General features: G+C 71.8%; 38 protein-coding genes and 4 pseudogenes. 21 read left to right on the top strand and 21 right to left on the bottom strand.

What is annotated here, in order from left to right; translation table 11 throughout:
* Positions 1 to 1,085, bottom strand: a 1,085-nt coding sequence (locus ABT300_RS17950; RefSeq protein ID WP_351676398.1) for an ATP-binding cassette domain-containing protein, incomplete at its 3' end; no start/stop codon positions are given.
* An 11-nt stretch (positions 1,086 to 1,096) separates the two neighbouring features.
* Positions 1,097 to 2,134 (bottom strand): sugar ABC transporter substrate-binding protein, encoded by a 1,038-nt coding sequence (locus tag ABT300_RS17955; RefSeq protein WP_351676400.1) that lies wholly within the window; start codon positions 2,132 to 2,134, stop codon positions 1,097 to 1,099.
* A 236-nt stretch (positions 2,135 to 2,370) separates the two neighbouring features.
* On the opposite strand from ABT300_RS17955, the gene ABT300_RS17960 reads away from it, so the two are divergent.
* From ABT300_RS17960 to ABT300_RS17970, 3 genes are all read left to right on the top strand, one after another.
* Entirely contained in the window at positions 2,371 to 3,408 is a 1,038-nt protein-coding gene (locus ABT300_RS17960; RefSeq protein ID WP_351676402.1) for a helix-turn-helix transcriptional regulator, read from the top strand.
* Positions 3,409 to 3,650: 242 nt separating this feature from the next.
* On the top strand, positions 3,651 to 5,075 hold the full coding sequence (locus ABT300_RS17965; protein ID WP_351676485.1) for a family 43 glycosylhydrolase: 1,425 nt from the start codon (positions 3,651 to 3,653) through the stop codon (positions 5,073 to 5,075).
* Positions 5,076 to 5,313: 238 nt separating this feature from the next.
* Positions 5,314 to 5,982 carry a YceI family protein gene (locus ABT300_RS17970; protein WP_351676405.1) on the top strand — a complete coding sequence of 223 codons (669 nt, stop codon included), beginning with the start codon at positions 5,314 to 5,316 and terminating at the stop codon, positions 5,980 to 5,982.
* Positions 5,983 to 6,052: 70 nt separating this feature from the next.
* On the opposite strand, the gene ABT300_RS17975 is transcribed toward ABT300_RS17970, so the two are convergent.
* Positions 6,053 to 6,433, bottom strand: coding sequence for a winged helix-turn-helix transcriptional regulator (locus tag ABT300_RS17975; RefSeq protein ID WP_351676407.1), 381 nt, complete (start codon positions 6,431 to 6,433; stop codon positions 6,053 to 6,055).
* A gap of 130 nt (positions 6,434 to 6,563) precedes the next feature.
* Between ABT300_RS17975 and ABT300_RS17980 the strand changes: the two genes are divergently transcribed.
* Positions 6,564 to 7,217: an FMN-dependent NADH-azoreductase gene (locus ABT300_RS17980; RefSeq protein ID WP_351676410.1), complete on the top strand. Its 654-nt coding sequence runs from the start codon at positions 6,564 to 6,566 to the stop codon at positions 7,215 to 7,217.
* 52 nt (positions 7,218 to 7,269) lie between these two features.
* On the opposite strand, the gene ABT300_RS17985 is transcribed toward ABT300_RS17980, so the two are convergent.
* The gene (locus tag ABT300_RS17985) at positions 7,270 to 8,079 is read right to left on the bottom strand and encodes an MBL fold metallo-hydrolase (protein WP_351676413.1); all 810 of its coding nucleotides are present in this window, start codon (positions 8,077 to 8,079) and stop codon (positions 7,270 to 7,272) included.
* A gap of 87 nt (positions 8,080 to 8,166) precedes the next feature.
* Here ABT300_RS17985 and ABT300_RS17990 point away from each other — a divergent pair, with 87 nt between their 5' ends.
* Complete coding sequence (locus tag ABT300_RS17990; protein ID WP_502977955.1) at positions 8,167 to 8,769, top strand: ABATE domain-containing protein; 603 nt, start codon at positions 8,167 to 8,169, stop codon at positions 8,767 to 8,769.
* Positions 8,770 to 8,787: 18 nt separating this feature from the next.
* Here the strand turns inward: ABT300_RS17990 and ABT300_RS17995 are convergent, their stop codons facing one another.
* The gene (locus tag ABT300_RS17995; protein ID WP_502977956.1) at positions 8,788 to 11,973 is read right to left on the bottom strand and encodes a glycoside hydrolase; all 3,186 of its coding nucleotides are present in this window, start codon (positions 11,971 to 11,973) and stop codon (positions 8,788 to 8,790) included.
* A gap of 223 nt (positions 11,974 to 12,196) precedes the next feature.
* On the opposite strand from ABT300_RS17995, the gene ABT300_RS18000 reads away from it, so the two are divergent.
* Both ABT300_RS18000 and ABT300_RS18005 read left to right on the top strand, forming a co-directional pair.
* Positions 12,197 to 12,937, top strand: a complete 741-nt coding sequence (locus ABT300_RS18000; protein ID WP_351676419.1) for a class I SAM-dependent DNA methyltransferase — start codon at positions 12,197 to 12,199, stop codon at positions 12,935 to 12,937.
* A gap of 218 nt (positions 12,938 to 13,155) precedes the next feature.
* Complete coding sequence (locus tag ABT300_RS18005) at positions 13,156 to 15,318, top strand: ATP-binding SpoIIE family protein phosphatase (protein WP_351676423.1); 2,163 nt, start codon at positions 13,156 to 13,158, stop codon at positions 15,316 to 15,318.
* 186 nt (positions 15,319 to 15,504) lie between these two features.
* Here ABT300_RS18005 and ABT300_RS18010 read toward each other — a convergent pair whose 3' ends face one another.
* The gene (locus ABT300_RS18010; RefSeq protein WP_351676425.1) at positions 15,505 to 16,689 is read right to left on the bottom strand and encodes a type III polyketide synthase; all 1,185 of its coding nucleotides are present in this window, start codon (positions 16,687 to 16,689) and stop codon (positions 15,505 to 15,507) included.
* A gap of 556 nt (positions 16,690 to 17,245) precedes the next feature.
* On the opposite strand from ABT300_RS18010, the gene ABT300_RS18015 reads away from it, so the two are divergent.
* Positions 17,246 to 17,884 carry a hypothetical protein gene (locus ABT300_RS18015; protein WP_351676490.1) on the top strand — a complete coding sequence of 213 codons (639 nt, stop codon included), beginning with the start codon at positions 17,246 to 17,248 and terminating at the stop codon, positions 17,882 to 17,884.
* 37 nt (positions 17,885 to 17,921) lie between these two features.
* Here ABT300_RS18015 and ABT300_RS18020 read toward each other — a convergent pair whose 3' ends face one another.
* A complete protein-coding gene (locus ABT300_RS18020) occupies positions 17,922 to 18,740 on the bottom strand; it encodes a hypothetical protein (protein ID WP_351676428.1) in 819 nt (272 codons plus the stop codon).
* Positions 18,741 to 18,962: 222 nt separating this feature from the next.
* Between ABT300_RS18020 and ABT300_RS18025 the strand changes: the two genes are divergently transcribed.
* Positions 18,963 to 19,331, top strand: a complete 369-nt coding sequence (locus ABT300_RS18025; RefSeq protein WP_351676431.1) for an SMI1/KNR4 family protein — start codon at positions 18,963 to 18,965, stop codon at positions 19,329 to 19,331.
* 30 nt (positions 19,332 to 19,361) lie between these two features.
* Here ABT300_RS18025 and ABT300_RS18030 read toward each other — a convergent pair whose 3' ends face one another.
* Positions 19,362 to 19,781 (bottom strand): hypothetical protein, encoded by a 420-nt coding sequence (locus ABT300_RS18030; protein WP_351676433.1) that lies wholly within the window; start codon positions 19,779 to 19,781, stop codon positions 19,362 to 19,364.
* Positions 19,782 to 19,936: 155 nt separating this feature from the next.
* Between ABT300_RS18030 and ybiA the strand changes: the two genes are divergently transcribed.
* The 5 genes from ybiA to ABT300_RS18055 all read left to right on the top strand — a co-directional run bounded on the left by ybiA (position 19,937) and on the right by ABT300_RS18055 (position 26,812).
* Positions 19,937 to 20,404, top strand: coding sequence for a riboflavin biosynthesis intermediates N-glycosidase (gene ybiA / locus ABT300_RS18035; RefSeq protein WP_351676435.1), 468 nt, complete (start codon positions 19,937 to 19,939; stop codon positions 20,402 to 20,404).
* Positions 20,405 to 20,430: 26 nt separating this feature from the next.
* Complete coding sequence (locus ABT300_RS18040) at positions 20,431 to 22,374, top strand: pentapeptide repeat-containing protein (RefSeq protein WP_351676438.1); 1,944 nt, start codon at positions 20,431 to 20,433, stop codon at positions 22,372 to 22,374.
* A gap of 160 nt (positions 22,375 to 22,534) precedes the next feature.
* A complete protein-coding gene (locus ABT300_RS18045) occupies positions 22,535 to 25,399 on the top strand; it encodes a LuxR C-terminal-related transcriptional regulator (protein WP_351676441.1) in 2,865 nt (954 codons plus the stop codon).
* A gap of 114 nt (positions 25,400 to 25,513) precedes the next feature.
* On the top strand, positions 25,514 to 26,116 hold the full coding sequence (locus tag ABT300_RS18050; RefSeq protein ID WP_351676444.1) for a 3'-5' exonuclease: 603 nt from the start codon (positions 25,514 to 25,516) through the stop codon (positions 26,114 to 26,116).
* A gap of 129 nt (positions 26,117 to 26,245) precedes the next feature.
* A complete protein-coding gene (locus ABT300_RS18055) occupies positions 26,246 to 26,812 on the top strand; it encodes a hypothetical protein (protein ID WP_351676446.1) in 567 nt (188 codons plus the stop codon).
* Positions 26,813 to 26,884: 72 nt separating this feature from the next.
* Here ABT300_RS18055 and ABT300_RS18060 read toward each other — a convergent pair.
* Positions 26,885 to 27,061, bottom strand: a pseudogene (locus ABT300_RS18060) (VOC family protein); the annotation flags it as partial.
* A complete protein-coding gene (locus tag ABT300_RS18065) occupies positions 27,043 to 27,978 on the bottom strand; it encodes a LysR family transcriptional regulator (protein ID WP_351676449.1) in 936 nt (311 codons plus the stop codon). The pseudogene ABT300_RS18060 and the gene ABT300_RS18065, both read right to left, overlap by 19 nt.
* A gap of 70 nt (positions 27,979 to 28,048) precedes the next feature.
* Here ABT300_RS18065 and ABT300_RS18070 point away from each other — a divergent pair, with 70 nt between their 5' ends.
* Entirely contained in the window at positions 28,049 to 28,801 is a 753-nt protein-coding gene (locus ABT300_RS18070) for an SDR family oxidoreductase (RefSeq protein ID WP_351676451.1), read from the top strand.
* 34 nt (positions 28,802 to 28,835) lie between these two features.
* On the opposite strand, the gene ABT300_RS18075 is transcribed toward ABT300_RS18070, so the two are convergent.
* The 8 genes and pseudogenes from ABT300_RS18075 to ABT300_RS18110 all read right to left on the bottom strand — a co-directional run.
* Complete coding sequence (locus tag ABT300_RS18075) at positions 28,836 to 29,756, bottom strand: SEL1-like repeat protein (protein ID WP_351676453.1); 921 nt, start codon at positions 29,754 to 29,756, stop codon at positions 28,836 to 28,838.
* Positions 29,757 to 29,880: 124 nt separating this feature from the next.
* Positions 29,881 to 30,125 (bottom strand): annotated as a pseudogene (locus ABT300_RS18080) (hypothetical protein); the annotation flags it as partial.
* Positions 30,122 to 30,253 (bottom strand): annotated as a pseudogene (locus ABT300_RS18085) (DNA-binding response regulator); the annotation flags it as partial. The pseudogenes ABT300_RS18080 and ABT300_RS18085, both read right to left, overlap by 4 nt.
* A 113-nt stretch (positions 30,254 to 30,366) precedes the next feature.
* Entirely contained in the window at positions 30,367 to 31,035 is a 669-nt protein-coding gene (locus ABT300_RS18090) for a potassium-transporting ATPase subunit C (RefSeq protein WP_351676455.1), read from the bottom strand.
* Between the two features lie 5 nt (positions 31,036 to 31,040).
* Positions 31,041 to 33,173 (bottom strand): potassium-transporting ATPase subunit KdpB, encoded by a 2,133-nt coding sequence (gene kdpB, locus ABT300_RS18095; protein WP_351676458.1) that lies wholly within the window; start codon positions 33,171 to 33,173, stop codon positions 31,041 to 31,043.
* A complete protein-coding gene (gene kdpA, locus ABT300_RS18100; RefSeq protein ID WP_351676461.1) occupies positions 33,170 to 34,834 on the bottom strand; it encodes a potassium-transporting ATPase subunit KdpA in 1,665 nt (554 codons plus the stop codon). Before kdpA ends, kdpB begins: the two co-directional genes overlap by 4 nt.
* An 8-nt stretch (positions 34,835 to 34,842) precedes the next feature.
* A complete protein-coding gene (gene kdpF / locus ABT300_RS18105; RefSeq protein WP_018566520.1) occupies positions 34,843 to 34,932 on the bottom strand; it encodes a K(+)-transporting ATPase subunit F in 90 nt (29 codons plus the stop codon).
* Positions 34,933 to 35,159: 227 nt separating this feature from the next.
* Positions 35,160 to 35,402 (bottom strand): annotated as a pseudogene (locus ABT300_RS18110) (amino acid permease); the annotation flags it as partial.
* 104 nt (positions 35,403 to 35,506) lie between these two features.
* Here ABT300_RS18110 and ABT300_RS18115 point away from each other — a divergent pair.
* Genes ABT300_RS18115 through ABT300_RS18125 form a run of 3 tightly spaced genes read left to right on the top strand, consistent with a single transcriptional unit; the run spans position 35,507 to position 37,043 of the window.
* Positions 35,507 to 36,208 carry a CBS domain-containing protein gene (locus tag ABT300_RS18115; RefSeq protein ID WP_351676464.1) on the top strand — a complete coding sequence of 234 codons (702 nt, stop codon included), beginning with the start codon at positions 35,507 to 35,509 and terminating at the stop codon, positions 36,206 to 36,208.
* Positions 36,189 to 36,332 (top strand): hypothetical protein, encoded by a 144-nt coding sequence (locus tag ABT300_RS18120; RefSeq protein ID WP_351676466.1) that lies wholly within the window; start codon positions 36,189 to 36,191, stop codon positions 36,330 to 36,332. The genes ABT300_RS18115 and ABT300_RS18120 overlap by 20 nt, the downstream gene beginning before the upstream one ends.
* A 30-nt stretch (positions 36,333 to 36,362) precedes the next feature.
* On the top strand, positions 36,363 to 37,043 hold the full coding sequence (locus ABT300_RS18125) for a CBS domain-containing protein (RefSeq protein WP_351676469.1): 681 nt from the start codon (positions 36,363 to 36,365) through the stop codon (positions 37,041 to 37,043).
* A gap of 326 nt (positions 37,044 to 37,369) precedes the next feature.
* Here ABT300_RS18125 and ABT300_RS18130 read toward each other — a convergent pair whose 3' ends face one another.
* Together ABT300_RS18130 and ABT300_RS18135 are read right to left on the bottom strand one after the other, a co-directional pair.
* Positions 37,370 to 38,896 carry a sensor histidine kinase gene (locus ABT300_RS18130; protein ID WP_351676472.1) on the bottom strand — a complete coding sequence of 509 codons (1,527 nt, stop codon included), beginning with the start codon at positions 38,894 to 38,896 and terminating at the stop codon, positions 37,370 to 37,372.
* Positions 38,893 to 39,642, bottom strand: coding sequence for a response regulator transcription factor (locus tag ABT300_RS18135; protein ID WP_351676474.1), 750 nt, complete (start codon positions 39,640 to 39,642; stop codon positions 38,893 to 38,895). Before ABT300_RS18135 ends, ABT300_RS18130 begins: the two co-directional genes overlap by 4 nt.
* Positions 39,643 to 39,871: 229 nt before the next feature.
* On the opposite strand from ABT300_RS18135, the gene ABT300_RS18140 reads away from it, so the two are divergent.
* The 3 genes from ABT300_RS18140 to ABT300_RS18150 all read left to right on the top strand — a co-directional run bounded on the left by ABT300_RS18140 (position 39,872) and on the right by ABT300_RS18150 (position 42,454).
* On the top strand, positions 39,872 to 41,224 hold the full coding sequence (locus ABT300_RS18140; RefSeq protein ID WP_351676477.1) for a ferredoxin reductase family protein: 1,353 nt from the start codon (positions 39,872 to 39,874) through the stop codon (positions 41,222 to 41,224).
* A 7-nt stretch (positions 41,225 to 41,231) separates the two neighbouring features.
* Entirely contained in the window at positions 41,232 to 41,708 is a 477-nt protein-coding gene (locus tag ABT300_RS18145) for an FMN-binding protein (protein WP_351676480.1), read from the top strand.
* 143 nt (positions 41,709 to 41,851) lie between these two features.
* Positions 41,852 to 42,454: a ferredoxin reductase domain-containing protein gene (locus ABT300_RS18150; RefSeq protein ID WP_502977957.1), complete on the top strand. Its 603-nt coding sequence runs from the start codon at positions 41,852 to 41,854 to the stop codon at positions 42,452 to 42,454.
* 146 nt (positions 42,455 to 42,600) lie between these two features.
* Here the strand turns inward: ABT300_RS18150 and ABT300_RS18155 are convergent, their stop codons facing one another.
* Positions 42,601 to 43,671 (bottom strand): zinc-dependent alcohol dehydrogenase family protein, encoded by a 1,071-nt coding sequence (locus tag ABT300_RS18155; protein ID WP_351676482.1) that lies wholly within the window; start codon positions 43,669 to 43,671, stop codon positions 42,601 to 42,603.
* Between the last annotated feature and the right edge of the window lie 493 nt (positions 43,672 to 44,164).

Raw genomic sequence — 44,164 nt, forward strand, 5'->3', positions numbered from 1 at the left:
GTCGCCGGCCGGCTGCTCCCCCGCGGTCTCGGCGGGCGGCTCGGTCTGGGCGCGCAGCGCCAGCACCGGGCTGCCGGTGCTCCCGCGGCGGGGCGGCTGCCGAAGAGGGTCTCGAGGATGCGGGTGCGGCCTGCTCCGATGAGGCCGTACAGCGCCACGATCTCGCCCTCGGCGACGTGCAGGTCCACGGGTCCGAAGCCCGGTCCTCGCAGGTCCTTCACCGTGAGGCGGGCCGAGCCGGGGCGTCCCGGGCGCGGACGCGGCGCGGCGTCGGACGCGGCCGGAGTCGTCCCGGGCCGGTCGCCCCGTTCGCCGGGCCCGCCGGGCGCCTCGGGCCGCTGTGCCGGGCCGTGCGGGGCGGAGGCGGCTCCGGCGACGGCCTCGACCAGCTCGCGCCGGGTGCGTCCCGCCACCGTGGAGCGATGGGTGACGCGGCCGTCCCGCAGCACCGTCACCGCGTCCGCGAGGCGTTCCACCTCGGCGAGCAGATGGGTGACGTAGACGATGGCCAGGCCCTGGGCGCGCAGGTGTTCCACGCGCGCTGCGAGGGCGTCGCTCTCGGCCCCGGACAGGGCGGCGGTGGGCTCGTCGAGGACGAGCACCGAGGCGCTGCGGCTGAGCGCCTTGGCGATCTCCACCAACTGCCGTTGCCCCATGGACAGTTCGCCGAGCCGGTCGCGCGGTGAGCAGGTGGCGGCGACCCGTTCCAGCAGGCCCGCCGCCACCTCCTCCTGGGCGCGCCGGTGGACGGTCCCGTACCGGGTCCACTCCTGGCCGAGGAAGATGTTCTCGGCGACCGTGAGGGAGTCGACGACGCTGAGCGTCTGGAAGATGATCGCCACTCCGGCGGCGATGGACTCGCGCGGGCTGAGCCGCGTGTGGACGGTTCCGTCGATCTCCATCGTGCCGGTGTCCGGCGGGTAGGCCCCGCCGAGGCACTTGATCAGGGTCGACTTGCCGGCGCCGTTGTGTCCGAGGAGTGCGTGCACCTGCCCCGCCGGGACGGTGAGGTCAACCCCGTCGAGGGCGCGCACTCCGCCGAACGACTTGCCGAGGCCGCGGATGCGGAGCGTGGGTTCGGTCATGCCGGCCGTGCCTAGACGTTCTGGGCGAGGAGGGCGTCGATGCGCGCGGCGTCGCCCGGCCCGACGAGGGCGATCGGCACCTGGGCGCTCGGGTTCGCCTTCCCGGCGGCGACGGCGAGGGGCACGTCGACGACGGCGTCGGCGATGTCCTGCGGCGCGAGGGCGGCCGACGCCCGGTAGAAGGTGCCCTGCTTGATCGCCAGCAGGGAGGGGGCTGCGCCGTCCTGGCCGCCGACGAAGGTCTTGGCGTCGGTCGTGGCGCGGCCCGTCTGCTGGAGCGCCTTGTACGCGCCGTACGCGGCGGCGTCCGTGACCCCGAGGACGAGGTTGAGGTCGGGGTGCTTGGCGAGCACCGCGCGGGTCTTCGACAGGCCGGTGTCGGGGTCGATGGCCTGCTCCCGGGCGACGACGTCGATGCCGGGCGCGGCCTTGGTGAAGGCGTCGATCATGCCCTTGGTCCGCTCGCGGCCGAGCTGGATGGTGTCGTCGGTGAGGAAGGCGATCTTCCCCTTGCCGCCGAGCTGCTCCTGGGCCCACTTGGCGGCGGCCTCGCCTAGGAGGGTGCCGCCCTTGAGGAAGTTGAACTGGATGTCGGCGCTCTGGTGTTCCAGCGACCCTCCGTAGGTGACCCAGATCAGGCCGGCGTCCATCGCGGCCTTCGCGATCGACTCGGTCGCCTCGAAGACCATCGGGAACGACACGATGGCGGGGATCTTCTGGGCGACCCAGGTGCGCAGGTTGCCGGCCTGGGCGTCGGCGTTCGCGGCGTCGTTGGTGGTCACCAGGGAGACGCCGCGCTTCTTCCCGGCGCCGGTGGAGAGCTTGACGAGCGACGAGTAGAGCGGGATCTGCGTGAACGGGTAGTCCAGACCGATCTTCGTGAGGGTCTTCGCTCCGGCGCCCGACGCCCCCGCGGCCTGTGCGGAGCTCGCGCCCCCGCCCGGCGCCGAGCAGCCCGCGGCGCCCAGCAGGGCGGCGGCGAGGGTCCCGCCGGACAGGCCGAGGAACTGCCGGCGCGAGGAGGGGGGCGGGGACGGGAATCTGTTCATGGCGGCGCTCTCCGCGGGTCGCGGCCCGGCCTCGCTGGCATCGGGCGTCGGGCTGTGCCGAACAGGAAAGACCCGGGCGACCCGCGCCGCCATCCGTACAAATACCGACCGGCCCGGACAGCGGGCGGTCGCCGACGCACTTCGGTCACGAAACGGCGAACCGCTTGTCGGACCGCCCGAAGAGCCATACCGTTAGGGACCAAACGACACTTGTCGTGGGTTCCCGGAGGCCCGCCATGATCAGCCACCAGCAGCTCGCGGCGGCCGCCCGCATCGGCATGCTCACCCGTGAACGGGACACCGCCTCGGCCTGCGCCCAGGCCCTGGACGAACTCGGGCGTGCCCTGCCCCTCGACGCGGCGACCCTGCTGGCGATCGACCCCCGCACCGGTGTGCACGTCCAGCTCGCGGGCATCGGCTACCCGGCCGGGACGTCCGAGTCGCTGGCCGCCGAGTTCACCTCGACCCCCTGGTACACGAACGTCGTCCGGCAGGCGCTGCCCCCGTCCATCACCGAGGACGCGGAGGACACGACGTCCGGCGGACAGCGGTTCCGCAACGGCTGGTTCTACGCCGAGCGGGTCCGCCCGGCCGGCTTCCGGGACGCGCTGACCGGGGCCCTGCGCCATCGCGGGCGCCTGGTCGGCCTGATCAACCTGTCCGTCGAGGGCTCCGGCGCGTACGACACGGACGCACGGCGGCTGCTCTCCTCGGTACTGCCGGCGCTGGGCGCCCTCGCCGACCCGGTCGCGCACACCGGCGACGCGGGCGACCTGCCGTCCGGCGCGGGCGCGAGCCTGGTCACGGCGGCGGGCGTCATCGACCTGCCCGGCCGTGAGCCGGCCGAGGTGCTGGCGGACGCCGCGTTCGCCTGTCTGGTCGGGGCGTTCACAGCCGCGGGCGGCCGGCGGCTGCGGGCACTGTGGCCCGTGGGCCGTGAGTGGCGGCGCGTGGTGCTGAGCCGGAGCACCGCGGGGTCGCCGCTGACCAGGGACGCGGTTCTCGTGACCGAGACGCCCACCGAGTTGCCGTACGGCCTGAGCCCGCGCGAGCTCGAGGTCCTCACCCGGGCCGCCCGCGGACAGACCAACCAGGCCATCGCCCAGGCCCTGTTCCTGTCCCCGCGCACCGTGCACAGTCACGTCGAGCACCTGCTCCGCAAGACGGGCAGCGCCTCACGCGCCGAGGCCACGGCCCTCGCGCTGCGCGACGGCCTGCTGCGGCCGACGCCGGAGGACCTGGAGCACTTCGTCGAACGCATGCCGGTCGCCTGACGCCCCCTTCGCCCCCTTCGGCACGGCGAAGTCACGGGAGGCGCACGCGACCCCTGTGACGGAAGTGTTGACCGGGGCAAGTGCAGAACCTATCTTTTGGCCGAGTTTACGAACGCTGTTCGACATACCGGCCATGGCGAGGGGCGGCATTCCCGCAGCCTCCGCACCCGCACCCGCACCCGCACCCGCACCAGAGGGAGTACTCCGTGACACCTGAGCTCAGCCGCCGAACGGTCCTCGGCATGATCGCCGGCTCGGCCGCCGCCACCGTCACGGGCGTCTCGGCCGGTACCGCTCACGCCGCCGCGCCCGCGTCACCCGGTGTGACCTACACGAACACCGTCGCCGAGCAGCGGGCCGACCCGCACATCTACAAGCACACCGACGGCTTCTACTACTTCACCGCCACGGTGCCGGCGTACGACCGCATCGTGCTCCGCCGCGCCACCACCATCCAGGGGCTGTCCTCGGCCGCCGAGACGACCATCTGGACCAAGCACGCCACCGGTGCGATGGGCGCGCACATCTGGGCCCCGGAGATCCACGTCATCGACGGCGCGTGGTACGTCTACTTCGCCGCCGGGGACGCCGAGAACATCTGGAACATCCGGCCCTACGTCCTTCAGTGCACCGCCGCGAACCCGATCACGGGGACCTGGACGGAGAAGGGGCGCATCGCCCTGCCGCTCAACACCTTCTCCCTGGACGCGACGACCTTCACCGTCAACGGCGCCCGTTACCTCGCCTGGGCGCAGAACGACCCGGCCGTCGGCCCCGGCACCAACATCTACCTCGCCCAGATGTCCGACCCCTGGACCATCACCGGCGCCCCGGTGATGATCAGCCGGCCGACCGCCTCGTGGGAGACCGCCGGAGGGGAGACGGTCAACGAGGGCCCGGCCGTGATCCAGCGGGGCGGCAAGGTCTTCATGACCTTCTCGGCCAGCGCCACCGACGCCAACTACTGCATGGGCATGCTGACCGCGTCCGCCTCGGCCGACCTGCTCAGCGCCTCGTCCTGGGCCAAGTCCACGGGCCCGGTCTTCGCCAGCAACGCCGCCACCAGCCAGTACGGCCCCGGGCACAACCAGTTCACGGTCTCCGAGGACGGCACGTCCGACATCCTCGTGTACCACGACCGCAGCTACAAGAACATCAGCGGTTCCCCGCTCAACGACCCCAACCGCCGCACCCGCGTCCAGAAGATCTACTGGAAGGCGGACGGCACGCCGGACTTCGGCATCCCGGTCGCCGACGGCCTCACCCCGATCCGGCTGTCCTCGTACAACTTCCCCGACCGGTTCGTCCGGCACTGGGAGTACCGCGCCAAGATCGAGGCGAACGTCGCGCCGCTGGCCGACTCGCAGTTCCGGGTCGTCGCCGGTCTCGCCGGCACGGGCACCGTCTCCCTGGAGTCGGCGAACTTCCCCGGTTACTTCCTGCGCCACAGGAACAACGAGGTGTGGGTGGAGAAGAACGACGGGACGGCGCTGTTCGCCGGCGACGCCTCCTTCACCGCCCAGGCCGGCCTCGCGGACTCCGCGGGCGTGTCCTACGAGTCGTACAACCTCCCGGGCCGCTACATCCGCCACTACAACTACCTGCTGTACGTCCAGACTCCCGGCACGGCGACCGACCGGGCCGACGCCACGTTCTACACGCAGTAGTCCGCACCCCGACCGCGGCCCGTCACCGCACGTCCCGACCGGGACCCGCCACGCGCACGCCGGACCGCGGCCCGTGGAGTCCGGTCGGGCCCTTCCCGTTCGGTGACGGCCGTGTGTGGATGTTGTAGCGCCCCGGCCGACGATGGCCGTCTATGAACCCTTCGGTACGCATTCGGACCGGCGGCGCTCTCGGCACGGGCTTGCAGCGGCGTCAGCCCGTGCAGTAACCACGTGAATCATGAACCTGTTCACCCGCGGAGCCGCCCTTCGGCGTTCGGCGCCCTCCGCCGCCGCCCGACTGCCCGCCGATCCGGCCGAGTTCACCCCCGGCGACTCCGGGGGCCGGCCGGATCCCGCGCTGGCCGCGCTGACCGGCGAGTGGATGATCGACCCCGCGCACAGCCGTGTCGGATTCTCGGTCCGGCACGCCCTGGTGACCACGGTGCGCGGGGCCTTCACCCGGTACGAGAGCCGCCTCTACTTCGACGGCCGCGACCCGGCCCGCTCGCGCGCCGAGATCGTGCTGGCCACCGCCAGCGTCGACACCGGCGTGGAGCAACGGGACGCCCACCTGACGGGCCGTGACTTCCTGGACGCGGCGGCCTATCCGCGGATGAGTTTCACCAGCACCGCCGTACAGCTCGCGGGCCCCGACGTCTATCGCATGACCGGGGACCTCACCATCAGGAACGTGACACGGCCCGTGGTCCTCGAGCTCACCTACCTCGGCCACGTCGTCGACCCGTTCGGCTACGAGCGCGCGGGCTTCGACGGCACCACCACGATCGACCGTTCCGCCTGGGGCCTGACGTACAACGCGCGTCTGGCGGAGGGCGGCGCCATGGTGAGCGAGAAGGTGCGCCTGCAGTTCGACATCGCCGCCATCCGCACCCCCGTCACGGGCTGACCCACGGGCTCCGCAGTGGAGCCGGCCTCGCATCACGCGGGTCGCCGGCGCCGCGCCGCCGTCGGCGGGCTCACTCCCCCGGTACGCCGGTCGCCGCGCCGCGGCATGATCCGTGCCGCCCCTCCGGCAGATACCGCTCCGCCCAGTCCCGTAGCTCCGCCAGAGCCGGCCCGAGGGCGGCGCCGGCCTCGGTCAGCCGGTACGCCACGCGCAGCGGCGGCCCCGCGTCCACCTCGCGCACCACGAGCCCGGCGGCGCCCAGCTCGGTCAGCCGGTCCGACAGCATGCGCTCGCTGATGCCCGGGATGGCCCGCCGCAGGTCGGCGAAGTGCACCGGACGCTCCATCAGCACGGCCACGATCAGGCCGGTCCAGCGCTTGCCGAGCAGGACGAAGACGCGCGTGATCCCGCCGTCCACCGTCTTGCAGGGCTCCGTGGCCGATTCGTCCATGCCGGAAGTGTACGGCAGCCTTCCTAGTAGCTGAAAAAAAGTAAGGTGCTGTGCTATCAATAGGTACACACGGAACGGCAGCTCCTTACCGACGTCCTGTCATGCCGTCCCCTTGCCCTGGAGACTTCTCATGGCCACGCTTCTGCACCTCGATTCATCGCTCTTCCCCGAGTCCGCCTCCACCTCGCGTTCGGTCACGGCGGCCTTCCGCCGGGCATGGGAGGAACAGCACCCGGACGGCGCCGTGATCTACCGGGACCTGGCAGACGACCCGGTGCCGCACCTGGACGCCCTCACCGCCTCTGCCGGGTACTCCGCTCCCGCCGACCGCACCGACGAGCAGGCCGCGGCCTTCGCTCCGCGGCAGGAGCTGATCGAGCAGCTGGAGAACGCGGACGCCGTGCTGATCGGCGCGCCGATGCTCAACTTCACGGTCCCCTCGACGCTGAAGACCTGGCTCGACCAGGTGATCCTCATGGGCCGCACCGCGCCTGCCGAGCAGTCGTCGGTGCGGGGCACGCCGGTCTACGTGGTGGCCAGCCGCGGCGGCTCCTACGCCCCGGGCACTCCGCGCGAGGGCTACGAGTACGTGCAGAACTACCTGCAGGCGGTCCTGGGCGACATGCTCGGCATGACGGTCGAGTTCATCGTCCCCGAGCTCACCGCCGCGCACTCCAATCCCGCCATGGCCGAGCTGATCCCGCTGGCCGAGGCCTCGAAGGCCAGGGCTCACGAGGAGGCCGTCGCCAAGGGCAAGGCAGCCGCCGCGAAGGCGGCCGCCTAGGAGACGACCAGTACGTCCAGGGGCGTCCGCCCCCGGACACACCGGCGGCGCGTCACCGCCGGTCCGCCGGACGGCTTGCGCTCCCCCAGTCCAGACGGTCGGCCAGCCCGGCGGCCGCGAAGGCGTCCCGCAGCTCCTCGCCGCCCTCGGTGAAGTGGGACCAGCTGTCGTAGTGGACCGGGACCACGCGGCGTGCGCCGAGGATCCGCGCGGCCTCGGCGGCCTGGGCGCTGTCCAGGACGAGGGCCGCTCCGTCGTAGAGGCCGGCGATGCGGGGCGCGCCGGCGAAGAGGACGGCGGTGCCCACCGGCCCGAACCGCGCGGCCGTCTCCCGGACCGCGTCCAGGGAGGCGTTGTCGCCGCTGACGTACACGGTGGGCAGCCCCTGCCCGGTCAGCACGAAGCCGACGACCTGTCCGGAGATCGGCTCGATCTCCTCGCGCGGGCCGGGACCGTGGACGGCCGGGACGCCGGTCACGGTGACGACTCCGCCGCCGGGCCGGTCCAGCGCGACGGACTCCCAGTCGGCCAGACCCCTGGCGCGGTCGCCGAGGCGCTCGGCGCCCGCCGGGGTGGTGAGGGTGAGCGGCACGTCGGCGAGGAGGGCGCGGCCGGAGCGGTCGAGGTTGTCGGCGTGCTGGTCGTGCGAGAGCAGGACCACGTCGACGGGGCCGAGATCGGCGGGGCCGCCGCGGGAGGGCGCCGTCTTGGTGAGCATCGGCCTTCCCGGCGTCGGATAGTCGCCGGGGTCGTCGAAGGTGGGGTCGGTGAGGATGCGCAGGCCGCCGTACTCGAAGAGGGCGGTCGGGCCGCCGAATACGCGGACGGGAAACGGCTCGACGGTCTCGACAGAAGAAGTCACGGCAAACACCTCACGGATGAGACGACTGTATCCGTGAGAAACTCTAGCCGTTTCTCACGGATGACGGCAAGCCGTACCATGAGACTCATGGATATGTCCGCGGACACCGAGCCGGCCGCGCCGCCCGCGCCGGGCGAGGAGCAGTACCCGGCGCTCGCCCTCGTCAACAGCACCGTCGCGCTGACCGGCGGCCGGTTCGCCGACCGTCTCGGCACACCGGCCGGGGCCGACCGGTGGCTCGCGGAGCACGGCCTCGCACCGGCGGACGCCGGACTGCAGGAGAGCTGCTCCGGGCGACTGCGCTCCCTGCGGGAGCAGGTCCGGGCCCTGCTCGCCGCGCGCGTCGCCGCGCTTCCGGCCCCGCCCGCCGCCCTGTCCGCCGTGAACGACGCCCTCACCCGGGCGCCGGCCGCCCCGCTCCTGCGGTGGGACGAGGACGGCGGCTTCTCCCGCGCGACCCCGCACCCCACCGACCGGATCCTGGACCACGCCCTCGCGGCCCTCGCCGCCGACGCAGCCGATCTGCTCACCGGAGCGGACGCCGCACGCCTCACCGCGTGCGGCTCCGCCCCCTGCACCCGCTACCTGCTGCGGCACGGACGCCGCCACTGGTGCTCGACCCGATGCGGCGACCGCGCCCGCGCGGCTCGCGCCTACGCACGTCGCACCCGGCCGACGACTGCCGGATGAGGCACGGCCGGCGCGGCCTCAGCGTCGGACGAGGCGGATCCGGTAGGTGCGGGTCTGCGATCCGTCCTCGCCGGTCACGGTGACGATCGCCGACCGTCCGCCGGGCTCGTCGCGATACACGACGGCGACCTTCGCGTAGGGGTCGCGGGCCGTCGCCGTGACCCGGCTGCGGCTCGGGACGCGGGTGACGACCCGGTAGTCGGCGGTCTCCGGGTCGAACGACGCGATCGGCGTGCCCGACACCTCGACCGACGCGACGCCCGCGTCCGAGGCGACTCCCGGGGCCTTGGCGAACACCTCGATCTCACCGGCGGTGATGTAGCCGCCCGGGCGCGCCGCCATGACGACCCGCACTGCGGACGCCGCCTTCGCCGCCACCGGGACGTCGACCACCGGCGTGCCCTCCACGCCGACCGCGACGGGGCCGCCCGCGTCGGTCCACTCCCCCGTAGCGGCCGCCCGGACCTGCACCTTCAGCGTCTCGGGGAACGAGGCGCTGCTCCCGTCCCGGTAGAAGTGCGTGACGATCCGGGTCAGGTCACGTGCCCGGGGCAGGGTGAACGTGATCGTGTCGGAGGGGTTCTTCGCGGTCCCCGGTTTCCAGTTGGACCAGGCCTTCTCGGACAGGTTGCCGTTGCGCAGGCGCTCCGCGGAGTACCCGCTCTCGGTGAACGTGGCCGCGACGAGGACGCCGTCGTCCGCGGCGATGTTGGTCTGCACGGGTTCCGTGACCTGCACCCGCGCCGTCGCGTCGACCGTGCCGCCGCCGACGATCCGGGCGACGCCCCGCACGGCGACGACCCCGGCGGTGTCGAACGACCCGTCGGCAGCCGGGTCCCAGGTCACCGGCAGGTCGACCCGGCCGCCGTGGCGGCCGACGCCGACGACGGTGGCCGGGAGGCCCGGCGTGCCGCCGACGTAGGTCTTGGCGCGGCCCGCGAGGGTCGAGGAGATCGTGTCGACGGTGACGACGGCGACCGCGGGCAGCCTGCGGCCGAGGGGGTCGGTCGCCTCGCCGGCGACCCGCACCGTCCCGGGGGCCCGCCACGTGCGGTCGGCGGGAAGCCTCCACACGACGGGGAGCGCGCCGCGGGCGCCGTCGCGGAACACCGGCGTCACCGTCTTCGGCAGTTCCGGCCGCAGCCCCGGCACGGTGAACGCGTCGGCGGGTTCGGTGCGCAGAACGGTTTCGTCGATCACGGACCAGCGCTGGTTCGCCGCGGAGGTCGGGGTGTAGGTGGACACCCTGGCCCCGTCCGCGGTCGACTGTCCGGCGACGTCGAGCAGCCGGCCGGTTGCGGCGTTGACGAACGTCCAGGCGCCGTCGCCGGTCGTCGACATGATCCACTGTGCCGCTTCGGCGACCCCGCCCTTCTGCGGCTTCTCCAGAACGGCCTGGTCGTCGCGCACGGTGAGCAGTTCGCCGGTCCCTGCGCGGGCGAGGGCGTAGCGTTCACGGTTGCCGATGCCGTGGGTCAACTTGCGTACGGACCAGAGCTGTTGTGCGCTGTCGGCGGCGTCGGTGCGCAGCACGACGCCGTCGCCGGCGTCCGACGGCGTGAGCGACTTCCCGCTCTGCGTCCCCTGGAGCCGGTAGACGTGCCCCGGCTGGACGAGCGCGGCGTCGCGCGCCACGCCGCCGACCCCGTCGACGAGGAAGGTCGTGACCGACTTGGCGGGAACGACGAGCGTGGCCGTCCGGTCGCTCACGTGGACCGGCGCGCCTCGTACCAGGGCGCCGTCGGCGCTGGTCACCACGGGCGTGACGGCGGCCCCCGGCGCGATCCTGCCGAAGCGGGAGAGGTCGAGGGTCACCGCGCGTGCGGAGGCGCCGCCGTTGACGTGCACGACGGTCGCCGTACGGCCGGACCTCTGCACCGCCGCGACGCTCGACGGATCGTCGGCCTTCACGAAGTGATCGCCCGGACGGATGTAGTGGGTGAAGTTGCGGATGGTGTGGAACTTGGAGTTGGTGCGGATCGGGCAGGTCTGCAGGGTGTCCTCGGCCGTGCAGTTGAACGGCACGTGGATGCTGCCCCAGTTCTTGCCCGCCGCGGCCTGCGGGACGGCGTCCTCGATCGGCTGCCAGAACACCCAGGCGGAGGGCTCCAGTTCACGCATGTCCTCGACCATCCGGGTGGCCATGCCGAGCCCCGGCTCCATGCCGGTGAAGTCGGTGCCGACGCCCCAGGTGCCCTCGACCTCGCTCATCCACAGCTTCTTGTCGGCGCCCTTGGCGATGTCCCGCGCGCTGGTGCGCATGCCCGTGCCGTAGGTGTGCACGTTGAGCTGGTCGACGGCGGCGCGGGCGGGAGCGCCGTAGGCGTTCCAGTTCTGGGTGAAGACAGTGGGGTTGGTCTCGTCCATCGCGGAGACCCGCGCCTTCGTCCTCGCGCCGCGCAGGGCCTTGTCGAGTGCGAGGATCACCTTCTGCTGGAGTTCCGGGCCCGCGTGGGCGCCCTCCTGGCGTCCGCCCGTGGGCCGGCCGTCCGCGCCGATCTGGGTTCCCCAGTAGGGCGTGTTGGGCTCGTTGAGCGGGTCGATCGTGTCGAACGCGATGCCGTGGGCCTGCTCCAGTCGGTCGGTCGCCCCGGTGAGGTACGCGGCGAAGTCGTCGACGCGATCGGCGCGGATCTGGTCGGTGCTCGCGTCGAAGCCCCCGGAGACGTATCCGCTGACCGTCTGGAACCAGGGCGGCGAGTTGCTGAAGGCCTCCCAGTGGCTGACCTTGTCCTTGATCTGGTCCACCCACCAGCGCTGGCCGGCGTCTGCGTCCGCGTTCCAGTGGTCGGGGTCGTTCGGATCCCACCAGTCGACGTCGCGCCGGGTGGTCCCGGCGGGGGCCTTCCAGAAGCCCTCCATGGTGGCGCCCGGCTTCATGTAGTCCGTGCGGACGTCCGGAGCGTTGCCGCCGCCGATGTTGTACCGGGCGATGGTCAGGCCGAGGCCGTCCGCACCGAACAGCATGTCCACCAGGCGCCGTCGGATCGGGTCGGGGTAGCGGCCCGTGGCGTTGGCGAACCAGACGAGGCTGGTGCCCCAGCCCTCGAACTCCTGCTGCCGGTAGGACGGGTCGATGCGCACGGTGACCGCGCTCAGCGGCGCCGGATCGGCGCTCGCCGCGGGGGCGGCCATGAGACTCGCGCCGAGCGCCAGGGGAACCGCGGGCGCCAGCGCCCGGACGATGCGATGCCGAGGAGACACAGCACTCCCTTTCACAACACAGAGCCGAACAGAACCGAACAGAAGGACTCGCGCTCTGGGCATGCTTGAGGATGGCAATGAACTCGTCAAGACGGCGGACAGGCCGAGATCCACGAGGGCGGCCCTCGGCGTCCGATACATCCGGAAAGCGCTTTCCCTCCTTCTCCGCAAGGGCGGAAAAGCCGTCGACAGCATCCCCCGACGCCCGACAGAGTGGCGGCTCATGACGAGCAGTGAGGTATGGACGCGAGCGACCGCCGACCGCTACGACGCCGAGGAGACCACGATGTCCTCGGCCGCCGTGCTGGGACCCACGCTCGCCTTCCTCGCCGAGCTCGCCGGCCGGGGCCGGGCGCTGGAGTTCGCCATCGGGACCGGACGCGTCGGCGTCCCGCTCCAAGAACGCGGCGTGCCGGTCGCGGGCATCGAGCTGTCCGAGCACATGACCGCGCAGCTGCGCCGCAAGATCGGCGAGGACGCGCTCCCGGTGACCGTCGGGGACATGGCCACCACTGTCGTGGCCGGCGAGTTCACCCTGGTCTATCTGGTCTACAACACCATCACGAACCTGCTCACGCAGGACGAGCAGGTCGCATGCTTTTGCAACGCCGCCCGCCATCTGGAGCCCGGCGGCCGATTCGTCGTCGAGCTGGGCGTGCCCCCGCTGCGGTTCCTGCCGCCCGGCCAGGTCGCGGCGCCGTTCGACGTGTCCGAGCGGCATCTCGGCTTCGACACCTTCGACCTCGTCGAGCAGATCCTCGTCTCCCACCACCTCACCCGCGACGGCGACGACGGCCGCTACCGCCGGGACGCCTCACGGCACCGGTACGCCTGGCCGGCCGAGCTCGACCTGATGGCCCGGATCGCCGGGCTCGAGCTGGAGCGCCGCGTCGCCGACTGGGACGGGTCGCCGTTCACCCAGGACTCCGGCAAGCACGTCTCGGTGTGGCGCAAGCCCGCCTGAGCGCCGGCCGCCAAGCCGTCGGCAAAAGCACCGGGCCGCGCCGGGCCCGTCGCCCGCCGGTGCTCCTCACCCTCCGTGTCCGTCACGCGATCCGCTGGTGTGGGCGAAGCGACGCCCGGTGTTATTCAATGAGGTGTGCGGTCAGGGATCTCGGGGCCCCGTCGCACGGGTCCGAGTAACACACCCGGCGCTGGGCCGGGGAATGCCGAGAGAGCAGCATGGACTGCACGCCGTCGTCCTCGTCCTCATCCCCGTTCGACCTGCTCAGCCGCGCCCTGGGACGCTACTCCCCGCGCGGAGGGCCGGCAGCGGCAGCGGGCCCCGCAGGCACTGAGGGCGGCCGCGCCGCCGGGCCGCGCCCGCCCGACGAGCCGGCAGCCGACCCTCACGACCAGATCCTCGGCGTGGTCAACCTGGACAGGGAGCTGCGGATCACCCGCTGCAATCTGGACGCCGCCGTGTTCAGGGGTCTGGACGCCGTGATCGGGAGCCCCTTCGCCGATCTCCTGCCGCCCGGTGACGTGCCCACGGTCACCCGGCGGCTGCGGCAGGTCCTGGAGATCGGCGAGGCGCACGTCGCCCGGATCCAGCGTCTGCGGCGCGGCGACGGGTCGGAGCTGGTGGTCTCCATGAGCATCCTGCCCGCGGCGGCGCCCCAGGAGGGCCTGACCGTCTCCCTGATCGCCATGGCCAGGCGGCTGCATCTGTACGCCGCCGAGACCGCGATCGGCACCTCCCTCGACATCGGCGAGACGGCGCAGTCACTGGCGGAGTCCCTGCTGGCGTGGGGAGACGTGGCCGCCGTCGACCTCGACTTCGCGGTGTGGACGGGTGAGGGAGTCACCGAGCACGCTCAGGGACGCATCCGGCTGCGGCGGGCGGCCCTGGTGCCGGACCGGGTGTGGCCCGCGGGTTACACGACCCCCGGCGACGATCTCCCGAACGACGCGAGCCGCCTCCTGGCGCAGGCGGTGCGACGGGACGACGCGCCGCAGGCCATCGTCATACCGGACCGGGAGGCGGTCGAGCGGCTGCTCGGCAGTCCCCGGGTGATCCGCGCCCTGGTCCCCGGCGACAGGTCGGCGAGCGTGGCGTGCATACCGCTGGTGCTGGACGGCACGCCGCCCGTCGTGCTGGGCGTGGCGGAGGTCTGGCGGCGGGCGGACAGCCCCTTCCGCGACAGCGAGCTCTTCGACCTGCAGGAACTGGTGGCCAGGACCGCCCACCACGTCGACCTGGCCCGTCAGCACCACCGCGAGCACACCCAGGTGCTGGCGCTGCAGCGCCGGCTGCTGCCCCGCAGGAGCGGCCACACCATGGAGATCGCCAGCGTCTACCAGCCCGCCACCCCGGACAGCGCGGGCGTCGGCGGCGACTGGGTGAACAGCTTCCCGCTGCCCGACGGGCGTACCGCGCTGGTGGTCGGAGACGTCGTGGGGCACGGTCTGGGGGCCGCGGCGACCATGGGCCAGCTGAGCATGGAGGCCCGCGCCCTGCTGTCCGCGGGACTGGCCCCCGACGAGGTGCTGGAGCACCTGGACGAGACCGTGACCCTGCTGGACGACGCGGATTCCGGGCTTGCGGCCGGCTACAGCGCCCTCGGCTCCACCTGTTGCATCGCCCTCTACGACCCGGTCAGTCACCGGGTGACGCTCGCCAGCGCCGGTCATCTCCCCCCGGTCATGGTGCTTCCGGACGGCCGGGCGGGCCCGCTCGCGGTCACCCCTCATCCGGGCCTCGGCGCCGAGTTCGCGCTGCGGGAGCCGTTCGACGTCCACACCTTCGACGCACCGCCGGGTTCTCTGCTCGCCCTCTACACCGACGGCCTGGTGGAGGACCCGGCCCTGTCGATCGACGAGGGGATCGACAGACTGGCCGCCACCATGTCCGCGGTGCACCCCTGGGACGCCCTGCAGCAGGCCGCCCGGCACATCGTCGCCACGCTGGCGCCCGTACGGCGGCGCGACGACGTGACTCTGCTGCTCGTGCGCACGATCGGCTACCGCAAGGAGGACACCGCGACCTGGCGGCTGCCCGCCCGCGACGACGCGCCCGTCCGGGCCCGCACGCACGTCGACACCCTGCTGCGCCAGTGGCACACCCGGGACGACGTCCGGGACGACGTGACGCTGTTGGTCGGCGAGCTCGTCACGAACGCGGTGCGGTTCGCCGCGGGCCCCGTCACCGTGCGGCTGATCAGGGCCGGTCACGGCCTGCTGTGCGAGGTGGGCGACACCGGCAACGGCAGGCCGCGTCTGAGCAGGGGCGGCCTGCTCGACGACGGCGGGCGCGGACTGCACATCGTGCACCGGCTCACCACCAGGTGGGGGGTCCGGTGGACGGACACCGGCAAGGTGGTCTGGGCGGAAGTCTCGCGGTGACACGACACCGGGGGCGCGAGCGGCGGCGGCGAGGCGCCGGGGGCGGGCGGGCCGGAGCGGCGGGGCCGGGGCGGTGGGACGGGGGTGAGACCGGGCGGCCTGGAGGCGTGGGGCCGGGGGGGGGACCTGGAGGCGTGAGACCGGGAGGCGATGCGGCTCGTACCGGGGGCACGGGCGGGCTGCTCCCTACAGCCACTCCCCTTCCAACGCGGTGGCAGTGAGGCCCGGCGCCGCCGCGTACAGGACAGCGCGGTCGCCCGACTTCTGACCGGCGTCGTGCGCACGCCTCAGGATGTCGAACACGGCGGCGCCTCCGCGGTTGCCGGTGGTGTAGCTGGCCCGGCTGTAGTCCAGCAGACCCGTCGGCCAGCTGTCGGGCATCGTCTGCTCCATGTACTCCAGTACGCGGGTCCCGCCGGGGTGCGCGAGCAGCACGTCGGGGTGCCAGGCGTCTGGGGCGTCCTCGTAGCGGAGGCGCAGCCACTCCCACATCGCGGTGACCGTGTCCTGCACGGCGCGCGGCCCGCGCCGGTCCATCACGAAGTGGGCGCCGTCCGCCCGCGTCTCCAAGCGGTGCAGGTCCTGGGTGCCGGGCAGGGTGTGGTGCCAGGCGGCGTCGAGCCGCAGCGCCGATTCGGGCCTCGGGCGGCCCGTGACCACCGCGGCGACCGCGGTGTCCGCGAACAGCAGCCGGACGATCAGGGACTCCAGGGTGTCGTCCGCGGGCTGGTACGTCGTGCTCAGCGCCTCCGAGATCACCACCAGCACCACCCGGTCGGGGTCCGCGGCCACGAGATCCGCCGCCAGCGCCAGGGAGCGGGTTCCCGCGACACAGGCCCACTGCGTGGCGGGCAGCAGCATCGCGTCGCTGCGGAGCTGGAGCCTGTTGGCCAGGGCGACGTCGAGACCGGGCAGCGCCGGGGTGGTGGAGTGACTGGTGATCAGGCAGTCGACGTCGGCGGCGTCCAGTCCGGCGATCTGCAGGGCTCCGCGGGCCGCGCGCTCCCCGTAGGACTGCACCGCCTCCCAGGCCGGCGCGGTGCGCTCCTGGACGGTCTGCGGCACGGGTATCGACTCGAGGGCGGCTGTCACGCGGTCCACGTCCTGCGGGGTGAACCCCTCGCGGGACAGCGCCTCTTGGGCGGCCCCGACACCGCAGGCCCGCAGGCCGCCGCCGTCGCCGGGTGCGACGGCCGTCTCCAGCGGCAGCATCCAGCCGCGGGTCTCGATGCCGGTGCCGGCGGCGATGCCGTCGATCCGCGGCGCCCACGGCGCGTGCGGGTGCCGGTCGCGGACCTCCGCCACGATCTGGCTGGTCTGCACGGTGTGCTCGCCGTGGATCACGGCAGGGGGACAGAGGTAAGCGGCCATGGTGGGCACCCTTTCGAGGGGAACGAGGAGGAACGTCACGAGGACGGCGCCATGGGCCACTTCGGAACTTCGCGCCCATGCCGAGGGGCTCCGCTTCGGGAGTCGCTGTGTGTCTCGAGCATGGAGGCTAAATGGACATTTCCGCTGTGACTCAGACAACTTGGGCGGCATCAGATGCGCGTGATACGGCACACACCACGGCAACGCGGACTTCCGGCACACTTCCCCCCGAGTCGACCTGACCCCCCGTCAGTCCGGGACGTTCTCCACCGCCTGCGCCGCTGACCTGCGGATTCCCACGGCAGGGCGACACGACCGCTTCCCGCCGATCACGCGGAGGCGATGCGGGTACCCCCGGCGGCCGGCCCGCACCCGGCGGTGGGAGCCTTGGCGCCGGCACGGTCTCCGCACCGGGACCAGCACCGAACGAACCGAACCGAACCGCCGATCAGGCGAACCGCCGATCAGGCGCACTCGACTGGAGACACCTTTGCGGGACGGCTTTTCCGATGGCTTCTTCACGCGGCTGGCACACGACACGCACCCCGTGGACCTGATGTGCCTCTATCTGCTGCACGGCTCGGTAGAACGGATCCCCGGCCTGCTGGTGGACAGCCGGACGCTGTCGTTCGAGCACCTGAGCCGGCGGGTCCGGGCCGTGGACCGCTGGAGCCTTGACGACTCGGACACGTTCTCCCTGTACGTCAAGAAGAAGGTGCACGGGCGGCTGTACGGCTTGGCGTTCAAGATCCACTTCCTCGCCGGCGAGCCCTACGCCGACGCGGTGATTCCCTTCGGCGCGACGGTCGACCTGCCCCGGTTCATGCACCGCTTGCGTGGGCGCCACGCCTCGCAGGGAGTCCCGGGCGACTGGGATTTCGACGTGTTCACCGACGTACGCGATCTCAGCGAGAGCGTCGTGCTGTTCGGCAACCGCCGCGAGGTCTGGTTCCAGGCCGACCGTCGCGCGGGCCGACTGGTGACGGGCCGTCTGCACGGGAACCGGTTCGGGACGAGCACCCGACCGCATGGGGGAGGAGTCATGTTTCCCGACCGCCTCGCCGCCGTCCCGGACGCCTCGGCCGAGGCGCGGGCCTACCGGCGCCACGTGGCCAGGCTGCGCGATCCTCTCCCCCTGCCGGCGCGACTGCGGTCCGGCCCCGGGTCCGGCGTCGGGAAGAGCCGCGCTCTGTGAACTGCCCGCCGCCGGGGCACGGGGCGGAGGCGTGCCCCTACTCGGTCGGACCGGATCCCCGGGCGAGGTTCTCGTCGGCGGACGCCGGGCGGCGAACGTGCGGCGACGTCGTGTCCGCCGGCACTGCGGTGACGGGGTTCAAGCCCTGCTCCGCCGCCCAGGCGCGCAGTGCGGCTTCGGCCTCCTCACGGGACTGGGGGCCTCGGTCGAGGTGGAGTTGCCGGAGGTGGCGGATGGCCGCCCCCGTCGTCCGGCCTTGGGGCAGGCCGAGCAGCGTCATGATCTCCCTGCCGTCGAGGGGCGCCGGGATGCCCTGCAGCCGCTCGGAAACGGCTCGCTCGGCTGCGGCTCGCTCCTCGTGCTCGCGCTTGACCTGCTCTCCCACATGCCAATCGTCGTAGTCGGCCACGTCGCAGGCCTGCAGAGCGGCCCGGCGCCAGTCCTCCTCGTCCCGCCCCTCGCCGAGGCCCACTTCCACGAACAGATCGCGGTGGTCCGCCGCGCCGGGGCCCGCCGGAGCCACACCGAGCCGGGCGAGCGCCGCGTTGATCGGCCAGTCCTCCCGCGGACCGCTGAACTCGGAGGTGTGCACCGGCCCCCATTCCCGCACACCGGCCCGCCACAAGGCAGCGGTCTGATCCCCCTCGCCGCCCCAGAAGTCCGCTTGCACATGGGCCACCGGCCCACCTTGTGAGAGGTCGCCCAGCATGTCCGGCAGGTCACCGCGGAGCGCGGCGGAAAGGGGCAGCAGCCCCATACGTTGCCTGAGCGGGGCGACCACCGCCCCCGGCACTCCTCCGGCCCAGCTTCGCAAGCGGTCGAAGTCACCCACGACGGCGTCGAGTCGGTACGACATCCGCGCACCATAGCCGGTTCCGCCTGCTGGCTCGCGGTGAAGCGCACCCACGGCGTCGGTCACGGTGATCCCTCCGGCGGGGGCCGGCCCGCATCGCATGGGATCAGTAAGGTCGGGTCGCGACGAGCGTGGTGCCGGCGGTGGGGCCGGGCTCGCGTCCCGGGACGAGCCGGGGCGCGCAGGGCCCGCCGAGTCCGTCAAGGGTGGAGGAGCAGCGTCGACATGACAGAGTCGGTCACCGGTTCGGCGGCGGCCACGTCGGCCGATGTGGCGCGGGCTCGGGCCGAGATCGCGCTGGACCTTCCCGCTCCGCTCGTGGCGCTGTGGAAGGTCACGGACGGCTTGACGACCGATGCCGGTGTGACCGTCTACTCGGCTGGGTGCATCGGCGAACGCAACGCCACCTACGAAGTCGCCCAGTGCGCACCGGGATTCCTTCTCGTCGGCGACGACAGCGGCGGCCGCGGGTTCCTCCTGCGTGCCGACGATCCGGACTCCGCGGTGTTCTCCTCGGACCTCGGCGACCTGAGTGACGAAGGCTTCGAAGTCGAGTCCGCGGGCTTCGCGTCCTGGCTTCACGACGTGCGGTAGGCGGCGACTCCCCGCCCGACCGCATGTCCGTCACGGCGTGTAGTAGACGGCGTACTGGGCGGAGTGCGCCTCGACGGAGAAGTCCTCGAAGTCACCGGCCTCCTCGCAGTCGAGCAGCCGCTGAAGCGCCGCTTCGGCTTCGGGGAGACCCTGCGACAACAGGTGCGCCTTCGTCCTGGCCAGTCCGCTTCCGCACAGCGACTGGACGTCGATCGAGCAGTCGGCGTCCATGCTGGCGGACTTGGCCTGCCAGATGAGCAGCACGTCCTCGAGACCGCCGGCGTTGAACAGCTGAACGCAGCACAACTTCATCAGCTCGGTGTCGCCGCGTCCCTGAGCCTGCCGCTCCAGCCGGATCTGCCCTCCGAGTAGTTCGCGAACCTCGTCGAGCCCCACGCCGACGGGGTGCAGACCGTAGCGGTCGAGGCACTCGTCTTCGTCCATCGCCATGCCCTTTCCCTCAGGGACATCTGATCACAGCGGACAGCGGAGGCGGCCACTGCCTCCCGCGGCCCGAGTGACCGGCCACCGGGGCTCGGGTGCGGCTTCAGGAGCATGGGTCTGACACCATGCGGGGTTCAATGACTCCCGCGAGGAGGGACCTGATGACGATCTACTTCTACGGCGCCGACGAGGTCCCGTACGGATGCTTCTCGAACTTCTCCGATCACGGCTTCGACCTCGACGGGTTGTGGTGGCCCACTTCGGAGCACTACTTCCAGGCGCAGAAGTTCGCGGGCACGCGCCACGCCGAGCTCGTCCGGCGTGCTCGCACACCACTGCGGGCGGCCGAACTGGGCCGTGACGCCTCCAAGCCGCTGCGGAGGGACTGGGAGCGGGTCAAGGACGACGTGATGCGCCGTGCGGTCACGACCAAGTTCCGTGCCCATCGCGACATCCGTGAGGTTCTGCTGTCCACCGGGGACGAAGAGATCGTCGAGGACACCACCGCCGATCACTATTGGGGTCGCGGCAGGACCGGGACCGGCAAGAACATGCTCGGGAAGATCCTCATGCGCACCCGCAGCCGGCTCCGCGCCGAACTCGTCGAAGAAGCCGATGGCAGGCGGTGACCAGGACGCGGCCGGAGGCCTCCGAGGTGTTTCAGCGTGCCGCCGACCGCTTGGCCGGACCGGACAGCAGTCTCCACCACGCTGCGTTGCGGGAGTTGGAGACACTGGCGCTCACGGAAACCGCGCAGCGACGGCGCGTGGCCGAGGCCGTCTGCCGCTTCCTGCGCAGCCCGGTCGCGCAAGCCTCTGACGGTTCCGTCGGCCTGCGGACGGAGGCAGTCGCGACACTCGCCGCTCTGGCGCGCCGGCATCCGGCCTCGGACCAGACCCCGGCCGGTGCCGCGGACGATGCCGATGGCGATGGCGGTGCCGACTTCGGCGCCGGATGGGATGCCGGGTGCGGCGCCGACTGCGAGGACTGCCTCGACCTCGATCTGACCGGCGCCGTACTGCCGGACGTCGACTTCAGCGGCGGTCGTCTCGGCCGGGCCCGCTTGGCCGACGCGCACTTCGGCGGCGCGTGCGTGTTCGACGGCGCGCGTTTCAGCGGGGAGGCGCTGTTCCAGAGGGCGGTCTTCGAGGGCGAGGCGCGTTTCGCCGGCGCCCGGTTCGGCGACACGGCCGTGTTCGGACGTGCCAGGTTCCGGGCGGCCGCCGACTTCTCGGGCGCCCGCTTCCAGGGGATCGCCTGGTTCGGCCGGGGCGAGGACGAACTTTCCGAGGACGACCCGGCGTGGGAGGAGGCCGAGGCATGGCGCCCCGTCGCCTGGGACGAACCGGGCGAGGACGACCCGCTCTGGCCCCTGGCCGTACTGGAGGGCGACTACCAGGACTGGGAGGAAGGCGGCGACGGAGCGCGTTTCAACGGCCGGGTGTCGTTCGCTCGCGCACGGTTCGACAGAGCCGCCTGGTTCTGGAAGGCGCGCTTCGGCGGCGAGACGCTGTTCCACCGGGCCGTCTTCGGTGGCCGGGTCCACCTCGTGCACCCCGTGGCCGACCTCGCCGGCGCCAGGCTCTCCGACACCGCCCACGCCGAAGGACAGGTCTGGCCCCTCGGCTGGACCACGACCATGCCGGGGACCGACGACGGGAGCGACGGGCTGCTGACCCCCGACGAGACTGTCGCGCCCTACCACGGTCAGCTCGCCGACCCCGACCCCGAGGTGCGCCTCGCCGGCCTGCGCATCCTCGGTGAACTCGGGGACGCGGAGCCCCAGCTCAGGCAGCGTGTGGTGGACGCCGTCTGCTCGTATCTGCGGACGCCCCTGGCGTTCGGCGTCACCGCCGACGTCTTCGCCCTCACCCCCTCCCAGTTCGCGGAAGCGCGAACACGGCGGGCGGCTCAGCGGCTGCTCGCCGACCGCACGCGTCCCCGCGCCGACCGGCAGCCCTGGGAGGACATGCGCCTACGGCTCTCCGGAGCCACGCTGATCGACTTCGACGTGAGCGGATGCCGACTGGCTCACGCAGACTTCACCGGCACGCAGTTCCACGGGAGCACGACCTTCGCGGGCGCCTCCTTCGGCGACGCGTCGTTCAGCCTGCCCCACGTGCGCGAGGGACGCGCCTCCTTCCACGGCCCCGCCGACTTCTCGGGCGCCCGGCTCTCCCAGGGGACGCTGCGTCACTGCCTCTTCCACACGGACGACTCCGTACGCGCGACCGGAACCGTTCAGGACCTGGTCCGGATGCTGCTGGGAGCCAGGGGCGCCACGGCCGCCCCCGCCGACGTCACCGCCGCATTCCGCAAGGCGCTGCTGACAGCCGCCTCGGAGACCCCCGACAATCTCGCCTGCGTCGAGCACGTGGAGTACGGCACGGTGCCGGGCCCCTCGTACGCCCCTGAGCGGGGGAGGTCCGGGCTGAAGATCACCGGCGCCGACATCCTCGTCTCCGACCTGGCATGGCGTATCGAGGACGCCCCCGTCCCGGCGTCCGTCGCCGACGACCGTCCCGACCTCACCCCCGGGCAGTGGTCCGCCGCCACCCGCGTCATCACCCTCCTCCTGGGCGCACTCGAAGCGGACTGACCCACCCGGGGCCGTCCCTGACCGCCGCACCCGTGGGACGACGGAAGCGTCGGCATCGACGCTCACGTGCGGCGACTGCTTCGGAAACCGAAGACGGTCGCCCGGTTCTGCTTATGTACGGTTGCTGCGACAGGGCCCTGCAAGAGAGAGAACGGCACCCATGACCGCAGAGCTGACACCGGCTGTCGGTGAGCGCCCGGTAGGCCGGGAAGCCGAGCTTTCCTCGCTCGCGCGAACCGTTGACGCGTTCCGGGACGGCCGGGGCTCGGTCGTGGAGATCGCCTCGGAGCCGGGCATGGGCAAGACGCGCCTTGCCACGGCACTCGCAGCCCTCGCCGCACAGCGGGGCGTCCCGGTCGTCCGTGCCCACGCCGTACGCGGAGACTCCACGCCGTTCCAGGTGTTGCGGGACGCCTGGGAGGCACGCCAGGCGCACCCGGGGGCGGGCGGCGCCAAGGGGAAGCCGTTCGACGAGGTCCGGGACCGGCCCGGTGAGTGGGCGGCGGGCTGCGTCCTGGTGCTGGACGACGTCCACTGGTGCGATCCGGAGTCGGCCGCGGTGCTCGTGCGGCTGGTCCGTTCCGTCGCGCCCGGCCCGTTCCTGCTCGCCCTGGCCCACCGCCCCGGGCAGACGGCGCCCGAGGTGCTGGAGGCGCTGGAGGACGGGGTACGGGCCGGCGCCGTCACGCGGATCGAACCGGGCCCACTCGACCCGGAGGCCGTCACCGCACTGCTCGCCCGCTGGGGCACGCCCGTGAGTCGCGAGTCGGGCGCCCCGGCCGGACTACAGGATTACGCGGCTCGGTTGTGCGCGGCCGCCGAGGGCAATCCGCGCTACCTGCGTCTGCTCGCCGCGGCGGACTGGCAGCCCGCGCACTGGCCCGACCGCCCCGGCGCCGACACCGCCGGACTGCTCCGCGAAGCGAAGCCGCTGATCGCCGAACTCGACGCGCTGACCCCGAAGGCCGCCGCCACGGCCTCGGCGGCGGCCGTCCTCGGCAGCCCGTTCCGTCCGCAGGACGTCGCTCGGATCTCCGGGCTGGGGCTGGACAGCACCCTCGACGCACTCGCCGAACTGGAGCGGACGGAGCTGGTGCGCTCGGCCGACTGGAAGGGCGGCCTCGCCTTCCGCCATCCCGTCGTCGGCCATGTCGCGCACGAGAGAGCCGGTGTGTCCTTCCGGCTGCGCGCACACCGCCGCGCCCTGGAACTGATCACCGGCCGCGGCGGCCGGGCCCGCGAACGGGCCCGCCACGCCGAGCACCTGCTGGGCGCGGACGCCGCTCTCGCCGCGCGAGTGCTGGCCGAGGGCGCCGCGGAGATCGCCGCACGAGATCCGCAGACCGCGGCACACTGGCTCCGGTCGGCCCTGGAGTCCCTGCCCGACGGGGCAGACGAGGCGGAGGGGGCGGACGGGGAAATGGGTTCCCTCAGCCGGACCGACCTGGAACTCGCCTGCTGCCGCGCGCTGATCGCCTCGGGCCGGCTGCAGGAGGCTCGCACGCGCTCGCACGAACTGCTGGCGCACGGGCGCGCGGTTGCCGGCGAGCGGCGGTGGCTCCAGGCCCACGCCGTCTGCGCGAACGCCGAACGGCAGCTCGGCCGGTACGCGGAGGCGGCGGCCATCACGGGCGCCGCCCTCGGCCTGCTGCCCAGACCGCTGCCCGATCCGCTGCCGGCCGAGGCCGTGGAACTGATCATCGAGTACGGCCTGGTCCACGTCCTCAGCGGTGCGCACGACCAGGCACGCGACCTGCTCCGGGAAGCCGCGCGGACGCCGAGTGACGCGGACGGGGTCGATCGCACCGTCCTGCGGGTCCTCAACGCCCTGTGCGCCACCCATGCGGGAGACCTGAACGAGGCCGCCGACGAGGTCACCCGCTGTGCCCGGCTCGTGGACGCTCTTCCGGACCCGCTCGCCGGCCGCACACCGGAGACCCTCGCCCTGCTCGGCAGCGCCGAGCTGTACCTGGAGCGGTTCGAGGACGCGGTCCGCCACCTGGGCCGGGGGCTGGCGCCCGCCGACTCGGGTCCGCAGCGGCCCATCCTGCTGCACCGGCTCCTGGGACTCGCCATGGCCGAACAGTGGACCGGCCGCCTCGAGGCCTCCGAGCGGCATGCCCGGAAGGTGGAGAGCCTGGCCCGCGCCCTCGGCGTCCGGCCCGCGGTCACCCTCGCGCAGGCGATCCGCGCGACGGCCCTCGTCTGGGCCCGTGGCCGGGAGTGCGCCGACGAGGCCGTCGCGCTCGTGCAGGAGGCCGCGGGCGCCACCCCGGCCGGTCATGGCTGGTGGTCCGCCTCGGCGACGGGCCTGCTGGCCCAGGCCCGAATGCTCTCCCGTGACGCCGCCGGATGCCGACGCACGCTGCTGGAGGGCGGGGCAGCGAAGCGACTGCCGCAGGTCCGCCCCTTCTCCCGGCCCTTCCTGCTCTCACTGCTGGCCACGGCCACGCTGGACGGCGGCGACGGCGAGGAAGCCCACCGGCTGGTCCGGGCCGCCGAGGCGGAGGCCGACCGACTCGGACTGCCCGTCCAGAAGGCGTACGTACGCTGCGCCCGTGCCCAACTCCACATGAGCGACGGCGAGCACGACGCGGCAGCCAAGCTCTTCGAACTGGCCGCGGAGACCTTCCGGGCCGCCGACATGCCCGTGCAGTACGCCTGGACGCTGGCGACCGGCGCCCGCTCCCTCCACGAGGCCCACGGCCCGGCCGCTGCCCTCGCTCACCTCGACGCCGCCGAGGCGGTCGCCCGCGTCCATGGAGCACTGCTGGTCGAGGAACGGGTGGCCGCGGCGCGTGCCGAGCTGTCGGGGGACGCCCTCGGCGCGCACCCCCTCGGCCTGCTCAGCGACCGCGAACGGGAGATCGCCGAACTCGCGGCGACGACTCTGCGCACCCGGGAGATCGCCGAGCGGCTCTTCCTGAGCCCGCGCACCGTGGAGACACACCTGTCCCGCATCTACCGCAAACTCGGGGTCCCCTCCCGGCTCGCGCTCTCCGACCTCATGCGGCGGAGCGCGTAGTCCTCGCAGGGACGTCGCCGCGAACGCCGCCGCCGGGTCGCTCTCGGCCGTGACGGCGTGGACGTGCAGAAATTCGGGTGCCGCATCCGGGCTCGCGTCCCTACCCTCGGCCCCATGCACCATGAATCCGCTCTACTGAACGTCATCGACGTGGAAGCCACCTGCTGGGACGGACAGCCGCCGCCCGGCTCCGTGAACGAGATCATCGAGATCGGTCTCACCGTCGTGGACGCGGCGGCACGGCGCCGCGTATCCCGGCACCGTGTGCTGGTCCGACCCACCCGGTCGACGGTGAGCGCCTTCTGCACCGAACTGACCGGACTGACCCAAGCCGAGGTGGAACGGGGCGTCACCTTCGGCGAGGCCTGCCGGATCCTCGTCGAGGAGCACGGGGCCGGCGAGCGCCCCTGGACGAGTTGGGGCGAGTACGACCGTCGGCAGTTCGCCCGGCAGAGCCAGGCCGACGCGGTGGCCTACCCCTTCGGCTATCCGACGGAGCGCAGCCACACCAACGCCAAGGCCGTATTCGCCGCGGCCCACGGACTGCGCAGGAAACCCGGCATGAGTCACGCCCTGCAGATCGCCGGACTGCCGCTCGAGGGACGCCATCACCGCGGCGAGGACGACGCCTGGAACATCGCCGCACTCGTCCTCGACCTCCTGGAACGCGGGGCATGGCCTGTCACCGGCACAGTCGTCCAGGACGGGGCCCATTGACTGCCAGCGCGCGGCCCAGGAGCTCTCACCGCCCACCGATCGCATCAGGAATCAGTGCAACCACGTAATCGCACACCTAACCGCTGAGCCGGCGGGCTTCGCTCGCTCTCCGCCGGTTAGCCTGCCCGCATGCCTCTCACAGTCGACCAGTTGACCGGGTACGTGGATCGCGAGCTGGACACCGACCTCGCACGCTGGTTCCCCCACGCACCGCGGGTGGAGTTCTCCGAGCCGGTGCGCCCGGTGGAGCCGTTCCTCGCTCGGCTCCCTCACGGCGCCGCGACCGCGCTGGCCAGTCTCGACCGCAAGGTCCGAGCCGGAGCCCTGCCGGATTTCCTGGACATGGCCGACTCGTCGTACGGCTTCGACTTCGAGGCCAACGACTGCGAGATCCTCGACTCCGACTACACGACCCGGCTGTCCGATGACGACGTGTGGTCCCTCGGCGGCGACGGCGGCGGCAACTACTACGTCGTCCTCACCAACGGCCGGGTCGCGGTGTGGTTCCACGAGGAGCAGGTCATAGAAGCCGACACGCAGTACGAGAACCTGGACGTCTTCGTGTGGTCGCTCGTCCGGTACAGGGCCGTGCGCGCCGGCGTCCTCGACCTGGCCGCGGTCGAGGAGGACTTCCGATCCCTCGGCCAGCCCGGAGCGCTGGAGCCGGAGATCGGACTCCTCGCGTACATGTCCTGAGACAAGGCGCTGCGCTTCGCGGCCACCGCCATTGAGCCAACCAGCCGTCCGTTCAGCGGAGTTGAGTCGTGATCAGCTGGTCGTCCTGACGGGAGCACTGCTGCGTCCGTGGTCGCGACCGCTGAGCTCGGTGTCGAGTGTCTCCTGAGCGACACGCATGACTTCGGCGTACGCGGGGTCCTGCAGCCGCTTCCACATCTCCTCTTCAGAGAGGTCCTCGACGCGGCTCGTCACCCACCAGGAGGCGCCTGGGGAACTTCTCGGCGTGGCCAGTCGACGGAGGACTCCGGACCGGGTGAACCCGCTTGCGCCGCTTCCTCCACTTGCGCCGCTTCCACACTGGCGCGGATCAGCGCGGCCACCGACCGTGACGTCGTCCGTTCCGGCCAGGCGACGACGACCGCGGTGGGCGGCGCGTCGAGCAGCGGCACGCACGCCACGTCGGGCCACGCGCGCTGGCGCACCGACTCGGGCAGGATCGCGACCACCTGGCCCAGAGCGACCAACTGCATCACCTGCGAGATGTCACGCACCTCGGGCAGACGGCCATCGGCCGCGTCCGCATCGTCACCGGGCCATCGGGGCTGCTGTTCGCCGGACAGGTCGGCGAGCGTCAGGGCCGCTCGGCCGGCGAGACGGTGGGCCCGGGGAAGCACGGCCATCTGGCCCTGGGTCAGCAGCGGTTCGGTGTCGAAGCCCGCGAGATCGTCGTAGGGCGCGGTCAGGAACGCGACGTCGGCCCTGCCGTCGCGCAGCATCGGAGCCTGCTCCCCGATGCCGCAGACGATCACCTCGACGTCGACGGCGTCCGGATCACGACGGTAGTGCCGAAGGATCGACTCCAGCAGTCCCGCATCCCCGTTGGGCTTCATCGCCAGCGTGAGCTTCGGATCGGTCCGTCCCGCCCGTTGCGCACGCCGGACCGACGCCGTCACCGCGTCCAGCGCCTTGCGGCTCTCGGTCAGGAAGACCTGGCCGGCGCCGGTGAGGCGCACCGATCGGCTGGTGCGTTCCAGCAGCTGCACGCCCATGCGTCGCTCCAGCCGGGCGATGGCGCGGGACAGCGGCGGCTGCGTCATGCCCAGACGCTGTGCGGCGCGGCCGAAGTGCAGCTCCTCGGCGACAGCGACGAAGTAGGCGAGCTCACGCGTCTCCGGCACATCCATACCCGCAGGGTATCGTTCGAGACTCCACGGGTGTTGGCCTGCGCGTTCGGTGCGGTGGTGTGCTGAACGCATGAACGAAACCATGATCATCCTGGTGACCGGCGCGAACAAGGGCATCGGCCGCCAGATCGCCGCCCAGCTCGGAGCCCTGGGCCACAGCGTCGTCGTCGGCGCCCGTACTGCCGAACTCGGCCAGAAGGCCGCCGCCGAGCTGCGGGAAGGCGGTGCCGATGCGACTTCGGTCAGGCTCGACGTGACAGACCCGGACTCGGCCGCCGCGGCCGCCGCCGCGATCGAAGCCCGCTACGGCAGGCTCGACGCCCTGGTCAACAACGCCGGCATCAGCTTCCCACCGGGCAGTGACCTGGGCGACCAACGCCCGAGCGGGGCGGACTTGGACGTCCTGCGCGCCGTCTTCGAGACCAACTACTTCGGGGTGATCACCGTCACCAACGCGATGCTGCCGCCGCTGCGCCGATCGCCCTCGCCGCGGATCGTCAACGTGTCCAGTTCGGTGGGCTCGCTCAACGTCAACGCGGACCCGAAGGGCGCCGACGGACCGCCGCTGATGCCGGTCTCCGCCGGGTACGTCACGTCGAAGACGGCGTTGACGGCGCTCACTCTGCAATACGCATGGGACCTGCTGGCCGAGGGCATCAAGGTCAACGCCGTCTGCCCCGGCTACGTCGCCACCGACCTGAACGGCCACCGCGGCCACCGCACGCCGGCCGAAGGCGCGGTGGCCGCCGTCCGGATGGCCACCGTCGGCCCCGACGGCCCGACCGGCGCCTTCACCGACGACAAGGGCCCGGTGCCCTGGTGAGCCGGCCAGAGCCTCCCCCTGTCGGGAAAGGTGGCTATTCCTCTTCGCGTGCGGCGATGACCCGTATCGCGTGTTGCGCCTGCGCGTCCCCCCGATCGGCTGCCTCGCGAAACCAGACAACGGCGTCGTCCAACCGGTCCAGACCGACGAGAAGATGACCCAAGGCATACATACCGCCGACGTTCCCGGCGTCGGCCGCCTTACGGAGCCACTCCTCGGCCTCCGTCACGCGCTGCTGCTTCTTGTGCATCAGTCCCAGATTCACCGCCGCACCGCTGAATCCCGCCGCGTGGGAACGCGCATAGAACCCGGCGGCCTGTTCGATGTCACCTCGCTCCTCGGCCAGTTTGCCCATGAAGTCGAGTGCCCCGGGATGCCCCTTGTCCGCTGCCCGGCGCAGGATCTCCCCGGATTCCCGCTTGCGACCCCGGCCGAGCCACAACCCGGCCAGGGACACCTCCGCATCTAAGTGCCCCTGCTTCGCCGCCCGCTCGAAGTGGCTTTCGGCGAGGGAGAGTTCACCCGTCGCCTGGTAGTGGAGAGCCAGGTTGTACTGCGATGGCGCGTGACCGCGCACGGACGCCTCGGAATACCAGTGCAGCGCCTCGCCGGTGACCTTCCGGCCCCCACCGGCGAGTTGCAGGGCGAGACTGTGCATGGCGCCGGCGTCCCCCGCGGTGGCGGCCCGGCGGAACCACAAGATCGCGTTGTCCCGGTCATCCAGATCTACGTAGACGAGCGCAAGGTTGTACTGAGCGTTCACGCTGCCCGACTCCGCCGCACGGAGGTATGCGTCACGCGCATCCTCCAGCCTTCCCTGCTCGGCGAGAGCGACCCCCTGCTTGAACCACTTCCGGCCACTGAACCAACCGCGTCCGCTCAAGAGATCCCCCACCCTCGCCCCACGGACCAAAGACACAGAATGGCACAAGTGTGCGAAACAGTGGAAGGGCACGCCTAGATCGCCTTGCCCCTCGCTCTCGTTCCACGGCGATGCACAAGTCGTGAGATTGGGCGCGCAGTTCGGCGCCTGTTGGACGAACCGGACGGGCCCACGGCGCCTGTCATCGGGTTCGTCTCACTGAAGCCTCACCCCGCTCCAGCAGGCCCCGGTCCACGTCGACCGTCGGCAGGGTCTCCGGGACGTCCGGCTCGACGCTGTCCTCGGGGACGCCGCCGAGCGCCATCGGGATCATCTCGTCGAGGTCGGTCTCGCGGATGGTCGGGATGACGGTGCCGGTCTGCAGGCGGGACATGTCGAGGAGGCCCCGACGAGGTGGTCGAGGGGGTCGGCGCCGTCCTCGACGGCCGCCAGCAGTTCCGCCGGGCCGCGAGCCGGAGCGCGGTGGCGCCGTCGGGGGCGGCGTCGACGCCGTACCGGCGTGCCTGGAGATCGATGATGAGGGCCCGTACGAGCTGTGGGTCGTCCTCCACCACCAGCACCCGTGTCATGGGCGTGCGCCTTCCTGCCGTGCGTCGTCGGACCGTGCCGACTTCATGACTGCGGGAGTAGGCGGACCCGTCGCTCCGGGACCGCCGACTCCTCTGCGGGTCGTGCAACGCCGTCAGCTCTTCGCCAGGAGTTCCCTGAGCGCGATGTTGAGCTCCAGGACGTTCACCCTGGGCTCACCGATGAAACCGAGTGTGCGGCTGTCGGTGTGGTCGTCCACGAGCTTCTGGACCCGGGCCGCGGACAGGCCGTTCTTCTCGGCGACCCGGTGGACCTGGAGGTCGGCGTACGCCGGGGAGATGTCCGGGTCCAGGCCGGAGCCGGAGGAGGTGACGGCGTCGGCGGGGACCTCGGACGGCTTGACCATGTGGTCGGCGGTCGAGTTGTCCTTGACGACGGCGGCCTTGGCGGCGGTCACCCAGTCGATCAGGTCCTTGTCGTCGGCGGACCGGTTGGTGGCGCCGGACAGGATCAGCTTGTACCGGGTGTTGACGCTGTTGCTGCCGAGGCCGTTCTGCGGGCGGCCCTGGAACCACTTCAGGTCGGGCTCCGGGGTCTGCCGGCCCTTCTTCAGCGGCAGGTTGTACGACTGGCCGATCAGCGACGAGCCGACGACCTTGCCGTCCGCCTTGACCTCGGAACCGTTCGCCTTGTCGCTGAACAGTCCCTGGGCGATGCCGGTGACGACGAGCGGATAGACGACGCCTGTCACCAGGGTCAGCACGAGGAGGGCGCGCAGGCCCGCCCCGAGCAACCGGAGGGTGTTGGTTACCGAGTTGTTCATGGCTTTCAGCCGATCCCGGGGATGAGGGAGATGAGCAGGTCGATGAGCTTGATGCCGATGAACGGCGCGATCAGGCCGCCGATTCCGTAGATCGTGAGGTTGCGCCGCAGCATCTTGTCGGCGCTGACCGGCCGGTACTGCACGCCCTTCAGGGACAGCGGGACCAGCGCGACGATGATCAGCGCGTTGAAGATCACGGCCGACAGGATGGCGGAGTCAGGCGAGGCCAGGCCCATGATGTTGAGCTTGTCCAGGCCCGGGTAGACGGCCGCGAACAGCGCCGGGATGATCGCGAAGTACTTCGCGACGTCGTTGGCGATCGAGAACGTCGTCAACGCGCCCCGGGTGATGAGGAGTTGCTTGCCGATCTCGACGATCTCGATCAGCTTGGTCGGATTGGAGTCGAGGTCGACCATATTGCCGGCCTCCTTGGCGGCCGACGTGCCGGTGTTCATCGCGACGCCGACGTCGGCCTGGGCCAGCGCGGGGGCGTCGTTGGTGCCGTCACCCGTCATGGCGACGAGCTTTCCGCCGGCCTGTTCCCGCATGATGAGGGCCATCTTGTCCTCGGGGGTGGCCTCCGCGAGGAAGTCGTCGACGCCCGCCTCCTCGGCGATGGCCCTGGCCGTCAGCGGGTTGTCACCGGTGATCATGACCGTCTTGATGCCCATGCGACGCAGTTCGTCGAACCGCTCCCGCATGCCCTCCTTGACGACGTCCTTGAGGTGGATCACGCCCAGGACGCGGGCGCCTTCGGAGTCCTCGACGGCGACCAGCAGCGGGGTGCCGCCGGCTTCGGAGATCCGGTCGGCCGTCGTGTCCGCGTCCTCGGCGACCGTGCCGCCCTGCTCCTTCACCCAGGCGATGACCGAACCGGCCGCGCCCTTGCGGATCCTGCGTCCGTCGACATCGACGCCGGACATCCGGGTCTGGGCGGTGAAGGCGATCCATTCGGCGCCCTTGAGCGCGCCCTGGTCGCGCTCGCGCAGTCCGTACCGCTCCTTCGCCAGTACGACGACGGACCGGCCCTCGGGCGTCTCGTCGGCCAACGAGGAGAGCTGGGCGGCGTCGGCGACCTCCGCCTCGCTCGTACCGCTCACCGGCACGAACTCGGACGCCTGGCGATTGCCGAGGGTGATGGTGCCTGTCTTGTCGAGCAGCAAGGTCGAGACGTCACCTGCGGCCTCGACCGCGCGGCCGGACATGGCCAGCACGTTGCGCTGCACCAGCCGGTCCATGCCGGCGATCCCGATCGCGGAGAGGAGGGCGCCGATCGTCGTCGGGATCAGGCAGACCAGGAGGGCGACCAGCACGACCATCGTCAGATGCGTGCCCGCGTAGTCCGCGAACGGCGGCAGCGTGGCGCAGGCCAGCAGGAAGACGACGGTGAGCGAGGCGAGGAGGATGTTGAGGGCGATCTCATTCGGCGTCTTCTGCCGTGAAGCGCCCTCGACGAGGTTGATCATCCGGTCGATGAAGGTCTCGCCCGGCTTCGTCGTGATCTTGATGACGATCCGGTCGGAGAGGACCTTCGTGCCGCCCGTGACGGCCGAGCGGTCGCCGCCGGACTCGCGGATGACGGGCGCCGACTCACCGGTGATCGCCGACTCGTCGACGGACGCGACCCCCTCGACGACGTCTCCGTCACCGGGGATGACGTCGCCCGCCTCGCAGACGACCAGGTCACCGATCTTCAGGTCGGCGCCCGGCGCCTGTTCCTCCGAGCCCCCGACGAGCCGTCGCGCCACCGTGTCGGTCTTGGCCTTGCGCAAGGTGTCGGCCTGCGCCTTGCCACGGCCCTCGGCGACCGCTTCGGCCAGGTTGGCGAAGACGACGGTCAGCCACAGCCAGGCGCTGATGGTCCAGCCGAACCAGTCGCCGGGGTCCTTGAAGGAGAAGACGGTGGTCAGGACGGACCCGATCCACACCACGAACATCACGGGTGACTTGACCATCACTCGCGGGTCGAGCTTGCGGAAGGCGTCCGGGAGGGACTTGAGGAGCTGCTTGGGGTCGAAGAGGCCCGCGCCCACGCGGCCCTCGACGGGCCTGTGCCCGGTGGGCACGTCGCTGTGCGGCGCCCTGATCGGGGTGGCTGTGGACATCGCGTCCTCTTGCTTCGTCACGTCGGTTGTCATGACGCCAGCCCTTCGGCCAGCGGGCCCAGCGCGAGGGCCGGGAAGTACGTCAGGCCGGTGATGACCAGGACCGCGCCCACCAGCAGACCCGTGAACAACGGCTTCTCGGTGCGCAGGGTGCCCGCCGTCACCGGCACGGGCTTCTGTTCCGCCAGCGAACCCGCCAGAGCCAGGACGAACACCATCGGCAGGAAGCGGCCGAGGACCATGGCCAGGCCCAGGGTGCTGTTGAACCACTGGGTGTCGGCGTTCAGTCCGGCGAAGGCCGAGCCGTTGTTGTTCGCAGCGGACGTGTAGGCGTAGAGGATCTCGGAGAAGCCGTGCGCGCCGCTGTTGGTCATGGAGTGCGCCGGCGTCGGCAGGGCCATCGCGGCGGCGGCGAGGACGAGCACCAGCGCCGGCGTGATCAGGATGTAGCAGGCGGCCAGCTTGATCTCGCGGGTGCCGATCTTCTTGCCCAGGTACTCGGGCGTGCGGCCGACCATGAGACCGGCGATGAACACCGCGATGATCGCCATGATCAGCATGCCGTAGAGGCCGGAGCCGGTGCCGCCGGGCGCGATCTCGCCGAGCATCATGCCGAGCATGGCGATGCCGCCGCCGAGGCCGGTGAAGGAGGAGTGGAAGGAGTCCACCGCGCCGGTCGAGGTGAGGGTGGTCGCGACGCCGAAGATCGAGGACGAGCCGACGCCGAAGCGGACCTCCTTGCCCTCGTACGCGCCGCCCGCGATCTGCAGCGCAGGGCCGTGGTGGGCGAACTCGGTCCACATCATCAGGGCGGTGAAGCCGATCCAGACGGTGGCCATGGTGGCGAGGAGGGCGTACCCCTGCTTCACGCTGCCGACCATCACACCGAACGTGCGGGTCAGGGAGAACGGGATGACCAGCAGCAGGAAGATCTCGAAGAGGTTGGTGAGGGGGGTCGGGTTCTCGAAGGGGTGGGCGCTGTTGGCGTTGAAGTAGCCGCCGCCGTTGGTGCCGAGCTCCTTGACGGCCTCCTGCGAGGCCACCGCGCCGCCGTTCCACTGCTGCGAGCCGCCCATGAACTGGCCGACCTCGTGGATGCCGGAGAAGTTCTGGACGGCGCCGCAGGCCACCAGGACGATCGCCGCGACGAAGGCGCCCGGCAGCAGGATGCGGGTGACACCGCGCACCATGTCCGACCAGAAGTTGCCCAGTTCACCCGTGCGGGACCGGGCGAAGCCGCGCACCAGCGCCACCGCCACCGCGATGCCGACGGCGGCGGAGACGAAGTTCTGCACCGCGAGCCCGACCGTCTGCACGACGTGGCCCATGGCCTGCTCGCCGTAGTACGACTGCCAGTTGGTGTTGGTGACGAAGGAGACGGCGGTGTTGAACGCCTGGTCCGGGTCGATCGAGGAGAAGCCCAACGAGCCCGGCAGCACGCCCTGGAGCCGCTGGAGCAGGTACAGGAACAGCACGCCGACGGCTGAGAAGGCGAGGACGCCGCGCAGGTACGCGGGCCAGCGCATCTCGATGTCGGGGTCGGCGCCGATGCCCTTGTAGATCCACTTCTCGACCCGCCAGTGCCGGTCGGAGGAGTAGACCCTGGCCATGTGGTTGCCGAGGGGGACGTAGCAGAGCGCCAGGGCGCCTGTGAGTGCCAGCAGCTGGAGGACGCCGGCGAGTACGGGACCCATGTCAGATCTCAGAACCTCTCCGGGAAGATGAGGGCGAGGACGAGATAGCCCAGCAGGGCGACGGCCACGATCAGGCCGACGACGTTCTCGGCGGTCACAGCTTCGTCACCCCCTTGGCGACGAAGGCCACGAGCGCGAACAGCGCGATCGTGGTGACGACGAAGGCCACATCGGCCATCGCGAACTCCCAGGAAGTGGTTCGGAAGAGAACGGACAGATAGAGGAAACCCCGGCTCCGACCGGAATCGGTCGGCCGTTGACGAGTCCCATACGGCGGCCCCCGCACCTTTGACGGCGCTCTTACGGCCCCCGTCCGCACCGGCTCTCACGGCAGGCGGAAGCGCAGCCGGCAGATGCCCGCGTCCGTCTCCCTGCGCACGGCGTGGGCGACGACCGCGCCCCGCTGGTTCGCAGCAGCCTCCCCCAGCCACAGCCGCTCCGGCTCCGTCTCCGTCTCCGGGATCAGGACGGTGACCTGGGTGACCGGCTCCGCCGCCGCGACCTCACGGACGTACGCGGCGATGGGGCGGCCCAGACTGCGCCGCTCGCAGGACAGCCGCACCAGGGGCGGCTGAATCCGCGCGACGATTGGGGCCGACCGGCCCATGCGGCCTCCGCGCGTCAGGCGGAGGGTGGGAATGGACGGCACACCGACACGAGGAGGCGAGAGTCATGTGGCACCGGACGGTGAGCGACCTCATGACCACATCGGTCGTCAGTGTGCGCCGGGACACCGGCTTCAAGGAGATCGCCAAGCTGCTCGCCGAGCACGACGTCACCGCCGTACCGGTCGTGGACGACGCCGAACGCGTCATCGGGGTGGTCTCCGAGGCGGATCTGCTGCGCAAGGAAGCAGGTCGGCTGGATCCGGCCGGCCTGCTGCCCGTTCTGCGCCCTGAGGCCGCCGACCGTGCGAAGGCCGAGGCCACGACGGCCGAAGGACTGATGAACAGCCCGGCCGTGACGGCCAGGCCGCAGTGGACGGCGGTGGAGGCGGCCCAGGTCATGGAGCGTCACCACGTCAAACGGCTGCCGGTGGTCGACGAGACCGACCGGCTGGTCGGCCTGGTCAGCAGGGCCGACCTGCTGCGTGTCTTCCTACGGGGCGACAGCGCCATCCGCGAGGAGATTTCCGGGGAGGTGCTCGTGCGCACCCTCGGCATCGCTCCCGGCGCCGTCACCGTGCGCGTCGTCGACGGACGGGTGTCGCTGAAGGGGTCCGTCGAGCGCAGGTCGCTCGTCCCGGTCGTCGTACGTCTGTGTCAGGGCGTGGACGGGGTGGTCGACGTCTCGGCGGAGCTGAGCCACCAGGTGGACGACACCTCCGCGGCGCCGGAGCACGAGGGGCCACGCCGTGCCGGACTGGCCACGTGAGCGGGAGCTGTTCGACCTGATCACGGGTCTCCACCGCTGGGTCCTGCGGGTCGCCGGTCACGCCGCTCTGATGGCGGACGCCCGCCCCCCGTTCCGCCCGGACATGAGCACCACCGAACGCTGACCTGACGAACTCGAGACGAGGTGGTCGGACATGACCGGCACTCCGCACATCGTGAGCGATGTGATGACCCGGACGGTCGTGGCCGTCGGTCGCGACGCGCCTTTCAAGGAGATCGTGCGGACCATGGAGCAGTGGAAGGTCAGCGCCATGCCGGTGCTGGAGGGAGAGGGGCGCGTCATCGGTGTCGTGTCCGAGGCCGACCTGCTGCCCAAGGAGGAGTTCCGCGACGAGGAGCAGAGCCTCTCCCGGCAGCGACAGCGACTGGCCGATGTCGCCAAGGCCGGTGCGACCCGGGCCGAGGAGCTCATGAGCACGCCCGCCGTCACCGTCCGTCCGGACGCCACTCTCGCTCAGGCCGCGAGGATCATGGCTGTCCGGCACATCAAGCGGCTGCCGGTGGTCGACGACATCGGCATGCTCCAGGGCATCGTCAGTCGTGCCGATCTGCTGAAGGTCTTCCTGCGGTCGGACGAGGAGATAGAGGAGGAGGTCCGCCGCACGGTGGTGTCCTACCTGTTCCCCGGCTTCGGGCACGCCATCCACGTGAACGTGCACGAGGGCGTCGTGACCCTGCGCGGACACATCCGCGACACCTCGCTCATCTCGGTCGCCGTGCGCCTCGTTCGCGCCGTCGAGGGCGTGGTGGACGTCGCACCGCAGCTCACCGGCGCGCCGACGGATCCCGGCGGACGGCAGGCGAACGGTTCTTGAGCCGTCGTGCCTCGGTCCACCCGTCGGCCGGTCACGGGAGGCGGGGACGAAGGTCCCGGCAGATGTGGGCTCTTCGGCTCACTCCAGGTGAGTGGACCGGGGCGACGCTGACGGTGACCCACCGGACCGTGAGGCAGGAAGGCCGGCTCCGGTGGCCACGAGGAAGGGAGCCCGGCTGATGGAGGTGGCGGGAAGGACTTCGACACAGATACGGCGAAGTGGCCGCAGCGAGCTGTGCACCGCGCAGTCAGGATCCGCGAGAAGCGGGTGACGTCCTTCCCGCCCCTGCGCGCCACGGTGCCGCGCCCGCAGGCAGCGGCGTCTCATCACCCGTGGGCGTCGCGGAGCCGCACGGTGAAGGTGGTCGCCCCCGGCCTGCTCTCAAGCGTGACGCTTCCGCCGTGGGCCTCTGCCACCGCAGCCACGATCGACAGGCCGAGTCCGGCGCCCGTGCCGGCGCCGGCGCCCGTGCCCTCCGCATGGCGGCGCTCCCCATGTGTGAAGCGTTCGAAGACCCTGGGCTGGACGTCCGCGGCGACGCCGGGGCCGTCGTCGTGGACCTTCAGTACGGCTGTCCCCTCGCGGATCCCCAACGAGACGGTGATCGTGGTGCCGGGGGGCGTGTGCAGGCGCGCGTTGGCCAGCAGGTTGGCCGGCACCTGCTGGAGCCGGTGGGCGTCGCCCGGCACCGTCACCGGCTCCTCGGACAGCTCCAGCGTCCATCGGTGTCCGGGGCCCGCCGCCTGCGCGTCCGTCACGGCGTCCAGGACCAGGCGGGTCAGGTCGACGGGACGGCGCTCCAGGGGGCGACCCGCATCGAGGCGGGCGAGGAGGAGCAAGTCGTCGACCATCTCCCCCATGCGAGCCGCTTCGGCCTCGATGCGTTCCAGGGCCCGCACCACCTTCCGCGGCACCGGCCCCGGATGCAGCAGCGCCAGTTCCGCGTGGCCGCGGACCGACGCCACGGGCGTGCGCAGCTCGTGGCTGGCGTCGGCGGCGAAACTCCGCAGCCGTGCCTCGCTCGCGTGCCGTTTGGTCAACGCCTCCTGGACGTGGCCGAGCATCAGGTTGAAGGCGCCGGCGACCCGTCCGACCTCACTGCGAGGGTCTGCCTCGGGCGCGCGCGGCCAGAGTTCCACCTCGCCGCTGGACAGCGGCAGCCGACTGACCCGGGCGGCGGTCGCGGCCACCCGGCTGAGAGGGCGCAGGGACCAGCGCACCCAGAGGGCCCCAGCGACGCCCGCGACGGCCAGCGCCGCGCCGAAGACGACTGCGGCAACCAGTTCCAGCCGGTGGACAGCGGCCTCGACGGGCTCCGTGGGCAGCCCGATGATCAGGACGTCGCCGTCCCTGCCCCTGACCGCCATCACCCGGTAGTCGTCCAGCGCCGAGAGATCGATCGTGTGCCCCCGGCCGTCGGCCGGCACGTCGGCGAGCGTTCTCCGGTCCGCGGCGCCGAGCGCGACGTTCCGCGCGTCCGAGCCCGTGTGCGAGCCCACCAGCGCGGCGTTGGTGACCGTGTCGCCGACCAACCGGGCGCCGAAGGTTCCGACGGTCTGACGGCGGGTGTCACCGTCACCGTCCTCATCGCCGACGGCCCCGGTCGAGTCCTTCCGAGACTGGGGGAGGTCCGACGGCAGCGTCCCACCGTGCTCCAGGCTCGCGGGGAACCGCACGCCCGCCTCGCGCAACTGCTGGTCGAGACGGCCGGTGAGAAAGCCGTTCAACTCCACCGCCGCCGCCACCCCGACGGCCGCGCAGCTGACCGCGAGCAGCACGACGAGGCCAGCGGTGAGCCGCGCTCGCAGCGTGTGCGGCCAGGGCAGGCGCGGAGGCCACCACCCCCTCCTCACCGGCCCACCGGCTTGAGCACGTATCCGGCTCCCCGCACGGTGTGGATCATGGGTGGGCGGTCCGCGTCCACCTTCTTGCGCAGGTAGGAGATGTAGAGCTCGACCACGTGGGCCTGCCCGCCGAAGTCGTAGGACCACACGCGATCGAGGATCTGCGCCTTGCTGAGCACCCGTCGCGGGTTGCGCATGAGCAGGCGCAGCAGTTCGAACTCCGTCGGAGACAGCTCGATCAGTTCTCCGCCGCGGACCACCTCGCGGGCCTCCTCGTCCATCACGAGGTCGCCGACGGTGAGCCGCGGCCCGTCCTGCGTCTGCCGGGCCATGCCGGCGCGGCGCAGCAGTCCGCGCAGGCGGGCGACGACCTCCTCCAGACTGAACGGTTTCGTCACGTAGTCGTCTCCGCCCGCGGTGATGCCCGCGATGCGGTCCTCGACGGCGTCCTTCGCGGTCAGGAAGAGCACGCACACGTCCGGGCGGACGGCGTGCAACGAGCGGAGCACGGCGAAGCCGTCGGTGTCCGGGAGCATGACGTCGAGGACGACGGCGTCGGGCAGCAGTGCGCGTGCCTCGGTGACGGCCGAGACGCCGTCACCGGCTGTGCGGACCTCCCAGCCCTCGTAGCGCAGTGCGCCGGAGAGGACCTCCGCGAGGTCGGGGTCGTCGTCGACGACGAGGACCCGGAGCGGGGAGCCGTCGGTCCGGGTCAGTGCGGGGCGGCCGTGGCCGCGGGGGCGCTGAGTGTTCATCTCAGGTACCAGGATGCGGCCTCGCAGGGGCCCAGGTGGCTTCACGGACCTCTGAGTTCGCTCTGATTCCGCCGTGTCGCCGACTCGCCGTGCTCGACCGGGCGGCCCTTCCCACCTGCGGCGGAGCCGCGTCTCCGACCGGACGCTGAGAGCGGGCTCACAGGTTGGGACAGCACAGTGTCGTCCCGGACGGCACAGGACCGTCACCGACAGCCGAAGGGAGATGCGGATGACAACGGTGCACGCGCCGCGGAGGATCGCCCCCGCGCCCCCCGCCCCACGGCGCTCCCCCATCGGCCTTGTGCTCGCCGTTGTGTGGGGCGGGGCCGCCTCCGTGATCGCCCTGTGGTGGCACGACACGGGTTCGGTCGTGGGCGCGGCCGGCTGGCTGACGGGCGCCGGGCGGATCGCCGGACTGCTGTGCGGTTACGCCTGCGCCGTCCTCGTCGGTCTGGTGGCCCGCGTCCCGCTCCTGGAGCGGCGGATCGGGGCGGACCGGGTGACGCGCTGGCACGCGATGGCGGGCCGCTACACCATCTGTCTGCTCGTGGCGCACGTCGTGCTGATCCTGCTCGGGTACGCCACGCAGGACGGCTCCTCGTTCCTGGTCGAGGCGCTCACCGTGGTCCTGGACTGTCCGGAGATGCTCAAGGCGACCGCCGGCGCCGTCATCCTGTTCGCGGTCGGGATCGTCTCGGCCGGCCCGGTACGCCGTCGGGTCAGTCACGAGTTCTGGTACTACGTGCACCTGCTCACGTACGCCGCGGTCTTCCTCTCCTTCGGTCACCAGCTCGCCCTGGGGTCCGACTTCACCGGCGACCGGCCGGCCCAGGCCGCCTGGTATGTGCTCTACCTGGGCGTCGCGGCCCTGGTGGGGTGGTTCCGCATCCTGGCCCCGGTACGGCTCAACCTGCGTCACCGGCTGCGGGTCGACTCCGTGCACAGGGAGGCGCCGGGCGTGTACTCCGTGGTTCTGCGTGGTCGGCGGCTCGACGAGATGAAGGCGCGGCCGGGGCAGTTCCTGCGCTGGCGGTTCCTCACCGAGGGCATGTGCTGGACGTCCACCCCGTACTCCCTGTCGGCGCCGCCGCGCCCGGACCTGCTGCGCATCACCGTCAAGGCGCTCGGCGACCACAGTGCCGCGGTCGCTCTGCTGCGGCCGGGCACCCGTGTGTGGGCGGAGGGCCCCTACGGGGCGCTGACGGCGGACCGGCGAACCGCGCAGAAGTCCCTGCTGATCGCGGGCGGCGTCGGCATCACCCCGCTGCGCGCCCTGTTCGAGACGCTACCCGGCGACGTCACCCTCCTCTACCGCGCCCGCACGGCCGAGGACCTCGCCCTGGGCGGCGAGCTGGAGGCCGTCGCAGCGTGGCGCGGGGCGAAGGTGCTCTACGCGCTCAACGGCCCGCACGGCCGGCGCCCCGACCTCACGGCCCGCTCCCTGTGCGCGGCCGTGCCCGATCTGGACGCCCACGACGTCTACCTGTGCGGCCCGCACGGGTTCGCGCGCGACCTGTACGAGCTGCTGCGGGCCGCCCGGGTGCCGGACCGCCGCATCCACCACGAGTCCTTCGAGCTGTGAGGTCGTCTTGCACACGTTGAAGAAGAACCGCCCGCTGCGCCGCATCGCGCTGGCGAGCGCCGCGACCGTCTCCGGCATGGTGCTGCTGCTGTCGCTGAAGCCGCACACGACGCCGACCGTCGCCGGGGTGGCGGCCGCTCCCGCGCCGACCGGTGACTCCAGCGCGTCGGAGGGATCCAAAGGATCGAGCGGATCGGCGGCGACGGGAACCGAGACCCTCACCGGCGAGTCCGCCCAGACCCGCTACGGCCCCGTCCAGGTCCGCGTCACGCTGAAGAACGGGAGAATCACCGGCGTCACCGCGGTCGCCTACCCGCAGGAGAACCCGAGGGACCAGCAGATCAACGCCTACGCCGTACCGCAGCTGACCGAAGAGGCTCTCACGGCCCAGAGCGCGGACATCGACACGGTTTCCGGAGCCACGTACACCAGCGACGGCTACCGCCGGTCACTGCAGTCGGCGCTGGACTCCGCGAACCGCTGAAGCCGGCGGGCCTACGGTCTCTGCGCCGGTACCCGCCACACCAGCGTGGTGCCGCCGTCCTCGGGCTTCCCCAGTTCGGAACCCACCAGCTGCGCCAGTACAGCCTGTGCTCGGCCCCGGGCGATGATCTCCGGCGGAGCACCGTGAAGCGGGTCTGCGGCGACGCCGGCGGCCCCGACGGCGAGGTCTCCGCCCTGCTGCACGACACCGTCCGCGCGGGGGACGCACTGCTGCTGTCCGCCCCGTTCGGCGACGTCTTCCTCGACGGCCCGGCCGACGACGCCACCCCGCTCGTCCTCGTGTCGGCGGGCATCGGCTGCACCCCCATGACCGGAATCCTGGCCCATCTCGCGTCCGTCGGCTCGACCCGCCCGATGCTGGTCCTGCACGCCGACCGCTCTCCGGCCGACCATGCCCTGCGCGCCGAGACGCACGACCTCGTCGCGCAACTGCCGGGCGCCCTGGCCGTCTTCTGGTACGAGCACCCCGAGGCGGAGGAACCCGACGCCCGCACCGGCCTGATGAACCTGAGCGACCTCGAACTCCCCTGCGAAGCCACCGTGTTCCTGTGCGGCCCGGTGCCCTTCATGCGAGAGATGCGCGGGCAGTTGCTCAGCGCCGGGGTTCCCGCGCGGCGCATCCGCTACGAGGTCTTCGGACCCGATCTGTGGCAGCCCGACACCGTGGCCCGAACCTCCCTGATCCACCGGTCCGGCGGCGCGGAGGAGCCCTCAGGCACGGCGTGACGGGGGGCGGCGGCAGTCGGTCCGGTCTGGCACGGTCCACCGATCGGGCCGGGCTCGAGCAGTGGGCCCCGGCGCGGCGCGGCACCTGGGTGCTGCTCCAGGTGCGTCACGTGGGCTGTTCGGTCATGGCCCGTCACGTCCTCTCGTCAGGCCGCCCGGACGGCGACCTCCTCGTGCGGCCGCCCGCCGAGAACCACCTTGAGGGCGCCCGTGTCGGCGGCCTTGGCGAAGACGTCGTACGCCTCCTCCATACGCTCGAGCGGGAAGGTGTGGGTGACCAGTTGTGCGGTGGGCAGCCGGCCGGCGGCGGCCATGCGCAGCAGGGTGGGCGTGGAGTGGGTGTCCACCAGGCCGGTCGTGATGGTCACGTTCTTGATCCACAGGTCTTCGAGGTGCAGCGTGGCGGGCCTGCCGTGGACGCCGACGTTGGCCACGTGCCCTCCGGGCCGCACCATGCGCGTGCACATCTCGAAGCTCTCCGGCACGCCGACCGCCTCGATGACCACGTCCGCGCCGAGCCCGTCGGTGAGATCGGCGATCAGCAGCTCGGGGTCCTCGCGGGCGTCGGCCACGGCGTCGGCGCCGAGTTGCCTGGCGGCCTCCAGCCGGGAGGCGGCCAGGTCGACGGCGACGATCCGCTCGGGCGCGAACAGCCGCGCCGTGGCGATCACCGCGAGGCCGATCGGGCCGGCCCCGACGACGGCGACGGTGTCGCCCGGACGTACCCGCCCGTTGAGGACGCCCACCTCGTAGGCGGTCGGGAAGATGTCCGCGAGCAGGACGGCGTCCTTGCTCTCCACCGCGCTGGGCAGGGCGTGCACGGACAGGTCGGCGTAGGGGACGCGGACGTACTCGGCCTGGGCGCCGTCGATCAGGTGGCCGAGGATCCAGCCCCCACCGCCCCGGCATTGGCCGTAACCGCCCTCTCGGCAGTAGCGGCATCGGCCGCAGGCGCTGATGCAGGAGACCAGCACCCGGTCGCCCGGACGTACGGTCCGGACATCGCCGCCGACCTCCACGATCTCGCCGACGGCCTCATGTCCGAGGACCGTGCCGGGGCGCACTTCGGGGACGTCGCCCTTGAGGATGTGCAGGTCCGTGCCGCAGATCGTGACGGCGCCCACCCGCACGACGGCGTCGGTCGGCTCCTTGACGGCAGGGTCGGGGACCTCTTCCCAGGCAGACTGCCCGGGGCCGTGGAAGACGAAGGCTTTCATGATGCTTCTCACCGTCCTTCGCGCAAGTGAATACATTGCCCCCTATGTTCATTTTGTTGATTGATCGCCCGATCTGCTTGGGCCGTCCGGCCCCCGTTGCACGCCGGACGGTCCCGACCGTCCGCGAGCGGTGGCAGGCCCCGTCCACCCCGCTTTGCTCGTTCCATGGCCGCTGACGACACGAGGTCCACGCCCTGGCGAGCGGCGCCCCGCACGCACGCGAGGGCTGGGCTGAACGGCCCTCCCTTTTCTCTGGAGTCGGTCCCGGGCGGCCCGGCGGCGACGTCTGGCCGGCCCATGCCGGCGGCACGACCTCGCCTGTCACCTTCGGACGTGTCCCCCGGACGAGGAGAAGGTGCGGACCGATGCCCAGCGGCACGTACGCGAGGAAGCGGTTGTGGCGGTGGCGAAGCAAGGTGGGACCGCGGTGGGGCCACAAGACCGGCTGACCGTACGACGGGATCCGGGCTCCCATGAGCGCGGTCCCGTCGCC

The organism is Streptomyces sp. NPDC001027 (assembly GCF_040299045.1).
Taxonomy (GTDB): domain Bacteria; phylum Actinomycetota; class Actinomycetes; order Streptomycetales; family Streptomycetaceae; genus Streptomyces.

Coding starts and splice junctions, on each gene's coding strand:
- ABT300_RS17955 (WP_351676400.1), bottom strand. CDS start 2,134: ATGAACAGATTCCCGTCCCCGCCCCCCTCCTCGCGCCGGCAGTTCCTC.
- ABT300_RS17960 (WP_351676402.1), top strand. CDS start 2,371: ATGATCAGCCACCAGCAGCTCGCGGCGGCCGCCCGCATCGGCATGCTC.
- ABT300_RS17965 (WP_351676485.1), top strand. CDS start 3,651: ATGATCGCCGGCTCGGCCGCCGCCACCGTCACGGGCGTCTCGGCCGGT.
- ABT300_RS17970 (WP_351676405.1), top strand. CDS start 5,314: ATGAACCTGTTCACCCGCGGAGCCGCCCTTCGGCGTTCGGCGCCCTCC.
- ABT300_RS17975 (WP_351676407.1), bottom strand. CDS start 6,433: ATGGACGAATCGGCCACGGAGCCCTGCAAGACGGTGGACGGCGGGATC.
- ABT300_RS17980 (WP_351676410.1), top strand. CDS start 6,564: ATGGCCACGCTTCTGCACCTCGATTCATCGCTCTTCCCCGAGTCCGCC.
- ABT300_RS17990 (WP_502977955.1), top strand. CDS start 8,167: ATGGATATGTCCGCGGACACCGAGCCGGCCGCGCCGCCCGCGCCGGGC.
- ABT300_RS18000 (WP_351676419.1), top strand. CDS start 12,197: ATGACGAGCAGTGAGGTATGGACGCGAGCGACCGCCGACCGCTACGAC.
- ABT300_RS18005 (WP_351676423.1), top strand. CDS start 13,156: ATGGACTGCACGCCGTCGTCCTCGTCCTCATCCCCGTTCGACCTGCTC.
- ABT300_RS18010 (WP_351676425.1), bottom strand. CDS start 16,689: ATGGCCGCTTACCTCTGTCCCCCTGCCGTGATCCACGGCGAGCACACC.
- ABT300_RS18015 (WP_351676490.1), top strand. CDS start 17,246: ATGTGCCTCTATCTGCTGCACGGCTCGGTAGAACGGATCCCCGGCCTG.
- ABT300_RS18020 (WP_351676428.1), bottom strand. CDS start 18,740: ATGTCGTACCGACTCGACGCCGTCGTGGGTGACTTCGACCGCTTGCGA.
- ABT300_RS18025 (WP_351676431.1), top strand. CDS start 18,963: ATGACAGAGTCGGTCACCGGTTCGGCGGCGGCCACGTCGGCCGATGTG.
- ABT300_RS18030 (WP_351676433.1), bottom strand. CDS start 19,781: ATGGCGATGGACGAAGACGAGTGCCTCGACCGCTACGGTCTGCACCCC.
- ybiA (WP_351676435.1), top strand. CDS start 19,937: ATGACGATCTACTTCTACGGCGCCGACGAGGTCCCGTACGGATGCTTC.
- ABT300_RS18045 (WP_351676441.1), top strand. CDS start 22,535: ATGACCGCAGAGCTGACACCGGCTGTCGGTGAGCGCCCGGTAGGCCGG.
- ABT300_RS18050 (WP_351676444.1), top strand. CDS start 25,514: ATGCACCATGAATCCGCTCTACTGAACGTCATCGACGTGGAAGCCACC.
- ABT300_RS18055 (WP_351676446.1), top strand. CDS start 26,246: ATGCCTCTCACAGTCGACCAGTTGACCGGGTACGTGGATCGCGAGCTG.
- ABT300_RS18065 (WP_351676449.1), bottom strand. CDS start 27,978: ATGGATGTGCCGGAGACGCGTGAGCTCGCCTACTTCGTCGCTGTCGCC.
- ABT300_RS18070 (WP_351676451.1), top strand. CDS start 28,049: ATGAACGAAACCATGATCATCCTGGTGACCGGCGCGAACAAGGGCATC.
- ABT300_RS18090 (WP_351676455.1), bottom strand. CDS start 31,035: ATGAACAACTCGGTAACCAACACCCTCCGGTTGCTCGGGGCGGGCCTG.
- kdpB (WP_351676458.1), bottom strand. CDS start 33,173: ATGACAACCGACGTGACGAAGCAAGAGGACGCGATGTCCACAGCCACC.
- kdpA (WP_351676461.1), bottom strand. CDS start 34,834: ATGGGTCCCGTACTCGCCGGCGTCCTCCAGCTGCTGGCACTCACAGGC.
- ABT300_RS18115 (WP_351676464.1), top strand. CDS start 35,507: ATGTGGCACCGGACGGTGAGCGACCTCATGACCACATCGGTCGTCAGT.
- ABT300_RS18125 (WP_351676469.1), top strand. CDS start 36,363: ATGACCGGCACTCCGCACATCGTGAGCGATGTGATGACCCGGACGGTC.
- ABT300_RS18135 (WP_351676474.1), bottom strand. CDS start 39,642: ATGAACACTCAGCGCCCCCGCGGCCACGGCCGCCCCGCACTGACCCGG.
- ABT300_RS18140 (WP_351676477.1), top strand. CDS start 39,872: ATGACAACGGTGCACGCGCCGCGGAGGATCGCCCCCGCGCCCCCCGCC.
- ABT300_RS18155 (WP_351676482.1), bottom strand. CDS start 43,671: ATGAAAGCCTTCGTCTTCCACGGCCCCGGGCAGTCTGCCTGGGAAGAG.